The sequence below is a fragment of the Algibacter sp. 2305UL17-15 genome (assembly GCF_040720935.1).
GTDB lineage: Bacteria > Bacteroidota > Bacteroidia > Flavobacteriales > Flavobacteriaceae > Jejuia.
Genome location: NZ_JBFDAE010000010.1, coordinates 1 through 57671 on the forward strand (window position 1 = coordinate 1; position 57671 = coordinate 57671).

General features: G+C 33.0%; 57 protein-coding genes and 1 pseudogene (1 of these 58 running past the window's edge). 22 read left to right on the top strand and 36 right to left on the bottom strand.

Annotated features, from left to right (window positions below):
- Positions 1-438 precede the first annotated feature (438 nt).
- The 13 genes from ABXQ82_RS11790 to ABXQ82_RS11850 all read left to right on the top strand — a co-directional run bounded on the left by ABXQ82_RS11790 (position 439) and on the right by ABXQ82_RS11850 (position 12452).
- Positions 439-795, top strand: coding sequence for a four helix bundle protein (locus ABXQ82_RS11790; RefSeq protein ID WP_367059639.1), 357 nt, complete (start codon positions 439-441; stop codon positions 793-795).
- Between the two features lie 456 nt (positions 796-1251).
- A complete protein-coding gene (thrC, locus tag ABXQ82_RS11795; protein ID WP_367059642.1) occupies positions 1252-2544 on the top strand; it encodes a threonine synthase in 1293 nt (430 codons plus the stop codon).
- 148 nt (positions 2545-2692) lie between these two features.
- Complete coding sequence (locus ABXQ82_RS11800) at positions 2693-2995, top strand: nucleotidyltransferase domain-containing protein (protein ID WP_367059645.1); 303 nt, start codon at positions 2693-2695, stop codon at positions 2993-2995.
- A complete protein-coding gene (locus ABXQ82_RS11805) occupies positions 2985-3323 on the top strand; it encodes a HepT-like ribonuclease domain-containing protein (RefSeq protein WP_367059648.1) in 339 nt (112 codons plus the stop codon). The genes ABXQ82_RS11800 and ABXQ82_RS11805 overlap by 11 nt, the downstream gene beginning before the upstream one ends.
- Before the next feature lie 293 nt (positions 3324-3616).
- Entirely contained in the window at positions 3617-4690 is a 1074-nt protein-coding gene (locus ABXQ82_RS11810) for a Fic family protein (protein ID WP_367059651.1), read from the top strand.
- 10 nt (positions 4691-4700) lie between these two features.
- Positions 4701-5552, top strand: a complete 852-nt coding sequence (locus tag ABXQ82_RS11815) for a glycerophosphodiester phosphodiesterase family protein (RefSeq protein ID WP_367059654.1) — start codon at positions 4701-4703, stop codon at positions 5550-5552.
- 140 nt (positions 5553-5692) lie between these two features.
- Positions 5693-6676 carry a hypothetical protein gene (locus ABXQ82_RS11820; protein WP_367059657.1) on the top strand — a complete coding sequence of 328 codons (984 nt, stop codon included), beginning with the start codon at positions 5693-5695 and terminating at the stop codon, positions 6674-6676.
- A 130-nt stretch (positions 6677-6806) separates the two neighbouring features.
- Positions 6807-7424: a VTT domain-containing protein gene (locus ABXQ82_RS11825; RefSeq protein WP_367059660.1), complete on the top strand. Its 618-nt coding sequence runs from the start codon at positions 6807-6809 to the stop codon at positions 7422-7424.
- Between the two features lie 63 nt (positions 7425-7487).
- Positions 7488-7778, top strand: a complete 291-nt coding sequence (locus ABXQ82_RS11830) for a DUF3817 domain-containing protein (protein WP_367059662.1) — start codon at positions 7488-7490, stop codon at positions 7776-7778.
- A complete protein-coding gene (locus ABXQ82_RS11835; protein ID WP_367059665.1) occupies positions 7775-9061 on the top strand; it encodes a mechanosensitive ion channel domain-containing protein in 1287 nt (428 codons plus the stop codon). Before ABXQ82_RS11830 ends, ABXQ82_RS11835 begins: the two co-directional genes overlap by 4 nt.
- 220 nt (positions 9062-9281) lie before the next feature.
- The gene (locus ABXQ82_RS11840) at positions 9282-10532 is read left to right on the top strand and encodes a DUF262 domain-containing protein (protein ID WP_367059668.1); all 1251 of its coding nucleotides are present in this window, start codon (positions 9282-9284) and stop codon (positions 10530-10532) included.
- A 221-nt stretch (positions 10533-10753) separates the two neighbouring features.
- Positions 10754-11416 (top strand): hypothetical protein, encoded by a 663-nt coding sequence (locus ABXQ82_RS11845; protein WP_367059671.1) that lies wholly within the window; start codon positions 10754-10756, stop codon positions 11414-11416.
- Positions 11400-12452: an alpha/beta hydrolase gene (locus ABXQ82_RS11850; protein WP_367059674.1), complete on the top strand. Its 1053-nt coding sequence runs from the start codon at positions 11400-11402 to the stop codon at positions 12450-12452. The genes ABXQ82_RS11845 and ABXQ82_RS11850 overlap by 17 nt, the downstream gene beginning before the upstream one ends.
- A gap of 33 nt (positions 12453-12485) precedes the next feature.
- On the opposite strand, the gene ABXQ82_RS11855 is transcribed toward ABXQ82_RS11850, so the two are convergent.
- The 7 genes from ABXQ82_RS11855 to ABXQ82_RS11885 all read right to left on the bottom strand — a co-directional run bounded on the left by ABXQ82_RS11855 (position 12486) and on the right by ABXQ82_RS11885 (position 21738).
- On the bottom strand, positions 12486-14063 hold the full coding sequence (locus tag ABXQ82_RS11855; RefSeq protein WP_367059677.1) for an alkaline phosphatase PhoX: 1578 nt from the start codon (positions 14061-14063) through the stop codon (positions 12486-12488).
- Positions 14064-14554: 491 nt separating this feature from the next.
- Entirely contained in the window at positions 14555-15325 is a 771-nt protein-coding gene (locus tag ABXQ82_RS11860; RefSeq protein ID WP_367059680.1) for a hypothetical protein, read from the bottom strand.
- A gap of 207 nt (positions 15326-15532) precedes the next feature.
- Complete coding sequence (leuB, locus tag ABXQ82_RS11865; RefSeq protein ID WP_367059683.1) at positions 15533-16588, bottom strand: 3-isopropylmalate dehydrogenase; 1056 nt, start codon at positions 16586-16588, stop codon at positions 15533-15535.
- A gap of 298 nt (positions 16589-16886) precedes the next feature.
- Positions 16887-18407, bottom strand: coding sequence for an alpha-isopropylmalate synthase regulatory domain-containing protein (locus tag ABXQ82_RS11870; RefSeq protein WP_367059686.1), 1521 nt, complete (start codon positions 18405-18407; stop codon positions 16887-16889).
- Positions 18408-18410: 3 nt separating this feature from the next.
- The gene (gene leuD, locus ABXQ82_RS11875; protein ID WP_367059689.1) at positions 18411-19007 is read right to left on the bottom strand and encodes a 3-isopropylmalate dehydratase small subunit; all 597 of its coding nucleotides are present in this window, start codon (positions 19005-19007) and stop codon (positions 18411-18413) included.
- Between the two features lie 207 nt (positions 19008-19214).
- Positions 19215-20609, bottom strand: a complete 1395-nt coding sequence (gene leuC, locus ABXQ82_RS11880; RefSeq protein WP_367059692.1) for a 3-isopropylmalate dehydratase large subunit — start codon at positions 20607-20609, stop codon at positions 19215-19217.
- A gap of 241 nt (positions 20610-20850) precedes the next feature.
- A complete protein-coding gene (locus tag ABXQ82_RS11885) occupies positions 20851-21738 on the bottom strand; it encodes a DUF72 domain-containing protein (RefSeq protein WP_367059695.1) in 888 nt (295 codons plus the stop codon).
- A gap of 372 nt (positions 21739-22110) precedes the next feature.
- Here ABXQ82_RS11885 and ABXQ82_RS11890 point away from each other — a divergent pair, with 372 nt between their 5' ends.
- Positions 22111-22527 carry a glyoxalase gene (locus tag ABXQ82_RS11890; protein WP_367059698.1) on the top strand — a complete coding sequence of 139 codons (417 nt, stop codon included), beginning with the start codon at positions 22111-22113 and terminating at the stop codon, positions 22525-22527.
- A 171-nt stretch (positions 22528-22698) separates the two neighbouring features.
- On the opposite strand, the gene ABXQ82_RS11895 is transcribed toward ABXQ82_RS11890, so the two are convergent.
- The 7 genes and pseudogenes from ABXQ82_RS11895 to ABXQ82_RS11925 form a co-directional block, all read right to left on the bottom strand.
- On the bottom strand, positions 22699-23385 hold the full coding sequence (locus ABXQ82_RS11895) for a DUF2461 domain-containing protein (RefSeq protein ID WP_367059701.1): 687 nt from the start codon (positions 23383-23385) through the stop codon (positions 22699-22701).
- Positions 23386-23468: 83 nt separating this feature from the next.
- Complete coding sequence (locus tag ABXQ82_RS11900) at positions 23469-24053, bottom strand: hypothetical protein (protein WP_367059704.1); 585 nt, start codon at positions 24051-24053, stop codon at positions 23469-23471.
- A 226-nt stretch (positions 24054-24279) separates the two neighbouring features.
- Positions 24280-24441: pseudogene (locus ABXQ82_RS11905) on the bottom strand (DUF1328 family protein).
- A 78-nt stretch (positions 24442-24519) separates the two neighbouring features.
- On the bottom strand, positions 24520-25026 hold the full coding sequence (locus ABXQ82_RS11910) for a DNA starvation/stationary phase protection protein (protein WP_367059707.1): 507 nt from the start codon (positions 25024-25026) through the stop codon (positions 24520-24522).
- 279 nt (positions 25027-25305) lie between these two features.
- Entirely contained in the window at positions 25306-25866 is a 561-nt protein-coding gene (locus ABXQ82_RS11915; protein ID WP_367059710.1) for a hypothetical protein, read from the bottom strand.
- Positions 25867-25919: 53 nt separating this feature from the next.
- Positions 25920-26150: a hypothetical protein gene (locus ABXQ82_RS11920; RefSeq protein WP_367059713.1), complete on the bottom strand. Its 231-nt coding sequence runs from the start codon at positions 26148-26150 to the stop codon at positions 25920-25922.
- Between the two features lie 362 nt (positions 26151-26512).
- On the bottom strand, positions 26513-27292 hold the full coding sequence (locus ABXQ82_RS11925) for a tRNA pseudouridine(38-40) synthase TruA (RefSeq protein ID WP_367059716.1): 780 nt from the start codon (positions 27290-27292) through the stop codon (positions 26513-26515).
- A 97-nt stretch (positions 27293-27389) separates the two neighbouring features.
- On the opposite strand from ABXQ82_RS11925, the gene ABXQ82_RS11930 reads away from it, so the two are divergent.
- Positions 27390-27806, top strand: coding sequence for a hypothetical protein (locus tag ABXQ82_RS11930; RefSeq protein ID WP_367059719.1), 417 nt, complete (start codon positions 27390-27392; stop codon positions 27804-27806).
- Positions 27807-27936: 130 nt separating this feature from the next.
- On the opposite strand, the gene hisIE is transcribed toward ABXQ82_RS11930, so the two are convergent.
- The 20 genes from hisIE to ABXQ82_RS12030 all read right to left on the bottom strand — a co-directional run bounded on the left by hisIE (position 27937) and on the right by ABXQ82_RS12030 (position 48140).
- Positions 27937-28563 carry a bifunctional phosphoribosyl-AMP cyclohydrolase/phosphoribosyl-ATP diphosphatase HisIE gene (gene hisIE, locus ABXQ82_RS11935; RefSeq protein ID WP_367059722.1) on the bottom strand — a complete coding sequence of 209 codons (627 nt, stop codon included), beginning with the start codon at positions 28561-28563 and terminating at the stop codon, positions 27937-27939.
- Positions 28564-28606: 43 nt separating this feature from the next.
- Entirely contained in the window at positions 28607-29362 is a 756-nt protein-coding gene (hisF, locus tag ABXQ82_RS11940; RefSeq protein ID WP_367059725.1) for an imidazole glycerol phosphate synthase subunit HisF, read from the bottom strand.
- Between the two features lie 77 nt (positions 29363-29439).
- The gene (hisA, locus tag ABXQ82_RS11945; protein WP_367059728.1) at positions 29440-30174 is read right to left on the bottom strand and encodes a 1-(5-phosphoribosyl)-5-[(5-phosphoribosylamino)methylideneamino]imidazole-4-carboxamide isomerase; all 735 of its coding nucleotides are present in this window, start codon (positions 30172-30174) and stop codon (positions 29440-29442) included.
- A gap of 107 nt (positions 30175-30281) precedes the next feature.
- The gene (locus tag ABXQ82_RS11950) at positions 30282-30497 is read right to left on the bottom strand and encodes a GIY-YIG nuclease family protein (protein WP_367059731.1); all 216 of its coding nucleotides are present in this window, start codon (positions 30495-30497) and stop codon (positions 30282-30284) included.
- A 49-nt stretch (positions 30498-30546) separates the two neighbouring features.
- Positions 30547-31146 carry an imidazole glycerol phosphate synthase subunit HisH gene (gene hisH / locus ABXQ82_RS11955; RefSeq protein WP_367060060.1) on the bottom strand — a complete coding sequence of 200 codons (600 nt, stop codon included), beginning with the start codon at positions 31144-31146 and terminating at the stop codon, positions 30547-30549.
- 108 nt (positions 31147-31254) lie between these two features.
- Positions 31255-32388 (bottom strand): bifunctional histidinol-phosphatase/imidazoleglycerol-phosphate dehydratase HisB, encoded by a 1134-nt coding sequence (gene hisB / locus ABXQ82_RS11960; protein WP_367059733.1) that lies wholly within the window; start codon positions 32386-32388, stop codon positions 31255-31257.
- 40 nt (positions 32389-32428) lie between these two features.
- A complete protein-coding gene (locus ABXQ82_RS11965) occupies positions 32429-32719 on the bottom strand; it encodes a GIY-YIG nuclease family protein (protein ID WP_367059736.1) in 291 nt (96 codons plus the stop codon).
- A 35-nt stretch (positions 32720-32754) separates the two neighbouring features.
- Entirely contained in the window at positions 32755-33798 is a 1044-nt protein-coding gene (gene hisC, locus ABXQ82_RS11970; RefSeq protein WP_367059739.1) for a histidinol-phosphate transaminase, read from the bottom strand.
- A gap of 139 nt (positions 33799-33937) precedes the next feature.
- Positions 33938-35224: a histidinol dehydrogenase gene (gene hisD / locus ABXQ82_RS11975; RefSeq protein WP_367059742.1), complete on the bottom strand. Its 1287-nt coding sequence runs from the start codon at positions 35222-35224 to the stop codon at positions 33938-33940.
- 60 nt (positions 35225-35284) lie between these two features.
- Positions 35285-36142 carry an ATP phosphoribosyltransferase gene (gene hisG / locus ABXQ82_RS11980; protein ID WP_367059745.1) on the bottom strand — a complete coding sequence of 286 codons (858 nt, stop codon included), beginning with the start codon at positions 36140-36142 and terminating at the stop codon, positions 35285-35287.
- Positions 36143-36468: 326 nt separating this feature from the next.
- Positions 36469-37284: a prohibitin family protein gene (locus ABXQ82_RS11985; protein WP_367059748.1), complete on the bottom strand. Its 816-nt coding sequence runs from the start codon at positions 37282-37284 to the stop codon at positions 36469-36471.
- 10 nt (positions 37285-37294) lie between these two features.
- The gene (locus tag ABXQ82_RS11990) at positions 37295-39328 is read right to left on the bottom strand and encodes a VWA domain-containing protein (protein WP_367059751.1); all 2034 of its coding nucleotides are present in this window, start codon (positions 39326-39328) and stop codon (positions 37295-37297) included.
- An 89-nt stretch (positions 39329-39417) separates the two neighbouring features.
- On the bottom strand, positions 39418-40164 hold the full coding sequence (fabG, locus tag ABXQ82_RS11995) for a 3-oxoacyl-[acyl-carrier-protein] reductase (protein ID WP_367059754.1): 747 nt from the start codon (positions 40162-40164) through the stop codon (positions 39418-39420).
- 157 nt (positions 40165-40321) lie between these two features.
- Positions 40322-41194 (bottom strand): succinate--CoA ligase subunit alpha, encoded by an 873-nt coding sequence (gene sucD / locus ABXQ82_RS12000; RefSeq protein WP_367059757.1) that lies wholly within the window; start codon positions 41192-41194, stop codon positions 40322-40324.
- Positions 41195-41787: 593 nt separating this feature from the next.
- Positions 41788-42732: a UDP-3-O-(3-hydroxymyristoyl)glucosamine N-acyltransferase gene (locus ABXQ82_RS12005; protein WP_367059760.1), complete on the bottom strand. Its 945-nt coding sequence runs from the start codon at positions 42730-42732 to the stop codon at positions 41788-41790.
- 98 nt (positions 42733-42830) lie between these two features.
- Positions 42831-43397, bottom strand: a complete 567-nt coding sequence (efp, locus tag ABXQ82_RS12010) for an elongation factor P (protein ID WP_367059762.1) — start codon at positions 43395-43397, stop codon at positions 42831-42833.
- Between the two features lie 80 nt (positions 43398-43477).
- Complete coding sequence (gene lpxA / locus ABXQ82_RS12015; RefSeq protein ID WP_367059765.1) at positions 43478-44263, bottom strand: acyl-ACP--UDP-N-acetylglucosamine O-acyltransferase; 786 nt, start codon at positions 44261-44263, stop codon at positions 43478-43480.
- Between the two features lie 14 nt (positions 44264-44277).
- Positions 44278-45684 (bottom strand): bifunctional UDP-3-O-[3-hydroxymyristoyl] N-acetylglucosamine deacetylase/3-hydroxyacyl-ACP dehydratase, encoded by a 1407-nt coding sequence (locus ABXQ82_RS12020; protein WP_367059768.1) that lies wholly within the window; start codon positions 45682-45684, stop codon positions 44278-44280.
- The gene (lpxD, locus tag ABXQ82_RS12025; RefSeq protein WP_367059771.1) at positions 45671-46699 is read right to left on the bottom strand and encodes a UDP-3-O-(3-hydroxymyristoyl)glucosamine N-acyltransferase; all 1029 of its coding nucleotides are present in this window, start codon (positions 46697-46699) and stop codon (positions 45671-45673) included. Before lpxD ends, ABXQ82_RS12020 begins: the two co-directional genes overlap by 14 nt.
- 229 nt (positions 46700-46928) lie before the next feature.
- The gene (locus ABXQ82_RS12030) at positions 46929-48140 is read right to left on the bottom strand and encodes an HD domain-containing protein (RefSeq protein ID WP_367059774.1); all 1212 of its coding nucleotides are present in this window, start codon (positions 48138-48140) and stop codon (positions 46929-46931) included.
- A gap of 74 nt (positions 48141-48214) precedes the next feature.
- Between ABXQ82_RS12030 and ABXQ82_RS12035 the strand changes: the two genes are divergently transcribed.
- The 3 genes from ABXQ82_RS12035 (at position 48215) to ABXQ82_RS12045 (ending at position 51132) form a co-directional block, all read left to right on the top strand.
- Positions 48215-49768, top strand: coding sequence for a PglZ domain-containing protein (locus ABXQ82_RS12035; RefSeq protein WP_367060062.1), 1554 nt, complete (start codon positions 48215-48217; stop codon positions 49766-49768).
- Positions 49769-49860: 92 nt separating this feature from the next.
- Positions 49861-50271 (top strand): tRNA (adenosine(37)-N6)-threonylcarbamoyltransferase complex ATPase subunit type 1 TsaE, encoded by a 411-nt coding sequence (tsaE, locus tag ABXQ82_RS12040; protein WP_367059777.1) that lies wholly within the window; start codon positions 49861-49863, stop codon positions 50269-50271.
- Positions 50272-50559: 288 nt separating this feature from the next.
- Positions 50560-51132, top strand: coding sequence for a hypothetical protein (locus ABXQ82_RS12045; protein ID WP_367059780.1), 573 nt, complete (start codon positions 50560-50562; stop codon positions 51130-51132).
- A 3-nt stretch (positions 51133-51135) separates the two neighbouring features.
- On the opposite strand, the gene ABXQ82_RS12050 is transcribed toward ABXQ82_RS12045, so the two are convergent.
- Positions 51136-53562 (bottom strand): outer membrane beta-barrel protein, encoded by a 2427-nt coding sequence (locus ABXQ82_RS12050; RefSeq protein ID WP_367059783.1) that lies wholly within the window; start codon positions 53560-53562, stop codon positions 51136-51138.
- Positions 53563-53746: 184 nt separating this feature from the next.
- On the opposite strand from ABXQ82_RS12050, the gene ABXQ82_RS12055 reads away from it, so the two are divergent.
- From ABXQ82_RS12055 to ABXQ82_RS12070, 4 genes are all read left to right on the top strand, one after another.
- Positions 53747-54946 carry an alanine dehydrogenase gene (locus ABXQ82_RS12055; RefSeq protein WP_367059786.1) on the top strand — a complete coding sequence of 400 codons (1200 nt, stop codon included), beginning with the start codon at positions 53747-53749 and terminating at the stop codon, positions 54944-54946.
- Between the two features lie 37 nt (positions 54947-54983).
- Complete coding sequence (locus ABXQ82_RS12060; RefSeq protein WP_367059789.1) at positions 54984-55355, top strand: hypothetical protein; 372 nt, start codon at positions 54984-54986, stop codon at positions 55353-55355.
- Positions 55355-55948 (top strand): sugar transferase, encoded by a 594-nt coding sequence (locus tag ABXQ82_RS12065; protein ID WP_367059792.1) that lies wholly within the window; start codon positions 55355-55357, stop codon positions 55946-55948. Before ABXQ82_RS12060 ends, ABXQ82_RS12065 begins: the two co-directional genes overlap by 1 nt.
- A gap of 90 nt (positions 55949-56038) precedes the next feature.
- Positions 56039-57103 (top strand): polysaccharide biosynthesis protein, encoded by a 1065-nt coding sequence (locus tag ABXQ82_RS12070; protein WP_367059795.1) that lies wholly within the window; start codon positions 56039-56041, stop codon positions 57101-57103.
- Here the strand turns inward: ABXQ82_RS12070 and ABXQ82_RS12075 are convergent.
- On the bottom strand, positions 57100-57671 hold the 3' portion of the coding sequence (locus ABXQ82_RS12075) for a proline dehydrogenase family protein (protein ID WP_367059798.1). 604 nt of this gene lie beyond the right edge of the window; the window shows 572 of its 1176 coding nt (coding positions 605-1176); the start codon falls outside the window, past its right edge; it ends in the stop codon at positions 57100-57102. The genes ABXQ82_RS12070 and ABXQ82_RS12075 overlap by 4 nt on opposite strands.

A 57671-nucleotide genomic window follows, 5' to 3' on the forward strand; every position in this document is an offset into this window, starting at 1 on the left:
CAATGCCAATTAGAAATTGGGGAATTATATTGAACCAATTTTTAGCTATATTTGAAAACAGGATTAAACTATAAATAATTTAACCCTGAGTTTTGAAACTTACACAGATTTTAGGATAGTGTCGTCTGCTGAAGAAAATAATATCTAGAAAATATGAATACATTTAAACAACGCATAACCAATTACAGGTTTCAGTTTGCCGTCGCTATTCTCTTCGGTCATCGGTCTTCAGTCATCGGTCAATTTTCAACAAAAACATAAAATGATGCAACCAATTACAGATTTCACTTTACCGTCGCTATTCTCTTCGGTCATCGGTCTTCAGTCATCGGTCAATTTTTACTAAAACATAAAATAACATAATCCGATTATAGATTTCATACTACCGTCGCTTTCTCTTCGGTCATCTGTCATCCGTCATCGGTCAACCTTCACAAAATGAACAAATTCAAATTTGAGAAATTAATTATTTGGCAAAAAGCAATGGATTTTGGAGAAACCATCGATCAATTGTCTTTAAATTTTCCAGACAGAGAGAAATTCAATTTATCTTCTCAAATTTGTAGAGCGTCAGATTCCATAGCATTAAATATTTCGGAAGGTTCGATTGGTCAGTCAAACCCAGAACAAAAAAAGTTTATAGGATACTCCATCAGGTCGTTAGCAGAAGTTGTAACCTGTCTATTTAAAGCAAAAAGACGACACTATATCACTGAAGAACAATTTACAAATTTATATAACGAATCCTATCATATTATGAACATGATGATTGCTTTTAGAAAAAATATAAAGTAATTTAATAAAAATGACGGAAGACGGATGACGGGCGACGGAAGGGTCTGCTGAAGAAAATATTTTCAAAAAAAAAAAAAATGAATAAATTTAAACAACATATAACCAATTACAGATTTCACTTTACCGTCGCTATTCTCTTCGGTCATCGGTCTTCCGTCATCGGTCAATTTTCAACAAAAACATAAAATGATGCAACCAATTACAGATTTCACTTTGCCGTCGCTATTCTCTTCGGTCATCGGTCTTCCGTCATCGGTCAATTTTCAACAAAAACATAAAATGATGCAACCAATTACAGATTTCACTTTGCCGTCGCTATTCTCTTCGGTCATCGGTCTTCAGTCATCGGTCAATTTTCAACAAAAACATAAAATAACATAATCCGATTATAGATTTCATACTACCGTCGCTTTCTCTTCGGTCATCTATCATCCGTCATCGGTCAATTTTCACAAAATGAACTACTACTCACTTAATAAACAAGCACCAAATACAACATTCAAAAACGCAGTTATCAAAGGACTAGCACCAGATAAAGGCTTGTACTTTCCAGAAAGCATTACACCATTACCAAAGTCCTTTTTCGAAAACATCGATAATTTATCGAATTCTGAAATTGCATTCGAAGCCATTAAACAATTTGTGTCTCCAGAAATTCCAGAAGACGTTTTAAAAACGATTGTAAAAGAAACCTTGTCTTTCGATTTTCCTGTTGTAAAGCTAGACGACAGTATTTCTACATTGGAATTATTTCACGGGCCAACAATGGCGTTTAAAGATGTCGGCGCGCGTTTTATGGCACGCTGTTTAGGTTATTTTAATACAAATAACACGAATGAAGTTACTGTTTTAGTAGCAACATCTGGCGATACTGGTGGTGCTGTAGCAAACGGTTTTTTAGGCGTAAAAGGTGTAAATGTTGTGATTTTATATCCTAGCGGAAAAGTGAGTGATATTCAAGAAATGCAATTAACTACACTTGGTCAAAATATAAAAGCATTAGAGGTTAATGGTACGTTCGACGATTGTCAAGCCATGGTAAAAACCGCTTTTTTAGATGAAGAGCTAACAAGCAACATGCAGTTAACGTCTGCAAACTCAATTAATGTGGCGCGTTGGTTACCACAAATGTTCTACTTTATGTTTGCATACAAGCAATTACATAACACCTATGATGATATTGTATTTTCAGTACCAAGTGGGAATTTCGGTAATGTATGTGCTGGTATGATGGCGCAACAATTAGGATTACCTATTAAACATTTTGTGGCTTCGAATAATGTAAATAATGTGGTTACAAGATATTTAAAATCGCAATTATACGAACCAAAACCATCCATTCAAACCATTAGTAATGCGATGGATGTCGGCGCACCGAGTAACTTTATTAGAATTCAAGAAATCTATAAAAATAAATTTGAGTCTTTAAAAGAAAACGTGTCTTCCTATAGTTTTACAGATGATGAAACCAGAGCAGCCATCTTAGAGATTTACAACACATACAACTATGTAGCAGATCCTCATGGCGCTGTTGGCTACCTTGGTTCTAAAGCCTATTTAAAAGAAAACCCAAAAGCGCATTGTGTATTTTTAGAAACTGCGCATCCTACCAAATTTTTAGATGTAGTTGAAGAAGTAATTAAAGAAAAGCAACCATTACCAGAGCAAATACAGTCTGTTATGGGGCGAGAAAAAGTTTCCGAGGTTATTTCTAGGTATGAGGATTTGAAGGGTTTTTTGTTGGGGTAAGGGATTTAACTTTGCGAAGGTTTTCTAATAAATCTTTTAACTTCGGAAGTGAAAAATTAGAACAATTTCATATATATAAAGTTGTGGTTAAAGCTATAATAACGTCAGATAAAATCAAGCATCTAAGAAATTTGATTATTTTTATAATATGAAAATAAACGAGAAAAATATAAATCTAATTAAAAAGCTTTGCGAACAATACAAAGTTAAAACATTCTCTGCTTTTGGTTCAGTAACTAGAGATGATTTCAACGATGATTCAGATATCGATTTTGTTGTGGATTTTAATGAAAATGACCCCTTTGAATACACTAACTTATACTTTGAGCTAAAAGATAAACTAGAAAAATTATTAAAGCGTCAAATTGACCTTATTGAATATAGAGCTATCAAAAACCAATATTTCAGAAAAGAACTTGATGAAACCAAAGTGTTGATTTATGGACAATAGAATTAACTCTTGGCTTGAAGACGTTGAAAGGTCTATTGATGAAATTTTTGATTTCTTACCTAAACAAAAAGAATTCTTGGTGTATCAAAAAGACCTAAAAACTAAAAAAGCTGTAGAACGAAATATAGAAATAATTGGAGAAGCAATTAACAGAATTTTAAAATATAAAAATACCGATATTGAAATTAAAAATGCCCAAAAAATTATCGGCACTAGAAATCGAATTGCACACGAATATGACAGTATTTCGGATGAAGTAATTTGGACTATCATTATTAAAGAACTTCCTGAATTAAAAAAAGAAATTAGCGCATTAAAAAATAAGTAGTAGCCACAATAAAGCATGATTAATTGCTTGGTTCAGTTCTAAGTAGAAACACGCTTTGCATACTCGATCGCAAACACGTTAAACGAACTTTCCCGAAAATCACAAAATAAAAAACATATTATCTTCTTCCCCTAAAAACAAACATCAACATATTTTCAATACCTATTCATTAAGATTTTTCCATTTAAGATATCGCACACCAAACTAAAAAAACAGCCCTTTTTGGTACTTCAAACACACTACATGTACTTTATTTTGTATTTTTGGTACGTATAATAATTATATGAGACAAAATGCACCCTATAAAACCGCTTGATAAATTACCTCCGAAACGGGAAAAGGTAGAAACTCTAAAAATATTGAGGCAGTTAAGTAAATCCTCAAAAGCTTTAGGGGAATTAAAAGGGATAGCCCAAACAATGCCTAATCAAGAAATGCTTATAAACGCGGTTGTGCTTCAAGAGGCAAAGGATAGTTCTGAGATTGAAAATATAATTACAACCCAAGATGAACTCTATAAAGCGTTAAACACAAAAACAAAACAAGCCCCACAGGTTAAAGAAGTAATTAATTACCGAAAAGCTATTTTCTTAGGACATAATCTATTAAAAAAACAGGGATTCTTAAGATTAAAAGATATTGAGTTGTTACAAAAAACAATTATTGAAAATAATGCAGGTATAAGAAGTATGGCAGGAACTGTTTTAAAAAATGATAAAACAGGAGAAGTTGTCTATGTCCCACCACAAGAAAAAAGCGAAATTTTAGATTTATTAAGCAACTTTTTAGAACATTTTAACCTAAACCAAGATGATGTTCCTCCATTAATTAATCTAGCCATATTGCACTATCAATTTGAAAGTATCCACCCCTTTTACGACGGAAACGGTAGAACTGGACGGATATTAAACATTTTGTACTTAATAATAAATAAGCTTCTCGATATTCCTATTTTGTATTTAAGTTCATATATAAATGAAAACAAAGCAGACTATTATAGACTTCTAAATAAAGTAAATACATCCAACGATTGGGAAGCATACATTTTATATATTTTAAAAGCTATAGAAATTATGGCTACCAGAACAATTGATAAAATTAATTCTATAAATAATCTGCTTTCCAAAACCATAGAAATAGTACAGAACGAAGCACCCAAAATATACAGAAAAGAGCTTATAGAACTGCTTTTTGAACACCCTTATTCAAAAATTGAATATGTAGTTCAAAAACTAAATGTAGAGAGAAAAGCAGCTTCACGATATTTAAAGGCTTTAGAGAAAATAGGCATTATTACATCTGAAAAAATTGGTAGGGAAACTATTTATATCAATAAAATATTAATTGATATTCTTAAAATACACTAAGCATTCATACATGAAAAAAGCATTCTACAAACTACTAGCCTTTATTTTAATATGCTTTATCTATGTCTGCTTATCACTCTCCCCTATTTTTTTTAAAGATTTCTCCAATGAAGAAAACACACATAAAACCAAAATAATAGCACATCGAGGCGCTTCAAGTTTTGCTCCAGAAAACACATTGGCTTCAATACAAGCTGCTTTAAATCAAAACCCAGATAGAATTGAAATTGATGTGCAACAAACCTCAGATAAAGTTGTTGTTTTAATGCACGATACATCTTTGGACAGAACTACAAATGGAACTGGATTAATTAAAGAAAAAACATTTAAAGACCTATCAAAATTAGACGCTGGCAGTTGGTTTTCAAATGAATTTAAGGATGAAAGAATTCCAACTTTAGAAGCAGCAATTCAACTGATTAATGGAAAATGTCAGCTCATCATCGAAATAAAAAAAGGCAGTTCCTATTATCCTAATATTGAAAAAAACATTCTCAATAGCATTCAAAAATACAATGCTGAAGATTGGGTCATCATTCACTCATTTGACGATACTGTTTTAGAAACTGTTCATGCCTTAAATCCTAAAATTCCGTTACATAAATTGTTTGTTGGGAAATTTAAGTTTTCGCCTTTTATATATTCCAATAGCTTTGATAGATTAGATTTAAAAAAGTATAACTATATTGATGAATACAGCATCAATTATGTGTTTGCAAACAGAGAAATCATTGACATTTTAAAATCCAACGGAAAAAAAGTGAATGTTTGGACGGTAGATAATTCTGAAACAGCAAGGGAGTTAACCGCTTTAGGCGTTGATGGTATTATTACTAATAATCCAAAACTATTGGATGAATAATTTGAAGCTTCTTCTGCTTCGCCCCTGAATGACAAAAACTTATATTTTTCACTAATTGACAATCATTAATTTAAAAAATAAGTCAGTTTATTGTATATTTAATTGCTAGATTTTTAGTACAATCAAAACTTATTATACGCATGAAAACCTTCCATCATTTAAAAATATTCTGTTTTACCCTTTTAATTACTCTAATCTTTTTCAGTACTTCATTTGCAAATTTATCTGCACAAAACACCCCTCCTACGTTATCAACAACAGGACTTCAAAATGAAAAACTTTTTACAAACATTTTTCGTGGCGACTTCATCAATATTCCTTTTGATAAAGATGAGACCACATTCGTACTGCTTTTAAACGAATACATTGATGCATACGCCATAAATTGCGCAAGTAGCTTACCAGCAAATAAAGTGGAATTAATGAGACCAGAATGTGTTACCGAAAGAGTGACCAAAGATGGTTATGGTTGGGAAATTAGCAGAACCTGTGTGGAGTGGGTTGATGTACCCCGAGGGCTCTATGCAACACCAGAAATGCGAAATGCACAAATATCACTTGAAAAATCCCAAAGTGTGGATGTGTTTCGCAACATGTATAAAATGATGCAACAAAAAAATCCTATTGGAGAAGCCTTAAATATGCTGGAAACATCGAAAGCCATAAAAGCAGATTTGGCTTCATTAATTAAAATGAATGGTTGTGGAAGTAAAGGGTTAATGCGATTTCAAGAAAATTTAAGACGTTTTGCCATCAACAAACAACCGATTCCTATTTCTGGAAAAACGGCTAAAAAAACGGTCATTTCAACCACTAACCAAAACTTTGCAAAATTAGCTGAGGATTTGGTTTTTGAACATTCAAAAAAATGGGCCATGAACCGATATAGACGCGGCAGTATTTCGAACGCCACTATCACAAAAAAAGACAGTCAAGATAGACCAACAGAAATGACTGCAAAATACAGATACACAGGTTGGAACGGCGAAAGTTCAGGTTCGGTTAGAATTACATTTAACGAAGGATTACCAGAGTGTTTATACTTTTTTGATTTCCCTACAACGTGCAGATCTGCCGATAGAAGATTGGTGTCTCAATTTGCAAATGGTAGTTATAAAAAGTAGAATTCACGAATTACGGGCATTAAATTGCGTTTTTAGACTAATTTTTGTTAAATAATCTCTAATTAACATCGTTTATTTCTCCGTTTTAAAAATTCAGTCTTATATTTGTGCTTCCCTCTGAAATTTAGGCATGAAACCAAAGCAAAAACCAAATCCTGGAAAATCCCGTCTGCAATTACTGCATCAGTATTACAGCTATACTGGGTTTTACAAATTTGTGTGGCAAGCAGTAAAAAAGGCATTGCCTTATATTATTGGGATTGTAATTGCTATTTATGCCGTTAATCATTTTTTTGATATCAATGCAGCATTAACAAGACTTACCGAAATATTACCTTCTTATGGCGTTTTAAGTTTCTTTTTTGTCTCAGAAACATTATTGGGACTTGTTCCTCCAGAAATTTTTATTGCTTGGGCAGGAAAAATGTACAGCCCTTGGTTTTATTTAAGCATACTAGCACTTCTATCCTACGGAGGCGGACTTTTGTCTTATTGGATGGGACGTACAATTACAAAAACACCTTCAGTACATAATTACTTAGAGGTGAAGATGGAGAAGCAACTAAAAAACTCTAAAAAATGGGGTGGTTTTTTGATTATTGTTGGTGCGTTATTACCACTCCCCTTTTCTATTTCGTGTATTGCTGCTGGAATTATTGAGTTCCCATTTAAAAACGTAATTATTTATGGATCACTTAGATTGGTTAGGTTTGCTATTTACGGACTTATCATATTTAATGCCCTTTAAATAAATCTTAAATCATACGGTTTTTAGTCTTATGTGTTCTACTTTTGCACAAAATAAATCCCTATGTTTTCATTTGTAAATATCTTTCGAATTGTAGCACTTCTTGAAGGTGTCTCCTATATTTTATTATTGTTTATAGCAACCCCAATAAAATATTTGGCAAACGATCCCCAATATGTAAAACTTTTGGGAATGCCTCACGGACTTCTGTTTGTAGCTTATATTGCTATTGCATTTTTGATCAAAAACGATTTTAAATGGACCACCAAAGAATTTGGAATAGTGCTACTAGCTTCACTTATTCCCTTTGGCACATTTTATATCGATAAAAAATATTTAAGACCCGCAAGATGATTCAGGATAACACCAGCACCATTGAAGACATCACAGTACAGACTAAAGGTTTAAAACATGTAGTATTCGACTATTTAGTTGAAACCGGTCTGTCTGAACAAGTTGCACAATACCTAAATATGCTCATTTTACTGTTGGGTTTACTCTTAATAATCGTTATTGTTGATATCATCATCAAGAAATTATTGATTGGGGCATTTTCGCAATTTGCCAAAAAATCTAAAACAAATTTTGACGATCTTTTAATTTCAAACAAAGTCCCGCGGAATATTGCCCATATTATTCCGTTTTTAATAGCACTCGAATTTGCCCCTGATGTGTTTTCAGATTTTGGAAATTCTGAAATTATTATTGAAAAAGGACTTATAGTGTTCTCTATAATTCTAACATTATGGATCGTAAGAAGTTTATTAAATACGCTTAAGGACTACTTAAAAACACTTCCGAGATTAAAGGACAAACCCATAGATAGTTACATCCAGGTATTTATGATTTTTGCTTGGATAGGAGGCATCATGTCTGCCATTGCGATTATTACAAACATTCCGTTCTTAAAGTTTGTTACTGGAATGGGTGCTATTTCTGCGGTGGTTATTTTAGTGTTTAAAGACACTATTTTAGGTTTTGTGGCAAGTATCCAAGTCTCTATAAACGATATGGTGCGTATTGGCGATTGGATTACTTTTGAAAAATATGGAGCAGATGGCGATGTTATAGAAATCAATCTGGCAACCGTTAAAGTCCAAAATTTTGATAAAACAATCACCACAATTCCTACTTATGCGTTGATTTCAGATTCGTTTAAAAACTGGCGCGGGATGATGAATGCTGGGGGAAGACGTATTAAGCGTTCTTTAAACATCAAACAAGATAGTATTAAATGTCTTTCGGAAGAAGATATTAAAGCACTTAAAAAGATTGAGCTGATAACATCTTATTTGGAAACACGACAAAACGATATTTCGGCATACAACAAAACAAACAATATCAATAAAGAATTACCTTTAAATGGCAGAAACCTCACCAATATTGGGGTTTTTAGAAAATACATACAAACCTATATAGAAAATCATTCTGCTATTAATAAGGACATGACGATTATGGTGCGCCAATTAGCACCAACACCACAAGGTTTACCTATCGAGATTTATGCCTTTAGCTCTGACAAGCGTTGGGTAAATTACGAATACATCATGGCAGATATTTTTGACCATGTACTTTCTGCTGTGCCTTATTTTGATTTGGAGATTTTTGAATTGCCTACTAAGTTTTCTAATAGTTAAATAGCTCTGCAAACAGTTTAAATATTATTTAAAATCCCTATAGTTTTGTCGGGGTTTTTTGCTTTTTCGTAGGAAAAATTAATTATATTTACGAGATAAAAGTAGCAATAAACTTGCTGTATCCTGATTCGTTTACAAGGTATGATTAATAAAAGTTACTGTATAGCCGGTTAGCCCTCCTCATTTTAAAAAACCGAACCAAAATTAAAAATATAAATAAATGCCAACAATACAACAATTCCTAAATGACCGAAATAAATATAAAATTGATAGAACATACCAAAGACCAGTTGACGCTTGGTCTAAAACGGACAAACAATGTTTAATCGACACAATATTGAGGGAAGAACCGCTTCCGATTTTCTTTATGAATCATAAATCTGACGAAAGCAAATTTTACATTGTTGATGGACAACAAAGATTGCATTGTATTGGGCAATTTTTTGAAAACAAATTACCACTTAATAAAAAGTTTTCAGGAATAGAAAATCACGGTTTAACTTTCAATTCGGACAAAGCAATAAGTGATGACCAAAAGGAAAAATTCCTAAATTACAAACTAAATTTCCACATAATGGAGGATTACGATGACGAACGTGTCCGACTAATTTTTTCACGATTACAGCGAGGTAAGCCACTTCAATTGGGAGAGAGATTAAATGCAAAGCCAGGAACAATCGTTGAATGTATGCGTGAAATTGCAAATCATGACTTTATGAAGCATTCCGTTGGACTTTCTCAAAACAGATATGGAGTTTTTCCAGATGCTGCGAGAATGCTTTTTTACGAAATGTACGGAGCCAAACAAATGGGTTCAAATGAGCTATATAATTTCTTCGACCAACATAAAGAATTGGGTAAAAATTCGAGGGAATACAAAAACGCAATTAAAGTGTTGAATTTTCTTGAAAAATGTTTCCCAAAAGAACCGGGAAACTATAAATATCTTGAAAAGCACGCTTGGGTAATTGCAGTTTATACAATGGCTAGAGATTTAAAAATTGGTTATTCACTTAAAGGGCAAGAGGAAAACTTGAAAACATTTATTAAATCTTTCCATTCAAAAGTGTATGACGAATCATTTAGAAGTTCTAAAGCTAATTATCAAAGATTTTATGATAATGTAAGAGGTGGATGGTCAGAAAAAATACTGACGCTACGCAAGAAAATATTAATCGATGAATTTTTGACTAAACACGATGTTTCTGAATTAGATGATAGAAGACAAATAAATGATGAAGAAAAAATAACCGCTTTTAGGAAGGCAAATGCTCATTGCGAATATCCGAATTGCGAAATTGAATTCAAAGATTACAAGCAGGCTGAATATCATCACAAAGAAATGTATTCTGAGGGAGGAAAATCGGAATTGAAAAACATTATGGTTTTATGTACTACATGCCACGACAGAATTCACGGAAAAGAACACGTAGAAACGGAACTTGAAGAAGAATACGAAGAAATAGAATAAAGGGGGCAAACATCCGCATCTAAGGCAATATCTCATAAACCGTGTAAGTTTTTAAAATCTCAGGTTAATATTTAGCTTGAGATTTTTTATTTATCAAGTTTAAATTTTTCAGCTTCATATTTAACTATGAATATTTTAAGCATTAATTACATTTCCTTTAACAGGAATAGATAATAATAAAAGTAGTTTAGCGTTTTGTTTATCAACATTAATCTATATAGATGACATTAAAACTATGCTTCGCAATTCCTTTTATAATGTGCTTTTTAAACTTAGGTTTTTCACAAAATTTAGAAGAAACAAACTATTCCACAAACCTATCTTCGCAATCTTTTTTAGACAGAACCGAATTTAAAGTCAGCTATTTTGGTAATATCCTCTGGAACAATGGTTTGGACTTCGGCGCTGAATATCTTCTGATAGAAAATAAAAAAGTTAAAAATAGAAAACGCGGACAAAGAACAAACACACACCAGTTCCTTTTAAACGGAAATCTGGGTTTTACCACAAATTTTGCTAGTAGAACAGACACAGGTGTCTTTACAAATTATGGGATTACTTGGAGACGAACCAACAAAAAAGGCAAACAATTCAGTATTGAGTTCAACCCTTTAGGCTATTACCGCTCATTTTTGCCTGAAACCTATGAAGTTAATGGCGATAATGTAGAAAAGGTATTTCTTCCTGGTAGAGGTTACTACGCGCCTTCTATCTCGGTAGGCATTGGTAAGCAACGAAAAGGCAAAAAAATAACTGGTCGGTATTTTAACATCAATTTCATGTTGCGAACACCATATAACGCAACCACTTTACCTGCCTTTAACCTTCAATATGGGTACCGTTTTAATTTTAAAAAGAAAAATAGAGATGCAACAATCAATTAATACATATTCAAAAACACTACTGCTTATCGTTGTTTTCATAACTGCTTTTTCATGTTCTAAAGATGAAGATATTAGCAATTTAGACAAGACCATATTTGTCCGCCATAAAAATGCAGATATGCCTGCTTATATTCATGGTAACGGGTCTGATAAAACATTCCTTATTATATTACATGGCGGACCTGGAGGTAACGGATTAAGCTACCGCACTAATACCATTAAGAGCAGGATTGAAAAAGAATGTGCTGTGGTTTATTTTGACCAAAGAGGTTCTGGAATGGCTCAAGGCAGTTATTCTAAAAACGGAATAAGTGTTAGTATTATGGCGGAAGATGTTTTAGCGCTAGCAAAAGTGATTAAGCATACATATGGCAATGATTCTAAATTGTTCTTAATGGGACACAGTTGGGGCGGTACATTAGGTCCCGCTGCATTATTAAAAGATCAAAGCGATTTTTTAGGATGGATAAATGTAGATGGTGCCCATAATCCTAAAGATCTTTATTTTGAATATATCACAAATTTTAAAAGAGTAGCCACAGAACAAATTGAGGCTGAAAATAGTGTTGATTTTTGGGAAGGGGTTCTGGAATTGGTTAACAATGTTGATGCAACTCAATATAATGCTGAAGATTCCAATAAAATGAATTTAAAAGGGCATCAAGCTGAAGATAACTTTAGAAACGACGGTTTAACTGATAAATGGAATGATGATAACGACAAAATAGCTTTTCAATATAATATATTAACTACGTTATGGAATGGTAACAACACCCAGTCGATATTGGCGGATAAAGGACTCTGGAAAGTGCTAAATTATACTGATAGACTTTCGGAAATTACAATCCCCTCTTTAGTACTTTGGGGTAAACATGATATGGTGATACCTATTTTTTTCGCACAAGAATCTTTTGATAACTTAGGGGCTGCCGAAAAAAAGTTAGTGATTTTTGAAAGATCAGGACACTCTCCTATGTTTAATGAACCAGATTTATTTGCTGATGAAGTGATTCAATTTATCAATCAAAATAGATAACACAAATACTTCAATATTCAAATCAACATCACATTAATTAACCACTAGTCTTGCAGATTCTAAATCATTCACTTTAAGAATATATAGTCCAACACTAATATGTTTCAAATCCATTTCAACTTCAGATAACGCATTATAATTATGTTCTATAAGTTGCTTTCCTTCAATTGAATAAAGCTTTATATTGTTTATGTTATTACCTTTTACCTTTAATTTTTGAGCACCATTTACAGGATTTGGATAAAACTGGAATTCGCTATTAAATTCCTCATTATCAACAGATAATGATGTTCCTAAATTTTCATTTAAAGCTATTACTAAAGTGGTGCCTTTATCAAAATTCACAGTTTGTCCCGCAGCATCAATTTGATTGGCAACATTTCCAGAATCGGGATGTTGAATCGACATAAATAAATACTTATAATCTGGCGTAAACGTAATGCCCGTTGGCTCTGAACCGATTGGTGCTATTCCAAAAATTTCAACATCAGGACTGGCTTGGGTATGTCCGTTTTTAACCACCCAAATATAATTATTTCCTCCATCTTGCAATACCCAAAGATTTCCATCACCATCAAAGGCCAGATTATCATTTCTCAAACCCCATGGTACTGAAGTCGTATTTGTGCCATCATTGATGTCGTAATTCATGCCTCCCACAAAAGTTTCCATAGAGGTAACAGCTGTTCCCGATATAGGATCTGAATCCTGAAAACGATACACCCTTTCCTCTGGAAACCCTTTAACTGCAAAATAAACCCAGCCATCTGGCCCTATTTCAACATCTTCAATACCATTAAATACCGTTGCATCTACTCCCGACGTACCACTTTGAGCTAAGGTGCTATTTTGTTCTGCTTGGTTTGAGTTTGCTAAAAGAATCCAACTTCCTGCGCCATCTTTAAGCCCTTTGAAAACATAAAGATTTCCACTACTAAAATCTTGGGCAGTATCTGCCACAAATTTATACAAATAACCTGGATCAGAATCGGCACCTTGATAAACTGTTCTTTCATTAGCATGTATGGTTACATTTTCATGGGCAAAACTTCCCATTGCATAGTGCTTACCCACTACAGTTTTGGTTGCAGGGTTAATTTCTACATTCCAACCAAGATCGTTATAGCCATTATTTGGAGGAAATATATCAGGAATACTTGCTTCTTCACAGCTAATTACTGTACCCCAAGTAGTTACAGTACCTGAGCAATTAGCGCCCGTATTGCCCACAGCGGTAAAATCAAGGTCTTCAGATGCTGCAGTTTCCCATAATTTTGTTGTTCCATTGTAATTAATATCAAAAACCATGACACCACCGCCATTTCCAAACGGAGGAGGAACATCCTCTGAATTCACACTTAAATAGCCATTAACGCTGCTATTAGCAATTGGCACATAACCTGTAAAATCTGGTTTGGGTTTAAATACGCCGCCTTCTGTTAAAACATCTCCTACTTCTCCTATAACTTGAAACGTGTGTGAAGATGGAATCACAAACTTCTCACTTGTCGTTGTTGGATTAACCGATATAAAATCGTTAATATTTTGGGCGCAGAAATCTTGAATTCCTAAAAGAGAAATCGCTAAAAAGAAATGTAAAGTTGTTTTCATAATCTTTAAATTAAAGGATATGAGAAAGTTACTGAATTATTATTTTAAATTGTGATTTTTGGTATGAAAAAGTTTGTAAACAAAAAAGTGCAGATGATCTTAAAAGTTGTAGTGTTTTAAAAATCTATCAATGTTAAATAGTTACCCGGTAATCCTATCTTATTAAAGCCAAAAATTTTTATTTAATGAACTGAATTTTAAGTGAAAAAATTGACAATGAATGATAATTTAAAAATATTTGTATCCGATTAAAATAGTTTGTCTTTGTTTTAAGTATCGATTTTATAGTCTTTCGAGAGTTTTGTGTTTTGAAACCAAGACACCTTACTTTTTTTATAAATTACGAAGTATAAATTTATAAAGAAATTTATACTGATTTTCAATTGGTCAAGGTCAAGTCTTTATTCTTATCTCTTTAGCTAAAGAGACTAACAGCGTAACGCCTGTCTGGTAGAAGGCTGGCTCTTTGGTCTTTTATCGGACAACAATGTTTAAAAAATTTCTAAATTTTTACTGATTGGTTGTTTTTCCATATCGTAAACCATCGTAGAAATATCAACATGAAACCATTGGTTAAACAGTTTAAAATTTCGTTTTTGTGGCCATTCCTTTTTGTTGGTATGCCAATCATTTAATTCTATGGTAAAGAATTTATCGAATTTTTTTCGAAGCCATTTTGCCAGATCATCAACATTGTTATCTACTAAATAAATATTTGCTTCATCAACTTCTATAACTTTATCATCTGGATACAGATTATTTATCCAATCGAAAAAAGGTTGTTTGGGTTTTAAAATAATGGCGTAACGATTAATATAATTTTCTTCAAAATCTTCTTGGGAAGGTTCATGTGCCAATTGGCTCGTCATCATATTTTGCAAATAAGAATCTTCGTTTTCTGCTATAACGGTAAGCGTAGGCACGCCATTAACATCGGTTATTTCAAAGTCTGAAATAAAATTATGGTATTCTTTGAAATTTGAAACCTTATATGCAATCATTTTTTCCAATAATTCAAAATCTACGCCTTGATTTTTAACTGAGGCAATAACTTGTTCAAATTCATCTACGGGAATTAAAAGTCTCATATTTCCAAAATTCCAAGCATTTATTGCAAATTCAAAAATATCTTCAACATAAAAATCTTTTGGGAAATCATTTTCAAAAGGCGCTACAAATTTATCGATGAGTACCGAATACTTTACCCCTTCATTTTGATAAGTTACCTTATTATCAAATAGGTTAATTACCTTCTTACTCATAACTTATAATTATTTATGTTATCAATACAAAATTAAGATGTTATCTGATTTTCTTAAAAGAAAAGTGTTAATAGTTTTCAACACTTTTATGACTATAATATATTGGTGTCAATTTATTTCATAAAAAAGACCCTTCAGGTTAGCTACTGAAACAAGTTCAGCACAGAAAACCTCTGAAGGGTCTAAGTCATTTATACTACTATTTTTCTAGATATTAGCAGCCAACCAATCGCCAACTTCTTTAGTACCGTGCGCTTTTCCGCCATCGGCTAAATCTTCAGTAACAATCCCTTTTTCCAAAGCACTATTTACCGCATCTCTTATTGACTTACCTTCCTCTTGTAAACCAAAGTTTTCAAACATCATAGCAGCAGATAAAACCGTAGCCATTGGATTTGCAATATTTAAGCCAGTTGCCTGTGGGTAAGAGCCATGAATAGGTTCAAATAAACCAATATCTGAACCCAAAGATGCCGATGGCATTAATCCCATAGATCCAGAAATAACCGAAGCTTCATCTGTTAAAATATCTCCAAATAAGTTTTCAGTAATCAACACGTCATAGCTATTTGGCCATTGTACCAAACGCATCGCCACAGCATCCACAAACTCATAACTCACTTCAACCTCTGGATAATTTTTTTCCATCGCTTGCACAGTTTCACGCCATAAACGAGATGTTTCCAATACGTTTGCCTTATCAACACAACATAATTTCTTAGAACGTGTCATCGCCATTTCAAAACCTTTTTTTGCTAAACGTTGCACTTCTGCCCTTGTGTAAACACAGTTATCAAAAGCTGTTTCTCCCCCGTCTTTTCTACCCTTTTCTCCAAAGTAAATGCCGCCAGTCAATTCACGTAAAAACACCAAATCGGTACCTTCAATACGCTCTCTTTTTAATGGCGATTTTTCCAATAATGATGGAAATGTAAATGTTGGGCGCACATTAGCAAACAAGCCTAAAGCCTTACGCATTTTTAATAAACCTTGCTCAGGACGAACCTTTGCAGACGGATCGTTATCAAAACGCGGATGACCGATAGCTCCGAACAACACCGCATCAGAATTTTTACAAATTTCATGTGTTTCATCAGGGTAGGGTTCTCCAACAGCATCAATAGCCGCAGCACCAGTCAAGGCAGGTTTCCAAGTAATCTCATGTCCAAATTTCTTAGCAACAGCATCACTTACTTTTACTGCTTGATCTATAACTTCTGGTCCAATTCCGTCTCCGGCTAAAAGCGCAATATTTAATTTCATATATATTTATTTTATGTTCTTTAAATTTTTATTTTTTTGCTTCTGAAGGCAGGTCTAACTTGGAGCAGTTTACAGTTTACAGTTTTCAGTCAAAGCTTTTACTAACTGATAAACTTCGTGCTTCCAACTTCAAATTTCCATCTCATTAACCCACCCCTAGCCCCTCCAGGGAGGAGAACGCTTACTGCTGTGATTATGTTTTCGTAATGAAAAATCTAATCTTAAATAAAGAGATTGAATTTCCTATTTATGAACTAGCTAACTTCCGTCTTCTGTCTTCCGACATCGGTCTTTTTTTTCAACTCACAATAATATTCAGCATCTTTTCAGTCGCCTTAATTGCTGAAACCGTTTGATCCGAATCTAAACCACGGGTTTTAAATTCATTCTCAACATTCTTCCATGTAATGATCGTTTCACATAACGCATCCGAATTACTTCCCGGAGGTATTCTAACCGCATAATCTATCAAACTGGGCAAACCCATTTTCTTTTTCTTAAAAATACTTCTTATGGCATTCATAAACGCATCAAATTGCCCATCACCTTGTGCATTTTCTTCAAACGTATCATTTTCAATAGTGATAGAAACTGTTGTTGAAGGTTTTAATCCTTTAGAATGTGTCAGTACATAAGAATTTACTTTTACCTTTTCCTCATAAGTTCTATCTAAAACATCTGAAATTATATAAGGTAAATCCTCTTTGGTAACCACTTGTTTTCTATCGCCCAACTCTATAATACGTTGGGTTACTTTTTTTAAGTCTGCATCATTCAATTGCAAACCTAATTGTTGCAAATTCTTTTGAATATTCGCTTTTCCAGACGCCTTTCCTAAAGCATATTGGCGCGTTCTTCCAAAACGTTCGGGCATTAAATCACTAAAATACAGGTTGTTTTTATTGTCACCATCAGCATGAATTCCAGCTGTTTGCGTAAATACGTTAGCACCAACAATTGGCTTATTTGCAGGGATCATAACCCCAGAAAAATTCTCAACCAATTTGCTTACTGTATAAAGCATCTTTTCATTGACACCAATTTTAACTTCTGGCATAAAATCGTTAATAACCGCAACGGTACTAGACATAGGTGCATTTCCTGCACGTTCTCCCATACCATTTACCGTTAAGTGCAATCCATCAGCTCCAGCTTTTAAACCTTCCAAAGCGTTAGAAACGCCCAAGTCATAATCATTGTGCGCATGAAAATCAAAATGCAAATCTGGATAGGTATTCTTTATTTCCTTTATAAAATCGTATGATTCTTTAGGCGTTAGAACACCCAAAGTATCTGGAAGCATGATTCTAGCAACATTTTGGGTTTTCAAAAACGCTAAAAATTCATAAACATAATCTTTAGAATTTCGCATGCCGTTACTCCAATCTTCTAAATAAACATTGGTAGCAATACCATTTTCCGTAGCTAATGAAATAACTTCGGAGACATCCTTAAAATGCTGATTAGAAGTTTTTTTAAGTTGATGTGTTAAATGATTTAATGAACCTTTAGTCAGTAGGTTTTGAACCTTAGCACCAGCTTTCAGCATCCAATCAATAGAAACGCCTTTATCAACAAAAGTCAATACTTCAACTTTATCTAAATAATTGTTTTCAGACGCCCAATCAGTAATGTTTTTTACCGCCTGAAACTCTCCCTCCGATACTCTAGCAGAAGCAATTTCAATACGGTCCACTTTTAATTCTTCAAGTAAAAGTTTGGCAATAGTTAGTTTTTCTGAAGCAGAAAACGACACTGTCGAGGTTTGTTCACCATCGCGCAATGTCGTATCCATTATTTCTATGTGCTTAACTTTCATTGTTTAGAAAGGGCGCGTTTCCGTAAATGCTTCAATCTCACCTTTCATGCTTTGTAAATAGTCGATATCATCGAAACCATTAAGCATGTTTTCTTTTTTATAGCCATTAATATCAAATGATTCTTTTGAACCTGTAGCTAATAATGTGATTGTTTGTGCCTTTAAGTCAACTTCTAATTCCGTGTTAGGATCAGCATAAATAGCTTCAAAAATCTCATCAGCGAATTTTGGACTAATCTGTACCGGTAAAACCCCAATATTCAAACAGTTATTCTTAAAAATATCTGCAAAGAAACTAGAGACTACACAACGGAAACCATAATCGTAAACCGCCCAGGCTGCATGTTCCCTGGAAGACCCAGAACCAAAGTTCTTTCCTCCTACCAATATTTTCCCTTTGTAAATAGGATTGTTTAGAACAAAATCCTCTTTTGGTGTACCGTCGCCCTTATATCTCCAATCACGAAATAAGTTATCTCCAAACCCATCACGAGTTGTAGCTTTTAAAAATCGTGCAGGTATAATTTGATCGGTATCTACGTTTTCAATTGGCAAAGGCACCGCGGTACTTGTTAATGTTGTAAATTTATCGTAAGCCATAAAATTAGTATTCAGTCGCCAGTATTCAGTTGGCAGTTATTAATTTTAATTTCAAGTTATCCCTTCTTTTTTACTTCCCTTTGGGGATTGAGGGGATATTCAGTTGCCAGTCTTTAGTTGGCAGTCAATAATATATTTTTATTAATTTTTGTACAGTATCAATTTTCATTCTATGTGACTGAAAACTGTTTACTGCAAACTGCGAACTTATAAAAGTTCTCTTGGATCTGTAACCACTCCTGTAACCGCTGCTGCTGCAGCAACCAATGGACTGGCCAATAAGGTTCTAGAGCCTGGGCCTTGACGCCCTTCAAAGTTTCTGTTTGATGTACTTACTGCATATTTTCCTGCAGGTACTTTATCATCATTCATTGCTAAACATGCAGAGCAACCTGGTTCTCTTAACACAAAACCAGCTTCTTCAAAAATATCCAACAAGCCTTCTTCTTTTATTTTAGCTTCAACAACATGCGACCCCGGCACTAACCAAGCGGTAACATTGTCTGCCTTTTTTCTACCTTTTACAATAGAAGCGAATGCCCTAAAATCTTCAATACGTCCGTTAGTACAACTACCAATAAACACGTAATCGATTTTCTTACCAATCATTTGCTCATTTTCGGCATACCCCATATAAGCTAAAGACTTATCATAAGTTGCTTTTCCGCCTTCAACAGATTCTGCCGTTGGGATATTATTTGAAATTCCCATGCCCATACCGGGATTTGTACCATATGTAATCATAGGTTCAATATCGCTGGCATCAAAAGTTATTTCTTTATCAAAAACAGCATCGTCATCTGTTTTTAAAGTTTTCCAGTATGCCATAGCCTTATCCCAATCTGCTCCTTTTGGAGTCATGGCACGACCTTTTATATATTCAAATGTCTTTTCATCTGGAGCAACCATGCCACCACGTGCTCCCATCTCAATAGATAGGTTACATACCGTCATACGTCCTTCCATAGTCATATTTTCAAAAACATCACCAGCATACTCCACAAAATAGCCTGTTGCACCAGAAGTGGTTAGTTTAGAAATAATATATAAACCAACATCTTTAGGCGTCACACCTTTATTTAAAGAACCATTAACGCTAATACGCATTTTCTTAGGCTTAGGCTGCATGATACATTGCGTGGTCAACACCATTTCAACCTCAGAAGTACCAATACCAAAAGCAATAGCACCAAAAGCACCGTGCGTTGATGTATGTGAATCTCCACAAACAATCGTAGCTCCAGGAAGTGTAATACCATTTTCAGGCCCTACAACATGCACAATACCGTTATTTTCGTGACCTAATCCCCAGTGGCTAATCCCGTATTTATTGGCATTAGTCTCTAATGTTTTTAACTGATTAGCAGATAACGGATCTTGGACCGGTAAATGTTGATTAATTGTTGGTGTGTTATGATCGGCAACAGCAAATGTCTTTTTTGGATATAAAACACTTAAGCCTCTACTTTCCAAACCTACAAAAGCCACAGGACTTGTAACTTCATGAATTAAGTGACGGTCTATATAAAACACGTCTGGTCCATCTTCAATTTTTCGCACCACATGCGAATCCCATACTTTGTCAAACAATGATTTGCTCATAAATATCTATAATTTTGCGTTTAAACGACTCTAAGGAAGTTATAACTACAAATTTAAATTTTATTACAGTTAATCAAAAGTTTACGGCACATAGTTATTAAATTTTTATAAAATTGCCAATGGATGCACTATTATTTGAATTTTATGCAATAGAATAAGAAAATTGATTACAATTTTTGAACTCGTAATTGAAGGCTAAAGTGAGCTTAGACCTGTCAGGTTTTTAAAACCTGACAGGTCTTTAGAATAAAGTTTGTTGGTCATCGTCATTAGGAATGGTTAATGAATATCCCAATTCTGAATTTAACTGTTTTATAAAATAAGCAGATAACAAAGGAGATTCTTTTTCAATGTTTTGATGAATGAAAAAATCGATTTCTTTAATGCCTTGATCTTTCCAAGTTTTTAGTCGTTTTACCCAATCATCTAAACGTGAATAATCAGTGGGGTGATTTGCGCCAACATAGCGTACAAAAGCAGTTCCGTTCGTCAATCGCATGTGCATTAAATCGCGTCTTCCAGCGGTATCAACAATAACGTTTGAAATATTGTGAGTTTCCAGAAGTTGGTATAAATCTTCAGCAATGGCTTTGTCATTATACCAATTGGTATGTCTAAATTCTACGGCAAGCGGGATTTCTTTTGGCCAATTTTCCATGAAAGTGATAACCCTATCAAAATCTTTAGGCGCAAAATTGGTATTCATCTGCAAAAATATAGTGCCTAGTTTTTCTTTTAAGCTTGAAGCGTTATTTAAATAATGTTGCACAACCTCATTGGTTTCATTCAAGCGTTTCCAATGGCTTATTTCTTGGTTTAGCTTCGGAAAAAATTTGAATCCTTTTGGTGTTTTATCATACCATGTTGCAAATTGTTCCGCCGGAAAAATTCTGTAAAATGTAGCATTTAACTCAATAGAGTTGAATTGTGATGAGTAATATGCCAATTCATCTTTTGTCCCTCTTGGATAAAACCCTTTGAGGTCTGCCCTATTCCATTTGGCACATCCTACATAGATTTCTGGTATGTTATCATCTTTTACTTTATCCAAAATACGCCTTGTATCTGCATGGTCTTGAGGCAAATTGAAATCTATATCCTGAGGATTATCTACGCTTCCGAATTTCATTTTTAAATTTTTATTCCCTATGTCTTGGGAAAGACAATTATGTGGTTAGCTCAAAAGTGAGCTATTTTTTCGTATAAAGATAACAAAATCATCTAACCTGAATTGGATAATCAAAGCATAGATTTCATATGGGTTTGTTTATTCTGCGAGGTTTCAAAAACCTGATAGGAATATTTTATTTTGGAATTATACCTACAAGGTCAAAACAAGGCCTCGCAGGATGAGAAAAGATTATCTAACTATGTAAACAGTCTTTTTTTAAATAATAAGCGAAATGAGATGTTTTGAATGTTGATAACCTCGTTAACAATAATAAGTTGAAGTATCAAATCCAGTATGTATAATCTATATTTTTATTGAAAATCTTCTAAAATGGACTCAAGACAATTTAATCTTAAAAGTATTCGACCAGAAATTTTAAGTACTACAATTAATGATCACATGAGTACTGATGAGCGTTTTCAGAATTTAGTATTGCGCCCCATCATCAAATTTCAAAATGATTTATTGGTTGCTGTTTTTAGAAATTATATTGAGAAGCATAAATCTGTTTTTTATGATTTGCCATTAGAAAAGCGAATAGATTATATTGAAAATGCCATTCAAAAAGACATGAAATTGCGTAACTCCATGAAAGGGATGATTATAGGACAGTTTACTGTTGAAGAATATCTTATTTATATTGAAAATTCTTCGGCTTTAAACAAGCGTATGATGAACATGGTTAAGGAACGGTTGTTGAGCCATATTCAGTTGTTTGAGAAACCTGGGTTGTTGGCTGCTGTTTAGGTTTTTGACACGGATTTCACGGATTTTCACGGATTTTGTAATACTTATAAAAAAACTGTACTCAAAACTTAATAATCCAAAACATTTGGAATACAAATCCATATTTCGAATTAAATTTGTATTTGTTTTTTAATCTGTGTAAATCCGTGAAATCTGTGTCAAAACAAAAAATTATTTTTCAATCATAGAAACCCCATTCAAATCCGTAGTCAAAACATCGCTCATATAATCAAAAAATGGACGAATTGCTTTAAAAGCATCATCAATTTCGTTTAAAAAATTTGTATCCAAAACTTCTTTGTCGGTATATTTTTTAGTGAAGATATATTGCTTCTTTTTTATTAAATCTATGGCTTTATGTTCTTTATCAAACCCTCTTGGAGCTGACTTCACTTCGTCGCCTACAAACGAATTTCCCCAGACCGAATTGAATTTTTTATTAGCAAGAATCTTTCTAATTTCAGAATCGTCCATTTCAAATTCTTTTCTTATTCTTTGTAAATCTTCTTTAGCTGGCTCCCAAAACCCTGTAGCTATAAAACTTTCGTTATTGGGTTGAATGTGCAAATAATAACCACCTCTCAATCTTGGTTTTGTACGGTGGAAAGAACCTCCAAAATGTGTTTTGTAAGGCAATTTGTTTTTTGAAAACCGTACATCCCGATAAATTCTAAAGATCTTTAGTTTATCGATCTCGTCGTGTTTATTAAGGTTTTCGAAAATGGTGCTATAAACTGCTTTAACCTCTTTTTCTATAGCTTTAAATTCAGGTTTGTTCTCGTTGAACCAATCACGGTTATTATTCTTTTCTAACTTCCTAAAAAAATCGAAGGTGGACTTTGGAATGGTTGTGCTCATAATCATTTAGTAATTGCTGCTCTAAAGTACAAAAAGTCCCGAATTCATCGGGACTTTTATCAATATCTTAACATGAGCTCATATTATGGATTGTCTTTCTTCTTTTTATATGTTTTGGTTTTTATACTTCCAGAATCTTCATCATAATATTCAACTACAAATTCTTCTTTTTCATTAAAGTACCCAACGCCATTGTAATTTTCTCCTTTAACTACATAGCTGTCTTTATTATTAGAGCTCCAAACTTTACTAAAAATAACAAATTCATTTTTTTCAGTTTCAAGATATATATCAAAACCTTTATCACTTGGTGTGAATTTATAATTTTTGTCTTCACTTATATAATGTGTTCCTTTTGATACCAACTCATCTGAAGTATCAGAGGAGTCTCCACTAAACGTTACTGTTTTTTCTACGTTTTGAGTGATAGGTAACCTCTCTTGATTCACTTTGAGTGTGTCATTTTTATCGAATTTCACATCAGAAGTTTCTCTAGTAACAACATTTACTTTTATTTCGTCACCATCCTCATATTGTATCCTCTTAACAGTTATTTCTGTATTTATTTCTTTCGGTTTTTCATGTGCCGGTTTTTCTTGTGCCGGTTTTTCTTGTGCCATTGCAGTACCATAAATAAGTATTACCAGCACGTATATTATATTTTTCATTACTTAAATTTTAATTCTGTTTTACCGTTTATTCATATGTATTAGATTAACTGGCGTCATCTATTTCATCTGCTGCATCTTCTATTTCCTCAACAGCTTCTTCAATTTTATCTTCTTTTTCTTTTTTCTACAGCTTGTAAAAAATGTTGAAATTGTAAATAATAGGGCTAATGTTAATATTGTTTTTTCATGATTTCAATTTTTTTTAAAAGGGTTAATTGTTATTTTACTTTTTCAATAATCCATTTAATAGAGAGAGCAGAAAGAGTATGATAAATATGTAGAAACAAATTTTAGCAATTCCTGCTGATACTCCCGCAATTCCACCAAAACCTTATGCTCCTGCTACAAGTGCAACTATTATAAATGTGATCGTCCAGCGTAGTATATTTTTTAAGGTTTAAAATATTGATTTATTAACAAAATAAATCTACTCTAGCTATTGGAGAATTGTTTAAAAACTTAATTATTCAACTTCTACAACATCTGGTTTTAAACCATCAGAAGTCTTTTTTGTCCATGCATTCAACATCCAACTAGATTTTTCAAGCTCTCTAATGTATGCAACAATTAAATCTATGGTACCTTCATCTGAAGCTTCTTCCGCTTTTTTTATCACTTTACTCATTTGTTCCAGTAACAATTTATGATCGTTTAAAGTTTCCAGAACCATATCATGGTCTGTTTTGAGCGGAGTGTCTTCATTTATAGAAGATGTTTTTAAGTAATCTTCTAGTTTACTCATTGGATGAAATCGCAATGTTAAAACACGCTCTGCAATCTCATCTATTTTTACACGAGCATCGTTATACATGTCTTCAAATTTTTCATGTAGATCAAAAAAGTTTTTTCCAATGATATTCCAATGGTTACTTCTTAGTTTCTGATAATAAACGTGGTAGTCAGCTAACAAAATATTCAATTCTACCACTACAGGTAATAATTCTTCGTCATTCATATTTAAATAACTCATGATAAATTGTTTTTGTATTCCCCTATAAAGATATAGGCTATATCAATTTTTTCAAACCCTTTAACAAGGTTTAACGGATTTGAATTTCATTTAACTTAAATTATGTTAAAAAAAAACGAGAAATGTTAAGGGGTTTTAAGAAAAGAATTGGAATAATAATTTGGGCACTGTGAAGCCCCACCAAACGCCTAACCTTCTAAAAAAATCGAAGGTGCATCTAAAATACAAAAAGTCCCGAATTCATCGGGACTTTTATCAATATCTTAGCGTGAAATACTATTATTCATCGTCTTCTTTTTCTTTATAAGTCATGGTTTTTATACTTTGGGAATCTTCATCATAATATTCCACTACAAATTCTCCTTTAGTATTAAAATATCCAACGCCGTTATAATTATCTCCTTTAACTAAATAGCTACCTTTATTACTAGAGTTCCATGCTTTCCCCGTGACTTCAAATTCATTATTATTGTTATCAAAAGATATATCAAAACCTTTATCACTTGGTGTGAACTTATAATTTTTATCTTCACTTATATAATTTGTTTCTTTTAATAACAACTCATATGAAGTGTTTGGATCTCCACTTACCATGACCATTTTTTCAACTTTTTTAGTATCAGGTAATCTCTCTTGATTCACTTTTTGTGCATCATTTTCATCTAATTTTACATTAGTGGTTTCTCGTGTCACAACCTTTACCTTTTTTTCTTTTATTTCTTGACCATCATTATATTTTATGGTCTTAATTGTCGCTTCTTCTTTTACTTCTTTCGGTTTTTCTTGTGCCATTGCAGTACCACAAATAAGTAATACAAATGCATATGCTAAATTTTTCATTTTTAATAATTTTTAAGATTGATAAAATGCTTTTAGGTTAGAAGAACTATGAATTATTTGTTCTTTTTAACTTCTTCTTTCGCTTCTTTGATCTCATTTTCTACATCTTCCAATGCGTTTTCTACATCATCTGATACTTCTTCGGAGTTCTCTTTAGCTTCAATTTCAATATCCTCAATTGCTGCTTCTATTTTATCTTCAGGAGACTTTTTATCATCCCTACAACTTGTAATAACAGTTGCAATTGTAAATAATAAAGCAAACATTAATATGATTTTTTTCATAATTTTTGAATTTAATTATTTAATTTTCAATCAATTACAATGCTAAACTACCATAGCTATCTAAGAGTCATTATCTCATTTGCAATAGATATGTGCTGATATCATTATTATCCCGTTATCTTAACATTTTTTAAGAAAACAAAGCATTTGGCAGCAATTATCTAATTCACTAATTATACGATATTTCTTTTTCTAAAGCAGATTTCCTTAAATCAAACTGAATCGGCTTCTTTTAAATTGACATCAATTACCTCTCCAGGGTATTTATTAGTTTTCACCCAATTACCGATTTTCTAAAAGATAAGAAAATACGGGAAAACGTGTTAAAAAATGTTGAAATTTCAGGAAGAATGAACGTGTGTTTAATCAATAAAATCAATACTTTTAAGAATTAAACCTGAAGCTGGAGCAATATAATTCATCTTAATATTGCTTTCTGGTTTTAGACTATTCTCAATATCCTGAAGTGTTAATTTTCCTTTTCCTAAATCGATTAAAGTCCCCATCATAAGTCTGATTTGGTTACGCATAAACCCTTTTCCTTTAACTCGTAATAAATATGATTTCTCCGGAAAATAGTTTGCTGAATAAATCGTGTTTTCAACCAGCTCACATGTTAGAATTTCTCGGGTGTAAACACCATTATCCGTTGGTCTGAAACAATAAGATTTCAAATAGTTTTCACCTTCAAATAATTTCGCGCCTTTTTGCATGAGTTCAATATCCAAATCGTCAAGAATAGTAGTCATTATTGGTGCACAAAACGGATGGCATTTTTCGCCATAAGCAAATAGATATAAGTATTCTTTGATTTTTGAATGTTGAATGATATTGAATGTCGCATCAACTTCTCTAATACTTAAAGCACGAATATCTTGAGGTAAATTATAATTGAACAGTTCTAAAAATGAAATCTCGTCTTCTATTGGCTCTCTTAAAAACAATTCAAAAGCAGCACTTTCCGCCGAAACCATAGCATCTGTTCTTCCAGAACTTAGGCTTTTAAAATATTTGCCTTCCAAAATAAAATTCAATGTTCTATCCACCATTAAATGCAAGGTTTTTACATTCGGCTGCTTTTGCCAACCATGAAAACGATAGCCTAAATATTGAATATTAATAACGTAGAAGTACTTTTTCATTTAAATATAAAATAGATTTTGAAAATAGGCTATTTATTAATTGTGACAAAAAATTTATACATTGTAATACTATTTACTAACAAAAAAAAATAGAATTATGACAAACTCATCAACTATCAAACCACCAATTTGGTTTTGGATTGTAAGCGTTATTGCTTTAATATGGAACGCTATGGGCATTAGCGCATATTTAGCCCAAGCATACATGACGGACGAAATGAAAGCTGCTTTACCCGAAGCTGAAAGAGCACTATATGAAAACCAACCCGTTTGGTACACAGCAGTATTTGCTATTGCCGTATTCGCTGGAGCTTTAGGATGTTTAGGACTTATTTTAAGAAAAAAATGGTCTTATTTTCTCTTGCTGCTTTCACTTATAGCTGCAATAATTCAAATGAGCTATGTCACGTTTAGCCTAGAAATGGCAAATGCCATGACGCCAATGATTATAATTGTTGCTGTATTATTAGTGTGGTTATCTAAGCATGCCACAAAAAAAGGTTGGATCTCTTAAGGCTCAACCTGACAACATATTAATTAGAATTACAAACTACCCTGAACTCGTTTCAGGGTTTTATATACCACATAATATGAGATTCTGAATGCTCCCAAAACTTCGGGACAGAAGGACAAATCTTAAAGTATTATTTATGTCTTCCTTTAAGTTCTTCCTCAATATCTTTTAAAGTAAAACCTTTGGCCTGAAGCAACATTAAATAATGGAATAGTAAATCCGCAGATTCATATAGGAATAACTCATCATTATTATCCATGGCCTCAATAACTGTTTCAACAGCCTCCTCTCCTACTTTTTGCGCTACTTTGTTAATACCTTTTGAAAACAAGCTTGCGACATAAGATTTATTTGTGTTCTTATTAGCAACACGCTCTGTAATTATATTTTCTAAGGTTGAAAAGAATCCATAATTAGATACATTATCTTCTTTCCAACAGGTATCCGTTCCTTTATGGCATGTTGGTCCAACTGGATTTACCTGTATTAATAAAGAATCGTTATCACAATCATTTTTAATATCAATAAGGTTTAAAAAGTTTCCACTTTCCTCACCTTTAGTCCATAAACGCTGTTTACTTCTGCTGAAAAAAGTTACTTGTTTAGTGTCTATTGTTTTTTGATAAGCCTCTTCGTTCATATAGCCTAACATCAACACATTTTTTGTTGTGGCATCTTGGATGATAGCGGGAACCAAAGCCCCCTCTAACTCCCCCCAAGAGGGAGAAATAAGACCAGTATTTATTTCGTTTTTCATAATTCAATCTTTATGAGATGCTGAAACAAGTTCAGCATGACGACTAAAGTCGTACTTCTATATTATTCTTTTTTAATTCTTTCTTTAATTCTGGAATTGGAATTTCTCCAAAGTGAAACACACTTGCTGCTAAAGCTGCATCAGATTTTCCTTCTTTAAACGTATCAATAAAATGTTGCACGTTTCCTGCGCCTCCTGATGCAATTATAGGAATATTTAATAAATCAGATAGTTTAGCTAAAGCTTCATTTGCAAAACCATTTTTGGTTCCGTCATGATTCATAGAGGTAAACAAAATCTCCCCTGCTCCTCGTTCTTCAACTTCTTTTGCCCATTCGAATAAATCAATTTGCGTCGGAATACTTCCACCTGCTAAATGTACTTTCCATTGCCCATCAACTTGTTTTGCATCAATGGCAACAACTACACATTGGCTTCCAAATTTATTGGATAATTCGTTAACCAATTCAGGTCTTTTTACTGCTGAAGAGTTAATGGATACTTTATCTGCGCCGCATTGCAACAAAGCATCTACATCTTCAATGGATGAAATACCACCGCCAACCGTGAACGGGATATTAACTTGTTCCGCAACATGCAAAACCATATCCAGTACAGTAGCTCTTCCTTCCAAAGTTGCCGAAATATCTAAAAATACCAATTCGTCCGCGCCATAATCGGCGTATTGTTTTGCCAGTTCTACAGGATCACCGGCATCACGTAAATCCACAAAATTAACGCCTTTTACGGTACGTCCGTTTTTGATATCCAAACAAGGTATAATTCTCTTTGTTAGCATTTTTCAAAGTTAAAAGTTATAAAGTTAGAAGTTAGAAGTTAGAAGTTAAAAACCTTCAAACTTCGCTTTAACCACCGTTATACAAATTTTTCAAGTTCGTAAAGGCTGATTCTGTTTTCATAAATAGCCTTACCAATAATGACACCTTCGCAGCCTAATTCAATTAATTTTGGAAGCTCATCAATTTGCGAGATGCCGCCAGAAGCAATTAATTTTATTGATTGTCCGCTACTGCTATTACTGCATTCTTCAATAATTTCTTTATATAAATCAAATGAAGGACCTTCGAGCATACCGTCCTTTGAAATATCTGTACAAATAACATACTGAATACCTTTTTTTTGATATCCCTTTATAAACGGAATTACCTCTTCATCACTATCTTCTTGCCAGCCACTTATGGCTATTTTACCTGCATTACTATCGGCACCCAAAATAATTTTGTTACCACCGTATTTATTAATCCAACCTTCAAAAGTTTTAGGATCTTTAACGGCAATACTACCACCCGTAATTTGTCTTGCACCAGAATTAAAGGCAATATGCAAATCTTCGTTAGTTTTCAAACCACCGCCGAAATCAATCTTTAATTTCGTTTTAGAGGCAATTTGCTCAAGCACTTTATAATTGACAATATGTTGCGCTTTTGCACCATCTAAATCTACTAAGTGCAAATACTCAATCCCAGAAGCTTCAAACATCTTTGCGACTTCAAGCGGGTTTTCATTATATACTTTTTTAGTATCGTAATCCCCTTTTGTTAAACGAACACATTTTCCGTCTATGATGTCTATGGCTGGTATTATTCTCATTTGATTAACTTGTTAATCAACCCTGAATTTATTTCAGGGTCTTTTATTATATTTCTAATATTTTCAATTTTGGATTGGTTTCTCTAATAAGATTCCATTTCCATTCTTTATGTCAATTCTTTAGCTGTTTTTCTCTTTTTTTTTGCTAAACTACTATTTATAAAATCTTCAAAATAAATTAATTCGGTTACATTGTATTGCTTGGTAAACAAAGCTCCGTTTCCCATTTTATGTTGTTCTATTCGTTTTATTAGATTATCTCTATAACCAATATACAATACTGTTCTATATTTATTTGATAATATGTAGCAGTAATAACTCAATAAACTTATTATTTAAAATCATAGATTCTGAAACAAGTTCAGAATGGCATTATAGGTTCAAAAAATTCTCAAGAATTTTTGAACCTATAATGCCACTCTTTTCAGGGTGAAACTGCACCCCATAAAAATTTTCATGTTGTAAAGCAGATGCGTAATTAATACCGTAATCTGTTTTGGCAATGGTTTCGTTACAATGTTCTGCATAGTAACTGTGTACCAAATACATGTATTCACTTTCTTTAATGCCTTTGAATAAATCGGACTTTAAATCTTTAATAACGTTCCAGCCCATTTGAGGCACTTTTACGTCATTTGAAAATCGTTTAACATCCGTTTGAAAGATTCCAAGACCTTTAGTATCCCCTTCTTCGGTGTATCGACAAAGCAATTGCATGCCCAAACAAATTCCCAAAACGGGTTGTTTTAATGTTGGAATCAATTTATCCAATCCACTTTCTTGTAGCATCTTCATAGCGCTACTAGCTTCTCCAACACCAGGGAATATAATTTTATCGGCAGCCCTAATTTCTTCAGGATCGTCTGATAAAACTGCATCAACCCCCAAACGCTTAAAAGCAAACTGTATGCTTTTTATATTTCCCGCTCCGTAATTAATAATGATAAGAGAAGCCCCATCTAGCTTCCCCATAGGGGAAGAACTCTTACTCATATGCTTTATTTCACTCATGTCTCTAAATCTTTATATTGATTTACTTTTTGGCAAACCTTGGAATTCCCCTTATGGGGGTTAGGGGGCTTACAACATTCCTTTTGTACTTGGCAAAATCATTTTTTCAATATCTCGCTTTACAGCCATTTTAATTGCTTTTGCAAAGACTTTAAAAATAGCTTCAATTTTATGATGCTCGTTAGTGCCTTCTGCTTTTATATTCAAATTACATTTAGCACCATCGGTAAAGGATTTAAAGAAGTGATAAAACATTTCTGTCGGCATTTTACCTATCATTTCACGTTTAAAATCGGCTTCCCAAACCAGCCAGTTTCTGCCTCCAAAATCTATTGCAGCTTGGGCATAACAATCGTCCATTGGCAAACAAAATCCGTAACGCTCTATACCTAATTTATTTCCTAATGTTTTATTAAATAATTCACCTAAGGCAATGGCAGTATCTTCAATGGTATGATGTTCGTCCACTTCCAAATCACCTTCAACTTTAATCGTTAAATCTAATTGTCCGTGGCGGGCAATTTGATCTAACATATGGTCGAAAAATGCAATTCCGGTATCTATATTGCTTTTTCCTGTACCATCAAGGTTTAGCTGAATAGCAATTTTAGTTTCGTTGGTATTTCTAATCAATCCTCCTGAACGCTCATCGGCTTTTAAAAAGGCATAAATTTTTGCCCAATCATTACTTTCTAATGCAATAAAATCATCTAATTCTTCACGTTTTACGGTAATTTCGTTTGTGCCTAAATGAGTTTCATCATTAATAAAAATACCTTTTGAACCTAGATTTTTTGCTAATTCTATATCTGTTAAACGATCACCAATTACGAATGAATTTTCTAAATCGTATTCCTCTGAAAAATATTTAGTTAGCAATCCTGTATTTGGTTTTCTTGTTGGTGCGTTATCTTTTGAGAACGTTCTATCTATGAATTGCTCTTTGAAAACAATGCCTTCATCTTCAAACGTTTTAATTATAAAATTATGAACCGGCCAAAATGTGTTTTCTGGATAAACTTCTGTTCCTAAACCGTCTTGATTGGTTACCATCACGATTTCATAATCCAATTCATTGGCTATTCTGCCTAAGTATTGAAATACTTTCGGATAGAATTCCAGTTTTTCAAATGAGTCTATTTGTTCATCAGCAGGTTCTTTGATGATGGTGCCGTCACGGTCGATAAAAAGTACTTTTTTCATGATTAACTTGTTAATCACCCTGAATTTATTTCAGGGTCTTTTAATTTATACTCAATGTTTCTAAATTTGGATTTGTTTCTTTTACAAGATTCCATTTCCATTCTTTATGCGAGTTTTTCAATTGTTTTTCACGGGATTTGGCAACTTTTTTATTTACAAATTGTTCATAGTACAACAAATCAATAACATTATACTTTTTAGTGAATAATGCTCCTGTACCCTTTTCGTGTTGGGTAATTCTTTTTTTTAAATTATTAGTATAACCAATATATAATACAGTTCTATTTTTATTTGATAATATGTAACAATAAAATTTTTCGTCTTGTTTCAAACTATAGCTTCAATTTCAAAGTTCCTGAAACAAGTTCAGGATTTCGAAATTAATAAAAGGATTTTTATTAATTTCTCATTTTCCTCGCGAGTCCCAATCGTAATTCGCAAACAATTTTCACATCCTGGTTGTGTGGTTCTATTTCTAACGACGATACCTTTCTCTATCAATTGATTGTAACGTTTTGTGGCGTCATCAACTTTTGCTAAAATGAAATTAGCATCCGATGGATATATTTTGGAAATGAAATCAACAGTCTCTAATTTACCAATTAAAGCATCACGTTCTTCCAATATATCTGAAACTTGTTCTTGTGTTAACTCGTGCTGCTCCAACTTCAAAATTGCTTTTTGCTGCGTTAACTCATTCACGTTATATGGTGGTTTAATACGATTTAAAACCGAAATAATTTCTGCGGAAGCATAACAAATCCCCAAACGAATTCCAGCCATTCCATAAGCTTTTGAAAGTGTTTGCGTTACAATTAAATTTGGAAACTCAGACAATCTACTTGCCCAACTTTTTGCATTTGAAAAATCGATATAAGCTTCGTCTATAACAACGATACCTTTGAAATTGGTAATCAATTTTTCAATGGATTGAGCTTCGAAACTATTACCTGTTGGATTATTAGGCGAGCATAAAAAGAGTAATTTTGAATTAGCATTTGCTATACTCAAGATTTCATCCACTTTAGGCTGAAAACTATCATCTAATTGAACACTCTTAATTTCAATGGCATTAATATTTGCCAACACACTATACATCCCGTAAGTTGGCGGCAATGTGATGATATTATCCTGATTTGGTTCGCAAAATGCTCTAAATATTAAATCCAAAACTTCATCACTTCCATTTCCTAAAAGGATGTTTTTCTGTGGAATATTTTTGATTTTAGAAAGTAGAGACTTTACAGTTCTTTGTTGCGGATCTGGATAACGATTGACGCCATTATTAAACGGATTTTCATTCGCGTCTAAAAACACCATGTCGTCGCTATTCCCTTGAAATTCATCTCTTGCAGATGAATACGGTTTTAGTGCTTTTATTGTGGGTCTTATTAAGTCTTGAATGTTCATTTTACTTTTCTTGAGACCTGTCAGTTCCGACGCTTCGGGATTAAAACCTGACAGATACATTATAGATATATTAATTATTTAAATCTTTTTATTCCAGACCCTTCAGGTTTTGAAAACCTGAAGGGTCTATAAAACGTAATTATTTTTTTAAGTCTCTTAATCTCAAAGTAACCGCATTTTTATGTGCCTCTAACCCTTCTGCTTCTGCCATTAATTCTATGGTTTCTCCAATATTAAGCAAACCTTCTTTTGATATTTTTTGAAACGTCATACTCTTTGTAAAACTATCTAAATTTACTCCAGAATAGGCTTTGGAAAACCCATTTGTCGGCAATGTATGATTCGTTCCCGATGCGTAATCCCCAGCGCTCTCTGGTGTATAATCACCTATAAACACAGAACCTGCGTTACAAATACCATCAACATACAAATCTTCATTTTTACAACAAATAATAAAATGTTCAGGTCCGTATTCATCAATTAACTCTAAAGCTATTTTATCATTTTCAACATAAATCAACTTAGAATTTGCAATCGCTTTTTCTGCAATCGCTTTTCGTGGTAACACCTCTAATTGTTTTTCAACTTCTTCGGAAACATAATTAATCAATTCTTTAGAAGTTGACACCAAAATTACTTGACTATCCGTTCCGTGTTCAGCTTGACTTAATAAATCTGAAGCGACATAAGATGCATTTGCACTTTCATCTGCAACTACCAGTAATTCACTTGGGCCAGCAGGCATATCTATAGCCACACCATGTTTTGTAGCAATTTGTTTTGCAACCGTTACGAATTGGTTTCCCGGTCCGAAAATTTTATAAACTTGTGGAATGGTTTCAGTACCAAAAGTTAATCCTGCAATAGCTTGAATCCCTCCTACTTTGATAATTTTTGTAACGCCACAAAGTCGCGCCGCAAATAAAATCTCTGGTGCCAATTCCCCTTTTTTATTTGGTGGAGAACACAATACAATTTCTTTACAACCTGCTATTTGAGCAGGGACAGCCAACATTAAAACCGTTGAAAACAAAGGTGCTGTACCTCCAGGAATGTATAAGCCAACTTTTTGAATCGGTCTTTTTTCCTGCCAACACTTTACGCCTTTTGTGGTTTCAATTTCTACTTTTGATGTTTTCTGAATCTTATGAAACGCCTCGATATTAGCCTTAGCTTTCTTTATGGCATTTTTAAGATTTTCTGGAACGCTTTCAATTGCATTTTCAATCTCTTCAACAGAAACTATGTTTGTTTCTAAAGTAACACCATCAAACTTTTTGGTGTATGTATTAATGGCAGTATCCCCATTTTGAGCTACGTCCTCAAAAATTTGATTTACGGTAGTTTCAATATCACCAAGGGTTTGTGTAGGCCGCTTTAATATTTGGGACCATTCACTCTTATTTGGATTAATTATGATTTGCATTGTATTTATTATTTAGCAAAACTTGATGAGATTCCCACCTTCGTGGGAATGACAAAATTATTATAATACCATTTTTTCAATAGGACACACTAGAATCCCTTCTGCGCCTTTGGCTTTAAGGTCGTCTATAACATTCCAAAATTCATTTTTACTAATTACGGAATGTACCGAACTCCACCCTTCTCGTGCTAAAGGTAAAACCGACGGACTTTTCATTCCTGGCAATACATTTATAATATCCTGTATTTTATCATTTGGCGCATTCAACAATACATATTTTGAATCTCTTCCTTTTAAAACCGACTGAATTCTAAACTGAATGGTATCTAAAATCTTTTGTCTTTCTGCATTCAATTTAGGAGAAACCGCTAAAACAGCTTCAGATTTTAAAATGGTTTCTACTTCTTTTAAGTTGTTCTTAAACAAGGTACTTCCACTAGAAACAATATCACAAATAGCATCTGCTAACCCGATATTTGGAGCAATTTCCACAGAACCATTAATAATGTGAAGATTTGCATTTACGCCATTTTTATCTAAATACATCTGTACTGTATTTGGATATGATGTCGCAATGCGCTTCCCTTCTAAATCTTTAATGCTCTTGTATTTATCGCCTTTAGGTACTGCGATACAAACGCGACAGGTAGAAAAACCAAGTTTCTCAACAACTTTAATAGTTTCCCCTTTTTCAATTAAAACATTCTCGCCAATAATGGCGGCGTCAACAACGCCATCTTTTAAATACTGAGGAATATCGCCATTTCTTAGATAGAAAACTTCCACAGGAAATCCTTTTGCCGAAGCTTTTAATTGGTCTTTTCCATTATCGATAGAAATACCAATGTCTTTTAAAATCCGCATGGAGTCTTCGTTTAAACGACCCGATTTTTGTACTGCAATTCTTAATTTACTCATTTTTAATTGTTTAATAGTTATCCGTTTTCGGGATAAAAGATTCCCGCCTTCGCGGGAAAATAAAAACCCGCTTGATTGTCTCAAACGGGTTTAAATATATGTTGATTTTACTCAATACATTTTCACTTCGCCTGAGAGCAACTATGAAAATGATGATGTAATTGAATAAAAGTCATTTCTTTTTTATTTGTTGCAAATATCAATAATTTATGTTAAAAACTCCAAATTAATATTACAATTTTTAAAACTATTTACTATTAATTAATTATTAAGCTGAATTCTTAGCTAAAATTCAAAATTACACCTGAAATCTTGAATTATTTAATCTATTGATTCCCCAAAATAATAGGTAATCCACTATCTCCAGAACCAATAACAATAACCTTGCTGTTTGGAGATTCTGACAACTTCATTGTAGCCTCAATACCTTTATCCTGTAGGATTTTATCAGTTAAAGAGGCACTTAAAATTTTATTGGATTTTGCTTTACCCTCGGCCTCAATAATTTGCTTTTGCGCTTCTTTTTCGGCTGTCACCAATCTAAACTCATATTCCAACGATTCTTGTTCTTGACGCAATTTTCGTTCGATAGCTTCCTTAATCGTGTTTGGTAAAGTTACATCACGTACTAGCACTTCATTGAGTTGTACATATTGCTTTTCGAGTATTTTTTTGGTTTCTTCAAAAATTTCATCTTGAATGGCATCACGTTTACTGGAATATAATTGCTCAGGGGTATAACGACCTACAACACTTCGTGCCGCACTTCTAATTGATGGCATAATTACACGTTGCAAATAATTTTGACCAAGAGATTGGTGCAGATTTCCTAAGTCATTATAGACAGGTTCATACCAAGCAGAAGCATCTATTTGAATTTCCAATCCGTTTGATGATAGTACTTTCATTTTCTCAAAAAGCTCCTGTTGGCGCACTTCATAAATATACACCTTATTCCAAGGTGCAACTATATGAAACCCTTCTCCCATAGGCGGTTCATCAACAACAACACCTTCTCCAAAGGTTTTAAAGAGTACTCCAGCCTCACCAGAATCTATGGTTACAGCAGATTTTGCAATTAGTACAAATAATATAATTGCTGCGATTATAAAGGGTAATGCAATTTTTGGTAACTTTTCCATTGTTTTTTATTTAAATTAATCCGTTATATTTTCTTAGAAACCATTCGGCAGACAGCGTTAAAACGATCAATCCTAATAGGTATTTCCAATCTATCAAAGGTATGGTATTTTTATGGCTTTTTTGTATCGGTTTAAAGCGTTTATCATTTATTAAATCCGTTACTAAATTTGAAGTATTACCAATAAAATAGCTTTTCCCACTTGTGTTAGTTGCCAATTGTTGCAGTTTTGTTACATCAGCATTTAAAAATTGTTGTTCGATGTTGTATTCCAATACTTCAAAATTTCCAGATTTAGAAATACTTTCTCCTTTTGCACGTACCGTAAAATTATATGTTGAAGCCTCTATACCACTCAGGTCAACTTGGTAATTATTGTTTTTAAGTACAAACGGAATTGTTCTTTTTTCTTTTAAAATTGAATTAACAAGTACGAGTTCTAATGATTGTCTCGCATCGAACTCATAGTTCTTGTCGAACAATTGGGCTTTAATGATGATGTTGGTACTTCCCGTGTAAAACGATTCGTAATCTATATTTAGCCTACTTTTTCGTTTACTGGACGCTAGATATTGAATTAGTTTTCCGATAAAATCATCAAATGGATTGAATGATTTTTCATTTAAAAAACTCTGGGCGCGCCATTGCCACATATTTTCGCCTAGAAGTAATCCTTCTCGCCTACTATTGACTTCAAACGTTACCAATAAAGGTTGGTTGTTTGAAATTCCTAAAACTGTTTTTTCTAAAATTGTTTCAAAAGGCACATTGAATTTTACATCTCCAAAATTTGACTTTAGCGGTGGAAATGTTTCAAAATTTATATCATCAACAATAAATGGCGCATAGTTTAAATTTAACTTCGGTTGAAAATCTTCAGTTTGATTTGTGATGTCATGCTGAAATTCGGTCACGTTATTATTTAAAAAACTTAAGTCCGTTTTAGTGCCAATTATAGTGAATTTATTTTTGTTTTCAGTTTTTAAAACATCATATAGACTTTTAAACTTAATATTGGGTTGATGTAGAATAACTAACTGAAAATCATTGATTTGATTTAAAATAGTATAGGGGTCTATAATTTCAACTGAACGCTGTTCGTTACTTTCAATGCTCTTTTTTAGCGCTCCTAAATCTGGATGTGGAAAATCACTAACCAATGCCATTTTTGTTTTTTGGTCGATAACCTCAACTGCAAAATTCTGAGAATTATTAATCGTATTTTTTTCAGATTGTAACGGTTCTATGTTGGCTGAATAACTACTTACTCCCACTCTATTTGCTGGTAGAGTTAGATTTAAAATAGTTGAGTTTTTTGTTTTTGAAAATTGAACCGTTTTTGAAAACACCGTTCTATTGCCTTGATTTATCGTGAATTTTGTATTTACTTCTTTATTTCCTTGATATACCAAAATAGCTTCCACCGGAAACTTATTTTTTAAAAACGCATATTTATTGACGTTAAGTTGCTGAATTTTTAAATCGGTATGCGTTACCGTATCTCCAAGTATAATTGGATAAATGGGTTGTTTGTAGTTTTTATTTAAAACAGAATAGTCGTTTCCAAAAGATTGATTGCCATCTGAAATTAAAACTATTGGTGCTACATCGTTTTTATAAATTTCTGATAGCTGATTTAAGGCATTGCTAATATCCGTTTCTTTTGAATTAAATTGAATAGTATCTGAATTACTAATTTCAGCATCAAACTTAAACACATCAATATCAAATTTTTCAGCCAATTCAGAATTACTTTGAATAGATTTTAGAAATTCTAAAGCATTTTCTTTTTGATTTAGATGCTCAATGGAATTGGAATTATCGATAGCCAAAACAAGATTAGGCTTTTCTGTATATACTTTTACTTGATCGAACTTCGGATTTATTAAAAGCAGCAGTATCGAAAAAATAGTCAAAAACCTTAAAAACGTAAATATAAGCGACAGATTAGAATTTTGCTTAGATTTATAACTATACTGAAAAAGCGCTACAAGTAGCGCTAGTATTCCAGATAATATAATGTATAATAGAGTTTCTGAACTCATTAAAATTCTATATGTTTTGATGAGATTTCTGTCTTCGCAGGAATGACAAATGAGATGAGATTCCCTCCTTCGAGGGAATGACAAAAAATCTAAGTAAGCATTCCGCCATCAACATTCAAAGTTTGTCCTGTAACGTAAGCACTTAAATCGCTTGCTAAAAACACACATGCATTTGCCACATCTTCAGGGGTTCCGCCACGTTTTAATGGAATTCCAGCGCGCCATCCTTTTACAGTTTCTTCATCCAATTTAGCGGTCATTTCAGTTTCAATAAAACCGGGAGCAATCACGTTGCTTCTAATGTTTCTAGATCCTAATTCTAAAGCTACCGATTTAGAAAAACCAATAATTCCTGCTTTAGAAGCTGCATAATTTGTTTGTCCAGCATTGCCTTTTACACCAACTACCGAACTCATATTTATGATAGAACCTTTACGTTGCTTTAACATGGTGCGTTGCACCGCTTTTGTCATGTTAAAAACCGATTTTAAATTCACTTCAATAACGGTATCAAAATCCTCTTCAGAAATACGCATCAATAAGTTGTCTTTTGTAATACCAGCATTATTAACAAGAATGTCAATACTTCCAAAATCTGCAACTACATCTTCAGCCAATTTTTGGGATTCTTCAAAACTTGCTGCATTACTTTTATAGCCTTTAGCCTTAACTCCTGAAGCATTCAGTTCTTTTTCGAGTTCGTTAGCGGCTTCAACCGAAGAACTATACGTAAACGCCACATTCGCTCCTTGTTCTGCAAAAACTTGTGCGATTCCTTTACCAATACCACGACTAGCCCCTGTGATAATTGCTGTTTTTCCTTCTAATAATTTCATATAGTATATAGTTAGTTTGTTAGTGTTTATGACAAAAATTTCAATTTATTCAAATATAATAAATACTCGTTGCACCAAATAAAAAAACCCCACAATATTTAGTGAGGTTTTTAACAGTCTATACTCAGTCTATTTCTAGTCTATACTGCATGTATTTTTATGCCAATACTTCGGCTACCTTTTTTCCAATTTCAGCAGGAGAATCCACTACATGAATTCCACATGCCCTCATAATCTTCTTTTTTGCTTGAGCAGTATCATCACTACCGCCAACAATAGCACCAGCATGCCCCATTGTACGACCCGCAGGCGCAGTTTCACCTGCAATAAAACCAACAACAGGTTTTTTACTGCCACTTGCCTTGTACCAATGTGCAGCGTCTGCTTCTAATTGTCCGCCTATTTCTCCTATCATTACAACAGCCTCAGTTTCTGGATCGTTGATTAATAACTCAACGGCTTCTTTAGTAGAAGTTCCGATAATTGGATCACCACCAATTCCAATGGCAGTAGTAATTCCTAAACCTTGTTTTACAACTTGATCTGCGGCTTCATACGTTAATGTTCCAGATTTTGAAACAATACCAACTTTTCCCTTCTTAAAAACAAACCCTGGCATAATACCAACTTTAGCTTCTCCTGGAGTAATCACTCCGGGACAGTTTGGGCCAATTAAACGGCACTCTTTTCCTTTTATATAGCTTGAAGCAGTAATCATATCTGCAACAGGGATCCCTTCTGTAATCGTAATAATCACTTTAATACCTGCGTCGGCAGCTTCCATAATAGCGTCTGCGGCAAAAGCTGGTGGTACAAAAATAATAGTAGTGTCTGCCCCAACTTTTTCTACAGCTTCTTGAACCGTATTAAAAACAGGCTTATCTAAATGTGTTTGCCCTCCTTTTCCTGGAGTTACACCACCAACTACGTTAGTACCGTATTCAATCATTTGTTCAGCGTGAAATGTACCTTCACTACCTGTAAAACCTTGTACGATGATATTTGAATCTTTATTTACTAAAACACTCATAAGTGATTATTTTTCTTTATTAATTTGAATAAAACAAATGTAATTTATTTTGAATGAAAATAGAATATTTTTCAACTCATTTTCGAGGGGCAAACACATTAAAAATCAATATCTCTGTTTTTTTACCACGAATTTCACTAATAAACACTAATAAATCGGTAGATACAAGAATTAACAAGATTGGATAGCATGAATGAATCCGAAGGATTCAAATATTTATAACAAAACGAACGAAGAAAAATACGACCCCGACGGGGTCGCATATAAAACAAATAATTTCGCTATAAATATGCAATTCCTTCGGAATTAAAATGCTTAAAATAATGGGGCAATGAATTACTTCGGGGGGCAAACCTTGAGATATCATTCGAGATTTCGGGACTAAATTCCAAAAAAATATGATGCACTTATTTTGTATATTTTCCTTGGCGAGCTATAAATATGCAATTCCTTCGGAACTAAAATGCTTTAAATAATGGGGCAATAAATTACTTCGGGGGGCAAACCTTGAGATATCATTCGAGATTTCGGGACTAAATTCCAAAAAAATATGATGTACTTATTTAGTATGTTTTCCTTGACGAGTTAGTAAGCTATTTGTTATTTTGTTTTTTTAAAGTTTCTAGGATTTCTGGAATTTTTCTAATGGCGGCAATTTCTTTGTATTTAGAACGAAAATCGTCTGCTGGAATTCCAAAATAACTTTTACCGCCCTCAAGAGATTTGCTTACTCCTGCTTTTGCTGAAATAACCGCTTTTTTTCCAATGGTAATACCACTTGTAATACCAACTTGTCCCCAAATGGTAACTTCATCGTCAACAATCACACATCCTGCAATACCTACTTGAGAAGCTATTAAACATTTTTTGCCAATTATCGTATCATGACCAATTTGAACGAGATTGTCAATTTTAGTGCCTTCTTTAATTGTGGTATCTCCCGTAACACCTTTATCAATGGTACACGATGCGCCTATATCTACATTGTTTTCAATGACTACACGTCCGCAAGAGAGTAATCTATCAAACCCTTCTGGTCTGTTTTTGTAATAAAACGCATTAGCGCCTAATACTGTTCCTGCATGAATAGTAACATTGTGGCCTAAAACAGCATCATCATAAATACTAACATTTGAATGAATGACACAATTTTCGCCAATTACAACATTGTTTCCAATAAATGTATTGGGCTGAATTATTGTGCCCTTTCCAATTTTAGCAGAATCTGAAATCGATTTTTCAGAAGGATTAAAAGGTTTAAAATAATTTGAAAGTTTATTGAAATCTCTAAATGGGTCTTCACTAATCAACAATGCTTTTCCATCAGGACAATCTACTTTTTTATTGATTAAAACAATAGTTGCAGCAGATTCTAAGGCTTTATCGTAATATTTTGGATGATCTACAAAAACAATATCTCCAGGTTCTACAACATGAATTTCATTCATACCTAAAACAGGAAAATTATCATTACCAACATACTCACAATCGATTAATTGTGCTATATCTTTTAGGTTTTGTGGTTTTGGAAATTTCATATATCAGTCTGCAGTTTTTAGTCTTTAGTCTTTAGTTCCAGTTTTCAGTAAAAGCGCATTGACTGCCAACTGCCAACTGAATACTGCCAACTGATTAATCATTCTTTTACACGTTCTTTATAAGTTCCTTTTGCTGTTTCGATTTTAATTTTGTCTCCTTCATTAATAAATAAAGGCACGTTTACCTCTGCTCCAGTTTCTACCGTAGCTGGTTTTGTTGCGTTGGTTGCCGTATTTCCCTTAACGCCAGGCTCGGTATGGGTAACCTCTAAAACAACACTTGCAGGCAAATCTACAGATAATGGCATATTATCTTCAGTATTGATTAATACTGTTACAATTTCTCCTTCTTTCATTAAACCTGGATTATCCAAAGCCGCTTCTAATAATCTGATTTGGGTATAATCGGCTTCATTCATAAAATGATAAAACTCTCCATCATTATATAGGTATTGGAATTTGTGGGTTTCAACACGAACATCTTCCAATTTATGTCCTGCTGAAAACGTATTATCCAAAACTTTTCCGCTAGTTACACTTTTCATTTTGGTTCTCACAAACGCAGGCCCTTTACCGGGCTTCACATGTAAGAATTCAATAATTTTATAAATATCGTTGTTATATTTTATGCATAATCCGTTTCTAATATCACTCGTAGTTGCCATTCCTTATTGTTAAGTTTTTTAATCTTCAGTTTTCAGTCTTCCGTCTTCAATCTTTTTTCTCTCTTCTTTTATCTCAAAAATCAATTCGATTTAAAATAGCCTTTCATGATACCTCTGTGCGAATTCTTGATAAATTGAAGAATTTCATCACGCTCTGGAGTTGCTTCCATTTCAGCTTCAATAATTCCTGATGCTTGGGTATTGTTGTAATTTTTTTGATATAGAATTCTGAATATATTCTGAATTTCTCTAATTTTTTCTGTTGAAAAACCTCTTCGTCTTAATCCAACCGAATTAATACCTACATAAGATAACGGCTCTCTTGCAGCTTTTACAAAAGGAGGCACATCTTTTCTAACCAAAGAACCACCAGTAACAAAGGCATGATTACCTACGGAAACAAACTGATGAACAGCCGTCATACCAGCTAAAACCACATAATTTCCAATTGTAATATGTCCTGCTAGAGTACTATTATTTGAGAAAATACAATTATTACCAACAATGCAATCGTGGGCAACATGGCAATATGCCATAATTAAACAATTATCTCCAATAACCGTTTTCATTCTATCTGTAGTCCCACGGTTTATGGTAACACACTCTCTTATGGTAACATTATTACCAATTTCAACGGTTGTATCTTCATCCTTATATTTCAAATCTTGAGGTACACCAGAAATAACAGAACCTGGGAAAATATTACAGTTCTTACCAATTCTAGCACCTTCCATGATAGTAACGTTACTCCCTATCCAAGTGCCTTCTCCTATAGTTACATTATTATGTATCGTTGTAAAAGGTTCAATAACGACATTCTTCGCGATTTTTGCGCCCGGGTGAACGTATGCTAAGGGTTGATTCATCTTTTAGATTTTATTTATTTTACTTTAGAAATTTGTGCCATAAGTTCTGCTTCAGCACATAATTTCCCGTTAGCATAGGCATATCCTTGCATGTGGCAAATTCCACGACGAATTGGAGAAATTAAAGAACAGTTAAATATTAATGTATCTCCTGGACTTACTTTTTGTTTGAACTTTACATTATCCATTTTCATGAAGAACGTCAAGTAATTTTCAGGATCTGGAACAGTGTTTAAAACTAAAATGCCACCTGTTTGCGCCATTGCTTCAACAATTAAAACACCCGGCATTACTGGAGCTCCAGGGAAATGACCTTTAAAAAACTCCTCATTCATAGTCACATTTTTTGTGGCTAATACATGGCTGTCTGAAAGTTCAAATACTTTATCAATCAACAAAAAAGGTTGTCTGTGCGGTAACATGTCCATAATTTGCACAACATCCATTAAAGGTGGTTGGTTCAAATCTACATTTGGTACGTTATTACGGCGTTCGTTCTTAATTATTTTTGATAATTTTTTAGCGAATTGAGTATTTACAAAATGCCCAGGTTTATTTGCTATAACCTTACCTCTAATTCTTGTACCCACTAAAGCCAAATCTCCTAAAACATCTAATAATTTATGTCTTGCTGCCTCGTTTGGATGATGTAAAGTTAAGTTGTCTAAAATACCATTTGGCTTTACAGCTATATTATCTTTTTTGAAAGCTTTACGCAACTTTTCCATAGTTTCTGGAGACAATGGTTTATCTACATAAACAATAGCATTGTTTAGATCACCGCCTTTTATAAGACCATGTTCTAACAACATTTCTATTTCATGGAGAAAACTAAATGTTCTGGAATTTGCAATATGCTCTTTAAAATCAGAAATATGATTCAAAGTAGCATTTTGCGTTCCCAAAACTTTAGTACCAAAATCTACCATAGTAGTTATTTGATATTCTTTTGCAGGCATTATCAAAATCTCACTACCGCTTTCTTCATCGGTATAAGAAATAATATCAGTAACCACAAATTCCTCTCTAAACGCATCCAATTCTTCTACGCCAGCCTTTTCTAAAGCTTCAATAAAAAACTTAGAAGAGCCGTCCATAATAGGAGGTTCGGATGCATTTAATTCAATAATTGCGTTGTCAATATCCAAACCTACTAAAGCTGCCAAAACATGCTCTGAAGTTTGGATAATCACTCCATTTTTTTCTAAACATGTACCACGTTGTGTGTTGGTAACATAATTTGCATCTGCCTCTATAACAGGAGCACCTTCCAAATCTACTCTTTTAAAAGCTAAACCTGAATTTGCTGCTGAAGGCTTAAAAGTTAAGGTTACATTCTTACCGGTATGCAACCCGACACCAGTTAAAGAAACGGGTTCTTTAATGGTTTTTTGTTTGATTTCCGTATTAATTATTCCCATTTATTTTTTTTTCAATTTCACTTATATTTTTAACAATTTTAGGAAGGTTCTTAAAATATACATAAGATTTATTCCAATCGGCATAATTAAAAGATGGCGAGCCTTGAAGGGTTTCATTGTCTTTTATATTTCTACCTATTCCAGATTGCGCTTGGATGCGAACGCTATTACCGATAGTTAAGTGACCTGCAATACCAACCTGACCACCTATTTGGCAATTTTCACCAATTTTAGTAGAACCAGCAATACCTGTTTGCGCGGCTATTACCGTGTTTTTTCCAATTTCTACGTTATGTGCGATCTGAATTTGATTATCCAATTTAACACCACGTCTTATTACAGTTGAACCTAGAGTTGCCCTATCTATTGTAGTTGCAGCTCCAATATCCACAAAATCTTCTAAAATTACATTTCCTGTTTGTGGTACTTTGTTGTATTCGCCTTTTTCATTGGGTGTAAAACCAAATCCGTCGGCACCTATTATTGCTCCAGAATTAATGACACAGTTATTGCCAATAATACATTCTGAATAAATTTTAGAACCGGCAAAAATTAATGTGTTATCTCCTATTTTAACATTGTCTCCAATGTATGCATTCGGAAATATTTTAACATTTTCGCCAATTACAACATTTTCACCTATATAAGAAAACGCTCCTATATATATATTTTCTCCATACGTTGAAGATTCAGCAATAAAAGCAGGTTGCTCTATACCAAATTTGTTCAACTTAACTTGATTGTAGTATTCTAGTAATTTTGAAAACGATTTATAAGCATCTTCAACTTTAATTAAGGTGGTTGACACTTCCTCTTCAGGTTCAAAAGTTTTATTGACTATAGCTATAGAAGCTTTTGTAGAGTATATGTAAGATGTGTATTTTGGATTGGCAAGAAAAGTAAGAGAACCCTCTACGCCTTCTTCAATCTTAGAGAGTTTAGAAACCTCTACAGTTGCATCTCCAACTATACTACCTTCTAAAATATCTGCTATTTGTTGTGCTGTGAACTTCACACGAGTTGAGTTAATTAGTTTTTTGATTAATTTGAGCAAAAATAGGAAAAATGTACCAAAGTTTTAACCTCCTGTTTTTTTAGATATGCTAAGGTTGTAAACAATTACTGATTATTTGTTTAATACCTGATGAAACCAAAGATACAATAATACCATCTCTCATCTAAAACAACCTTAATAAAATGTCCTTTTTTCCTTTTACAGTAACTTTAAATAAGAGATAGTATGACTACTTTGGATAACATATATAATACTTGGTAACTGGTTTAGACAAGGCTTCTAAATTAAGATGATCGGATGCTTTTACGATGTCTTGTATCTTCCCTGTCTTATAGAGTATGTTTATGTTCTGGCGTTTTGCTTCGTATGCTTGATTATGGATGCTTCCAGTAAAAACGAAGTATTCTGCTTCTTGTTTCGTTATATTTTTTTCTGCCATTAACACATCAATATGCTTATCTAATTGCTTACCTTTAATGACCTTACCTTTTATTTTTATTTTTAAAAGTTCTCGGTTTATTATCATGTCGCAGAGGTTACTTAACACATAATCATCATGGTTTTTCCATAATTTCATTGCCGAAACAATATCATAATCATCTAGCTCCTGAAAAATATTTAAAGTATCTTCTGTAAAATCTTCAATTGAAATATCAGTATTCAAAAAATAGAGCAATGCTTTGCTTGCGTCTAATTTTACGCCCAACTTGGTTAGTTCCTTGGCGCGCATTAAAACACGCATTAACAATTGTTCTGCAACCAATCCTGTTTTGTGCAAATAAACTTGCCAATACATAAAACGCCGGGCTATAATAAACTTCTCTACGCTATAAATCCCTTTTTCTTCAACCACCAAATTATCATCAACTACAGTAAGCATGGTGATTAAGCGTTCACTATTTACGTTACCTTCAGCCACTCCTGTGTAAAAACTATCGCGTTTTAAATAGTCTGCCCTATCAATGTCCAACTGACTCGAAATGAGCTGACACATGAAAGAACGCTCGTATTCGCCTTTAAACATTTTGATGGCAAGCGTTAAACTTCCGTTAAATTCTTCATTTAAACGCTCCATAAAAAGCAGCGAAATTTGCTCGTGAGACACACCATTTACGATACTGTGTTCCATGGCATGCGAAAACGGGCCGTGCCCAATATCATGCAACAAAATGGCAATATAAAGTGCTTCCTCCTCTTCTTTAGAAATTGTAACACCCTTATAACGAAGTATATTAACTGCTTTTTGCATTAAATGTACACAACCAATAGCGTGATGAAAACGCGTATGGTGCGCTCCCGGATATACCAAATATGACATCCCCATTTGGGTAATCCTCCTTAGTCGTTGAAAGTATTTATGCTGGATTAAATCGAAAATTAACGAATTTGGAATAGTAATAAATCCGTAAATTGGGTCGTTAAAGATTTTAAGTTTATTCAAGCTTACGTTTTTACATTAAATTTTTACAAATATAAATATATGATGTCCATAAAAGGCATTTAGCAACAAAATGAATTAATATGATACATATACTCTGGGTTGATGATGAAATAGATTTATTAAAACCACATATTTTATTTCTTGAAAAGAAGAATTACAAGGTTACTACTTGCAAAAGTGGCACCGAAGCTATTGATATTATTGAAGACACCAACTTTGATATTGTTTTTTTAGACGAAAATATGCCGGGGCTTACAGGTTTAGAAACGCTAAACGAAATAAAGGAAAAGCAAGACAACCTTCCTGTAGTAATGATTACAAAAAGTGAAGAAGAGTATATAATGGAAGAAGCCATTGGGAATAAAATCGCCGATTACCTTATAAAACCAGTAAATCCGAACCAAATTTTACTGAGTTTAAAAAAGAATTTGGATCACTCTAGATTGGTTTCAGAAAAAACGACCTCTAATTACCAACAAGAATTCAGGAAAATTGCTATGGATTTGGCGATGGTAAACTCTTATGAAGAGTGGGTAAGTTTATACCAAAAATTAATTTATTGGGAAATACAACTAGAGGATATTGAAGATGCCGGTATGTTTGAAATATTAGAATCTCAAAAAATAGAGGCAAATACTCAGTTTGGGAAGTTTATTGATAAGAATTATCCAGATTGGTTTGATAACGATAATGATGCTCCAATAATGTCCCATACACTATTTAAGGAAAAAATAGCTCCAGAACTTAGTGAGGAACAACCCACATTACTTGTTGTGGTTGATAATTTAAGATATGACCAATGGAAGGTTTTTGAACCGATAATTAGTAACTATTATAAAAAGGAGAAAGAAGATGCTTTTTTTAGTATTTTGCCAACTGCCACCCAATATGCAAGAAATGCGATATTTTCTGGATTGATGCCAAGCGACATGGAAAAGCTATTTCCTCAATTTTGGAAAAACGATACAGATGAAGGTGGCAAAAATCTACATGAAGCAGACTTTTTAGAGACTCAAATGAAACGTTTAGGATTATCAAATTTAAATTATGAATATCATAAAATAACAAACTTAAAAGCTGGCAAACGCTTAGTTGATAATTTCAAATCTTTAAAAGACAATGATTTAACAGTTGTGGTCTATAATTTTGTAGATATGCTTTCGCATTCTAAAACCGAAATGGAAGTTGTAAAAGAATTGGCATCAAATGATAAAGCTTATAGGTCTTTAGCGCTTAGCTGGTTTAAAAACTCGCCACTTTTAGAAATGATTCAACAGGCGCATAACCTTGGGTTTAAACTAATACTAACAACAGATCATGGTACCATAAACGTTAAAAACCCCTCTAAAGTTATTGGAGATAGAGACACTAGTTTAAATTTGCGTTATAAAACAGGAAGAAGTTTAACTTATGATAAGAAAGATGTACATGTTGCCGATGACCCTAAAGCCATTCATTTACCGTCTATTAATATGAGTAGCTCTTTTATTTTTGCAAAGGGAGATTTGTTTTTTGCTTACCCAAACAACTACAATCATTATGTAAGCTATTACAGAAATACATACCAGCATGGTGGTGTTTCTTTAGAAGAAATGATTATTCCGTTTGTAGTTTTTAGCCCTAAATGATTCCATATAATACAAAAAACATCGACGAAATACACTTTTCATTAGTTTTTTTCAAATTATATACTTATTATTGCATTAAAATATAGGTAGATTTGGAAATTACTTATGCCCTAAATGAAGTTGATGATGTGGCAAAACAGCTTGTAAATCAACTGTCTTCTAAAATAATTTTATTGTATGGCGCTATGGGAGTTGGCAAAACAACCCTTGTACGCAGTATAACAAAAGCTTTAGGGGGAAATGAAAATGAAGTAAGCAGTCCAACATATTCTATTGTAAATGAATATGAAATTGATAACAATTTATTGTATCATTTCGATCTTTATAGATTGAATAATTTAGAGGAAGCTTATAATTTTGGAATAGAGGAATACCTATATTCTGATCATTGGATTATTGTTGAGTGGCCGGAATTAATTAAACCGATTTTGCCCGACCATTTTACGGAGTTGTTTTTACAGGAAAAATCTAACAAAAAAAGGTGTATTACACTAAAAAAATAAAATTTAAAACTTAACCAAAACCCTAGCAAAACATATGATTAAACACGCATAGCTCCACTTTTTATAAAAACTACGGGAAAGCCACAGCAGAAATTTTAAAAACCAATGTATTTAACATAATTTTAACATTTAAGCGAAGCTTCAACCTTAGTCTTTATCTATTTTTGAGGTAAATAATTAATTAATTTAAATCCCTTAAAAGAATGAAAACTAAAAAGTATGTAATTGCAATAGCAATTTTTGGAGGTATGTTGTTTATGGCTAGTGCCGCTAACCAGTATAACCTAGATGCAGAACAAACAGCAAAAGTCGACAAAAGAAAAGTTAAAATCTCAGGAGAAGCAAACGGTAAGTACGCATAGAAGTTTTGATAGTAAAAGCGACTTAGCAATAGGGGCTGTTTTAGCTACTATTATTTCGTTAACACCGTTTCTCATAAATTTATGGCAAAGTGTTCCAAGTCAAAAGACTTGGAACACTTTTTTTGGTGAATTCACAAGTAACTATTATGAAGATGTTCAAGTTTTCATATGGACATTAACAAGTAAAATAATACCATTAATACTTCTTTTTATTTGGATTTTCACAAATCGGCATTGGTGGTATCATGTTATATTAGTGCCAATAGCGATGTATATTTATCAAATCATTGAAATTTTTAATGATGAAATTCTTTTTACTGAAACCAATCAAATTTTATATTTATTACCCATTATGGCCATAGTAGTACCCTCTATTTATCTAATAAGGGCAAGACTATTTAATAAGATAAATGAGGCTACAAAAAGTTTACAGGAGTTGGAAGATGAATTAAAAATTTCTCCAAAAAATATCTGGGAAAAAGTTAAACAGTATTTTTAACATTTAATCTTTTTCTAGTCTATCGCGCTCATTTAAATCAATAGTTTCTTTTTTCTCTTTTAACCTGTAATTACCAAACTTATAATTAAAGCCAAAGGTAAATAATCTAGTTTCAAAATTGGAAGCTATAAACAAATCTTGATTAGCATACTTGGTAGTTTGCGTATAACTGCGTGTATTAAAAATATCTTGTACACCAATACTAATTGAAGCTCTGTTTTTCCAAAGTGTTTTATTTACATTAATATATACACCTAGCCTACTACTAATATCACTTGGGCCTATAACAACTGGCCCTATAAAATCTACAGAAAGATCAGCAGTTAAACTTTTGTCCTCTAAAAAACTGAAGTAATTTATAATATTGGCATAGACAGACCATTTATCATTTTTCAGTAATTCATTATTCCCTTCTAAAGCGAAAAAATTATTCTCGTAATAAAAAAATGAGGATAAGATGTAAAGGTTCCAATCCTTAACAATTTCTGTGTAAGTTGTGAAATCTAAACCATAGGACACATTATTATCTATATTAGTAAAAGTGTGTTTTAAAATTCTGCTGTCATTATCCAGAAAAGGTAATTCTAAAGTAGGATTTTTTTCGTAACGATAATAGAGTTCAAAAGTATATGTATCGTTAATAGTGTATCCTAAAATAAAATTATCATCTATTTCAGGTAATAAATTAGGGTCTCCAGTAACAAATGCATTATCATTTAAAAAATATTTAAATGGATTCAATTGTCTATATCTTGGTCGGTAAATACGTTTGTTATAGCTAAAATAAAGGTCGTCATCACTATTTAAACTATTCAAAATATAGAAGGATGGAAATAGGTTTGTATAACTGTTATTGCTTAAGGTATTTGTGGATAATGATCTGCCTTCAGTTTCTGTATGCTCTACTCTTAAACCTGCCTTTAAGTTCCAATTTTCCCATTTTGTTTCAAAACTTAAATAACCTGCATAATTCATTTCATTATATAAAAACGTATCAGAATTTTCTAAATCATCGGTTTTAATCCCGTTTTCAAAAACAAATTGATTGAGTATATTGTCTGAATCAATTTTGGAAATTTTAGATCCTGCTTCAAATAACGAGTTATCGCTTGTAGGTAACTTATAATCTATCTGACCTGTAATCAATTCAATATTTTGTTCAGAAAATGTTTGAAATTTATTATCTCGAAATGAAGTATTGGCGTTGGGAAGAAAATATCCTGTATTCACATCTTGAAAATCTGAATAGTCATAATTGGTATGGTGCACATCTACTGATATTTTTTCACCTTCATTTTTAAATTTATGAGTATAACCAAGTGAAAACGCCAAATTAAATTTTTCAAGTACTGAATTATTAAATGTTCTAAACGTTGAATCTAAGGCTTTATTAGCACCAAAAACTTTGGTCAAACTATTTGATGCTATTTTTGAAACCTTTCTAGGAGCAAACAAGGTATTGGCTGAAAAATTCAGACTATTAAAATCATTAAAATCATAATTAATAGTTGCCGACATATTTTGATTGGCAGACTTATGTGTTCTTCTTAAATCCGTATTCCAGCTAGAAGTAATCGTGTTATTATTAATAAAATTTATGTCTTCAAGATTATTTCTGTAATTTTTTTTCGGACTTATATTATAATTGATATAAGTACTCAGTTTTTTTGTTTTGAAAAAATGGCTCGTTCCAAAGGAATATTTTGGAAACTCTGGCCCTTGTTTGAAATTGCCAAAAATACTTCCGTGATAACCCGAAATTATATTTTTACTTGTTTTAATATTAAGAACTGCACCACCTTCGGCTTCGTATTTTGCTGGAGGATTTGTAATAACCTCAATAGACTTTATATTATTAGCAGGAGTTGCTTCCAATAACTGCTGCACTTCTTCCATTGATAAATGTACTCTCCTATCATTTATATAAACAACTGGAGTGGCATTTTTAACAGAAATCGAGCCACCGCTAACTATAACTCCTGGCGTATGTTTTAAAACATCCAAAACATTATTGTTCGATAAGGTGGAGTTTTCAACATTAAATACTAGACGGTCAACCATACGCCTTATGGTTGGTCTTTTTGCAGTTACCACTACCCCGTCAAGATTTTCAGTTTTCTCTATTAAGGTAATAGTTTCTATCACTAAATCTTTATCTAGCTCTATTCTTTTTTCAAAATCATCATAACCTAAGAAGCTGATTTTTAACACATAAGATTTTCCTTTTAAATCATTAAATTCAAAATAGCCCTTTTCATTAGTTGTAGTCCCACATGAAATTTTATTACTTTCAGGAATTTCTAAAACTACATTTGCAAATGCTATCGGTACATTTTTTTCATCCAACACACGTCCTTTCAAATGATAACTTTGAGAGAATATTAATAAAGAATTAAGAAAAAATAAATAGACTAGGTGCTTAGGCTGCATAAATAGTTTTGTACCACAAAATTAGAACAATTAAATTAAACATGATTGTGCTAACACCTCAGTAATTTAAACGAATTTTCCTGCTTAATCCATCTTGATTTAACAGAAAATAAATAAATTCTATACAACTAATTATAAAACCCAAAAATATTTGTAATTTCAAACTTGTTAAACAAACCAAATTATGTCCACATCTTTGTCGCCATTTACAAAGCAACAATTACTTCCTCAAGAAGAAACATTAGAAATATATAATCATAAAAGACAATTATTCATTGGTATTCCAAAGGAAACTGCCTATCAAGAAAACAGAATTTGTTTAACTCCTGACGCCGTATCAGCACTTGTAAGTAATGGACATCGCGTTTTAATAGAATCCGGAGCTGGCAAGGGCTCAAGGTTTAGCGATAAAGATTATAGCGAAGCAGGCGCTGAAATATCAAAGGATACCGCAAAGGTATTTTCATGCCCGATGGTTTTAAAAGTAGAACCGCCAAGTTTAGAACAAATAAAGTTATTAAATCCTCAAACTATTTTAATATCTGCGTTACAATTAAAAACCCAAGAAAAAAAATATTTTGAAGCCTTGGCCTCCAAAAGAATTACAGCACTTGCTTTTGAGTTCATTAAAGACGAAGATGGCACCTATCCAGCGGTGCGTTCTTTGAGTGAAATTGCAGGAACAGCTTCGGTATTAATTGCCTCAGAATTATTGTCTAGTAGTAAAGATAGTTCTGGTTTAATGTTTGGTAACATAAGCGGTGTACCTCCTGTTGAAGTAGTGATTTTAGGTGCGGGAACTGTTGGGGAATATGCTGCAAGAAGTGCCATTGGTTTAGGAGCGGGCATTAAAGTATTCGATAATTCTATTACAAAATTAAGGCGTTTACAAACTAATTTGGGTCGCGCTTTATTTACTTCTACCATTCAGCCTAAAAATCTTATTAAAGCTTTAAAACGTTGTGATGTTATTATTGGTGCGGTAAGAGGGGCTAACCGCGCTCCTATTGTTGTGTCTGAAAGTATGGTGCTGCACATGAAAAGAGGTGCCGTAATAATTGATGTTAGTATAGATATGGGCGGCTGTTTTGAAACTAGCGAAGTGACATCACATAAGCAACCAACATTTGTTAAACATGGGGTTATTCACTATTGTGTGCCCAACATCCCCGCACGCTATTCTAGAACTGCCTCTATTTCTATTAGTAATATTTTTACACCCTATTTAATGAAAATTGCTGAAGACGGTGGTATAGAAAATTCTTTAAGATTTGATAAAGGTTTGAAAAATGGATTGTACTTTTACCACGGTATTTTAACTAGTAAATCTGTTGGTGAATGGTTTGATTTAAAGTATAGTGATATTAATCTCTTAGTATTTTAAAATAATCTTCAGTACCGATTTCTTCTAAATTTTTTAAATGAAACTCATACAACGTATTGGCTATTACCTAGGTGGTTTTTCAATTGGATTAATTATTCTTGCTTTCTTTTTCAATGGAAAAAAAACATCTTGTGCATATGGACTTGATGCAAGAGTTTTAAAGAACATTAATTCCAAACAAATAGTTTATAGCAACAATTTCTTAGAAAAAATTTCTGCAAGTAAAATTGATACATCTTCTATTAAATTGTTACTAAAAAAGGGAGACATAAATTTTTCAAAAAGCGAAACAAGACGAGAACCTTGTGGTATTTATGCTGTTGAAGGTTATATAGATGAAAAAGAGGCTTTAATTTCAGTTGAAAATTGCGATAGTATTGCTACAATTATCAATTTAGTTTTTGAATAATGATGAAGCGGATTTTCGACTTCACGTTTGCCATAATTGGATTAATCCTACTCTTTCCAATTTTAATTATTATCGCTATTGCCATTAAAATCGATTCCCGAGGCCCTGTATTATTTATGCAAGCTCGTGTAGGGGAAAATAATACCGAATTTAATATTTATAAATTCCGTACAATGCGGGTCCAATCTCAAAAAAAGGGATTATTAACCATTGGTAACAAAGATTTAAGAGTCACAAAGGTTGGTTATTTCTTAAGGCGCTATAAAATTGATGAATTTCCACAGCTACTAAATATCATAAAAGGCGACATGAGTTTTGTGGGACCTAGACCGGAACTAAGATATTATGTCAACTTTTATAAAGAAGAAGACCTAATAATATTTAATGTAAAACCAGGAATAACAGGTCTAGCTTCATTAGAATACCGAAATGAAGTTGAATTGTTAAAAAAAGCAGAAGATCCAGAATCTTATTTTATCAACACCATTATACCCGACAAACTGCGGTATAACAAGCTTTATTTGAAAAAACAAAACTTCTTTTTCGATTTAAAACTTATTGCGATAACAATATTTAGAGTGATTTTTAAGTAGTTATTAACAAGCTCTTGGAATAACAGTTTATTATTCCTACTTTTCAGAGATATTCAACCAACAAATCTGTATTTCAGCCAATTCTCTCAAATGCGCTACTCTTCGCGAAATCGTATAAAGCAATTACTAGATAACTCAGGTTTACTGGGTTCAAAATCCATAAACAATTTTCAATATAATTCTTATGACTTTTCAGATGAAACCATTTTGATAACTGGAGCTGCAGGTTCTATTGGAAGTGGATTGACCCATCATTTATTAGCTTCAAATTTTAAAAAATTAATAGTAATTGATAATGCGGAGACACCTTTGTTTTATCTAAAATGTGAGGTTGAAGCTAAAAAAATTGAGAATGTAGAGTTTATTCTCATGGATATTAGAGACAACGAATCTATGGCATGGCTTTTTGAAACCTATAATCCTTCACTAATTTTTCATACGGCAGCCTATAAGCATGTTGAACTCATGGAGCAAAATCCCTATGAGGCTGTAAAGCTAAATATTCATGCCACAAAATGTCTTGCTAAATTGTCCGTTAAGCACAATGTTAAAAAATTTGTTTTCATTTCGACAGATAAAGCTGTAAACCCTATTGGCGTCATGGGCATGACTAAATTTATAGCGGAAAATTATTTAAATGTTTTAAACAATGACAGTAAGACAGCATTTGTAACTACTCGGTTTGGGAATATTTTTGGGTCAAATGGTTCTGTAGTTCCTCTTTTCTTAAAACAATTAAATAGTGGACAACCTTTAACAGTTAAAGATAAAAAAGCAAGCCGATTCTTTATCGACAAAAGAAAAGCTTGTGATTTAATTTTAACAGTTGCTCAAATGGATACTCATCACTATGATTTGGTGTCTTTTGACATGAACAGCCCGATTAAAATTATAGATCTTGCAAAAGTGATGCTCTCCTCAGTTAGTGATGAATTAAAAACCCATATTGAAATAACAAACCTTTCTTCCGAAGAAAAACTGACTGAATCTATGATATCTAAAAACGAGCAATTAATTCCTAGCACGAACAAAGACATTTATTTCGTAAAAAAGAAAAGTGATATACAATTAAACTTAAAACCTCTCAAAAACATCAATACTTCAATTAAAAACGAAGACATTAAATTGATTTTAAAGCACATATCTTATTCTTAACCTAATTTTCTACGTTCCTTTTCTTTTTTCAAAAGTGATAATTCCCTACCAGTTTGTCCTGCCACCGAAGTATTCTCCTCTGCCCTTCTAATCAAATATGGCATCACATCTTTTATGGGGCCAAAAGGCATGTATTTTGCAACATTATACCCCATATGGGCTAAGTTAAAACTAATATGATCGCTCATACCATACAATTGACCAAACCACACTCTAGGGTCATTATTAATGATGCCCTTTTCAACCATCAATTCCATTAAGCGATAAGAGCTTTCTTCGTTGTGGGTGCCTGCGAATAGGGACATACAATCCAGATTTTCAATCATGTATTTAAGGGCTGTATTGAAATTTTCATCTGTTGCTGCTTTAGTTGGGCAAATAGGGGATTTATAATTTTTTTCCTCTGCTCTATCATTTTCTTTTTCCATATAAGCACCTCTCACCAATTTAAACCCCAAGTAATAGCCCTTGGATTTAGCAAGTTCATGTTGCTGTTTTAAAAAATCCATTCTGTCATGTCGATACATCTGTAATGTATTATAAACAATTGGTTTGTCGGTATTGTACT

Bases quoted from the DNA above. Each gene is read 5' to 3' on its own strand.
- ABXQ82_RS11790 (WP_367059639.1), top strand. From the start codon at position 439: ATGAACAAATTCAAATTTGAGAAATTAATTATTTGGCAAAAAGCAATG.
- thrC (WP_367059642.1), top strand. From the start codon at position 1,252: ATGAACTACTACTCACTTAATAAACAAGCACCAAATACAACATTCAAA.
- ABXQ82_RS11800 (WP_367059645.1), top strand. From the start codon at position 2,693: ATGAAAATAAACGAGAAAAATATAAATCTAATTAAAAAGCTTTGCGAA.
- ABXQ82_RS11805 (WP_367059648.1), top strand. From the start codon at position 2,985: ATGGACAATAGAATTAACTCTTGGCTTGAAGACGTTGAAAGGTCTATT.
- ABXQ82_RS11810 (WP_367059651.1), top strand. From the start codon at position 3,617: ATGCACCCTATAAAACCGCTTGATAAATTACCTCCGAAACGGGAAAAG.
- ABXQ82_RS11815 (WP_367059654.1), top strand. From the start codon at position 4,701: ATGAAAAAAGCATTCTACAAACTACTAGCCTTTATTTTAATATGCTTT.
- ABXQ82_RS11820 (WP_367059657.1), top strand. From the start codon at position 5,693: ATGAAAACCTTCCATCATTTAAAAATATTCTGTTTTACCCTTTTAATT.
- ABXQ82_RS11825 (WP_367059660.1), top strand. From the start codon at position 6,807: ATGAAACCAAAGCAAAAACCAAATCCTGGAAAATCCCGTCTGCAATTA.
- ABXQ82_RS11830 (WP_367059662.1), top strand. From the start codon at position 7,488: ATGTTTTCATTTGTAAATATCTTTCGAATTGTAGCACTTCTTGAAGGT.
- ABXQ82_RS11835 (WP_367059665.1), top strand. From the start codon at position 7,775: ATGATTCAGGATAACACCAGCACCATTGAAGACATCACAGTACAGACT.
- ABXQ82_RS11840 (WP_367059668.1), top strand. From the start codon at position 9,282: ATGCCAACAATACAACAATTCCTAAATGACCGAAATAAATATAAAATT.
- ABXQ82_RS11845 (WP_367059671.1), top strand. From the start codon at position 10,754: ATGACATTAAAACTATGCTTCGCAATTCCTTTTATAATGTGCTTTTTA.
- ABXQ82_RS11850 (WP_367059674.1), top strand. From the start codon at position 11,400: ATGCAACAATCAATTAATACATATTCAAAAACACTACTGCTTATCGTT.
- ABXQ82_RS11855 (WP_367059677.1), bottom strand. From the start codon at position 14,063: ATGAAAACAACTTTACATTTCTTTTTAGCGATTTCTCTTTTAGGAATT.
- ABXQ82_RS11860 (WP_367059680.1), bottom strand. From the start codon at position 15,325: ATGAGTAAGAAGGTAATTAACCTATTTGATAATAAGGTAACTTATCAA.
- leuB (WP_367059683.1), bottom strand. From the start codon at position 16,588: ATGAAATTAAATATTGCGCTTTTAGCCGGAGACGGAATTGGACCAGAA.
- ABXQ82_RS11870 (WP_367059686.1), bottom strand. From the start codon at position 18,407: ATGAAAGTTAAGCACATAGAAATAATGGATACGACATTGCGCGATGGT.
- leuD (WP_367059689.1), bottom strand. From the start codon at position 19,007: ATGGCTTACGATAAATTTACAACATTAACAAGTACCGCGGTGCCTTTG.
- leuC (WP_367059692.1), bottom strand. From the start codon at position 20,609: ATGAGCAAATCATTGTTTGACAAAGTATGGGATTCGCATGTGGTGCGA.
- ABXQ82_RS11885 (WP_367059695.1), bottom strand. From the start codon at position 21,738: ATGAAATTCGGAAGCGTAGATAATCCTCAGGATATAGATTTCAATTTG.
- ABXQ82_RS11890 (WP_367059698.1), top strand. From the start codon at position 22,111: ATGGACTCAAGACAATTTAATCTTAAAAGTATTCGACCAGAAATTTTA.
- ABXQ82_RS11895 (WP_367059701.1), bottom strand. From the start codon at position 23,385: ATGAGCACAACCATTCCAAAGTCCACCTTCGATTTTTTTAGGAAGTTA.
- ABXQ82_RS11900 (WP_367059704.1), bottom strand. From the start codon at position 24,053: ATGAAAAATATAATATACGTGCTGGTAATACTTATTTATGGTACTGCA.
- ABXQ82_RS11910 (WP_367059707.1), bottom strand. From the start codon at position 25,026: ATGAGTTATTTAAATATGAATGACGAAGAATTATTACCTGTAGTGGTA.
- ABXQ82_RS11915 (WP_367059710.1), bottom strand. From the start codon at position 25,866: ATGAAAAATTTAGCATATGCATTTGTATTACTTATTTGTGGTACTGCA.
- ABXQ82_RS11920 (WP_367059713.1), bottom strand. From the start codon at position 26,150: ATGAAAAAAATCATATTAATGTTTGCTTTATTATTTACAATTGCAACT.
- ABXQ82_RS11925 (WP_367059716.1), bottom strand. From the start codon at position 27,292: ATGAAAAAGTACTTCTACGTTATTAATATTCAATATTTAGGCTATCGT.
- ABXQ82_RS11930 (WP_367059719.1), top strand. From the start codon at position 27,390: ATGACAAACTCATCAACTATCAAACCACCAATTTGGTTTTGGATTGTA.
- hisIE (WP_367059722.1), bottom strand. From the start codon at position 28,563: ATGAAAAACGAAATAAATACTGGTCTTATTTCTCCCTCTTGGGGGGAG.
- hisF (WP_367059725.1), bottom strand. From the start codon at position 29,362: ATGCTAACAAAGAGAATTATACCTTGTTTGGATATCAAAAACGGACGT.
- hisA (WP_367059728.1), bottom strand. From the start codon at position 30,174: ATGAGAATAATACCAGCCATAGACATCATAGACGGAAAATGTGTTCGT.
- hisH (WP_367060060.1), bottom strand. From the start codon at position 31,146: ATGGGGAAGCTAGATGGGGCTTCTCTTATCATTATTAATTACGGAGCG.
- hisB (WP_367059733.1), bottom strand. From the start codon at position 32,388: ATGAAAAAAGTACTTTTTATCGACCGTGACGGCACCATCATCAAAGAA.
- hisC (WP_367059739.1), bottom strand. From the start codon at position 33,798: ATGAACATTCAAGACTTAATAAGACCCACAATAAAAGCACTAAAACCG.
- hisD (WP_367059742.1), bottom strand. From the start codon at position 35,224: ATGCAAATCATAATTAATCCAAATAAGAGTGAATGGTCCCAAATATTA.
- hisG (WP_367059745.1), bottom strand. From the start codon at position 36,142: ATGAGTAAATTAAGAATTGCAGTACAAAAATCGGGTCGTTTAAACGAA.
- ABXQ82_RS11985 (WP_367059748.1), bottom strand. From the start codon at position 37,284: ATGGAAAAGTTACCAAAAATTGCATTACCCTTTATAATCGCAGCAATT.
- ABXQ82_RS11990 (WP_367059751.1), bottom strand. From the start codon at position 39,328: ATGAGTTCAGAAACTCTATTATACATTATATTATCTGGAATACTAGCG.
- fabG (WP_367059754.1), bottom strand. From the start codon at position 40,164: ATGAAATTATTAGAAGGAAAAACAGCAATTATCACAGGGGCTAGTCGT.
- sucD (WP_367059757.1), bottom strand. From the start codon at position 41,194: ATGAGTGTTTTAGTAAATAAAGATTCAAATATCATCGTACAAGGTTTT.
- ABXQ82_RS12005 (WP_367059760.1), bottom strand. From the start codon at position 42,732: ATGAAATTTCCAAAACCACAAAACCTAAAAGATATAGCACAATTAATC.
- efp (WP_367059762.1), bottom strand. From the start codon at position 43,397: ATGGCAACTACGAGTGATATTAGAAACGGATTATGCATAAAATATAAC.
- lpxA (WP_367059765.1), bottom strand. From the start codon at position 44,263: ATGAATCAACCCTTAGCATACGTTCACCCGGGCGCAAAAATCGCGAAG.
- ABXQ82_RS12020 (WP_367059768.1), bottom strand. From the start codon at position 45,684: ATGGGAATAATTAATACGGAAATCAAACAAAAAACCATTAAAGAACCC.
- ABXQ82_RS12045 (WP_367059780.1), top strand. From the start codon at position 50,560: ATGCAGAACAAACAGCAAAAGTCGACAAAAGAAAAGTTAAAATCTCAG.
- ABXQ82_RS12050 (WP_367059783.1), bottom strand. From the start codon at position 53,562: ATGCAGCCTAAGCACCTAGTCTATTTATTTTTTCTTAATTCTTTATTA.
- ABXQ82_RS12055 (WP_367059786.1), top strand. From the start codon at position 53,747: ATGTCCACATCTTTGTCGCCATTTACAAAGCAACAATTACTTCCTCAA.
- ABXQ82_RS12060 (WP_367059789.1), top strand. From the start codon at position 54,984: ATGAAACTCATACAACGTATTGGCTATTACCTAGGTGGTTTTTCAATT.
- ABXQ82_RS12065 (WP_367059792.1), top strand. From the start codon at position 55,355: ATGATGAAGCGGATTTTCGACTTCACGTTTGCCATAATTGGATTAATC.
- ABXQ82_RS12070 (WP_367059795.1), top strand. From the start codon at position 56,039: ATGCGCTACTCTTCGCGAAATCGTATAAAGCAATTACTAGATAACTCA.